The 57671-nt window shown below is 52.1% G+C and carries 50 protein-coding genes; 31 read left to right on the top strand and 19 right to left on the bottom strand.

Annotated elements, in window-relative coordinates; all coding sequences use genetic code 11:
- Positions 1-94 precede the first annotated feature (94 nt).
- Positions 95-1033 (bottom strand): DUF6929 family protein, encoded by a 939-nt coding sequence (locus tag IEV97_RS14805; RefSeq protein WP_188502251.1) that lies wholly within the window; start codon positions 1031-1033, stop codon positions 95-97.
- Positions 1034-1472: 439 nt separating this feature from the next.
- On the opposite strand from IEV97_RS14805, the gene nuoK reads away from it, so the two are divergent.
- From nuoK to IEV97_RS14825, 4 genes are read left to right on the top strand one after another with little or no spacing between them, the layout of a single operon-like run.
- Complete coding sequence (gene nuoK, locus IEV97_RS14810; RefSeq protein ID WP_188502252.1) at positions 1473-1802, top strand: NADH-quinone oxidoreductase subunit NuoK; 330 nt, start codon at positions 1473-1475, stop codon at positions 1800-1802.
- A 46-nt stretch (positions 1803-1848) separates the two neighbouring features.
- The gene (gene nuoL / locus IEV97_RS14815) at positions 1849-3810 is read left to right on the top strand and encodes an NADH-quinone oxidoreductase subunit L (RefSeq protein ID WP_229733964.1); all 1962 of its coding nucleotides are present in this window, start codon (positions 1849-1851) and stop codon (positions 3808-3810) included.
- Between the two features lie 12 nt (positions 3811-3822).
- On the top strand, positions 3823-5283 hold the full coding sequence (locus IEV97_RS14820) for a complex I subunit 4 family protein (RefSeq protein WP_188502253.1): 1461 nt from the start codon (positions 3823-3825) through the stop codon (positions 5281-5283).
- Between the two features lie 28 nt (positions 5284-5311).
- Entirely contained in the window at positions 5312-6703 is a 1392-nt protein-coding gene (locus IEV97_RS14825) for an NADH-quinone oxidoreductase subunit N (protein ID WP_188502254.1), read from the top strand.
- Positions 6704-7417: 714 nt separating this feature from the next.
- On the opposite strand, the gene aspS is transcribed toward IEV97_RS14825, so the two are convergent.
- Both aspS and IEV97_RS14835 read right to left on the bottom strand, forming a co-directional pair.
- A complete protein-coding gene (gene aspS, locus IEV97_RS14830; protein WP_188502255.1) occupies positions 7418-9175 on the bottom strand; it encodes an aspartate--tRNA ligase in 1758 nt (585 codons plus the stop codon).
- Between the two features lie 253 nt (positions 9176-9428).
- Positions 9429-10337 carry a glycerophosphodiester phosphodiesterase gene (locus IEV97_RS14835; RefSeq protein ID WP_188502256.1) on the bottom strand — a complete coding sequence of 303 codons (909 nt, stop codon included), beginning with the start codon at positions 10335-10337 and terminating at the stop codon, positions 9429-9431.
- Between the two features lie 86 nt (positions 10338-10423).
- On the opposite strand from IEV97_RS14835, the gene IEV97_RS14840 reads away from it, so the two are divergent.
- Positions 10424-12043 carry a glycosyltransferase family 39 protein gene (locus IEV97_RS14840; RefSeq protein ID WP_188502257.1) on the top strand — a complete coding sequence of 540 codons (1620 nt, stop codon included), beginning with the start codon at positions 10424-10426 and terminating at the stop codon, positions 12041-12043.
- Here the strand turns inward: IEV97_RS14840 and IEV97_RS14845 are convergent, their stop codons facing one another.
- Positions 12044-12439, bottom strand: coding sequence for a GtrA family protein (locus IEV97_RS14845; RefSeq protein ID WP_188502258.1), 396 nt, complete (start codon positions 12437-12439; stop codon positions 12044-12046).
- 448 nt (positions 12440-12887) lie between these two features.
- Positions 12888-13292 carry a hypothetical protein gene (locus IEV97_RS14850; RefSeq protein ID WP_188502259.1) on the bottom strand — a complete coding sequence of 135 codons (405 nt, stop codon included), beginning with the start codon at positions 13290-13292 and terminating at the stop codon, positions 12888-12890.
- A gap of 206 nt (positions 13293-13498) precedes the next feature.
- Here IEV97_RS14850 and IEV97_RS14855 point away from each other — a divergent pair, with 206 nt between their 5' ends.
- The 3 genes from IEV97_RS14855 (at position 13499) to IEV97_RS14865 (ending at position 15293) form a co-directional block, all read left to right on the top strand.
- Positions 13499-14053 carry a hypothetical protein gene (locus IEV97_RS14855; protein ID WP_188502260.1) on the top strand — a complete coding sequence of 185 codons (555 nt, stop codon included), beginning with the start codon at positions 13499-13501 and terminating at the stop codon, positions 14051-14053.
- 93 nt (positions 14054-14146) lie between these two features.
- Positions 14147-14596, top strand: a complete 450-nt coding sequence (locus tag IEV97_RS14860; RefSeq protein ID WP_262890299.1) for a nucleoside deaminase — start codon at positions 14147-14149, stop codon at positions 14594-14596.
- A gap of 88 nt (positions 14597-14684) precedes the next feature.
- The gene (locus IEV97_RS14865) at positions 14685-15293 is read left to right on the top strand and encodes a superoxide dismutase (protein WP_188502261.1); all 609 of its coding nucleotides are present in this window, start codon (positions 14685-14687) and stop codon (positions 15291-15293) included.
- 188 nt (positions 15294-15481) lie between these two features.
- Here the strand turns inward: IEV97_RS14865 and IEV97_RS14870 are convergent, their stop codons facing one another.
- The gene (locus IEV97_RS14870) at positions 15482-17695 is read right to left on the bottom strand and encodes a cytochrome c biogenesis protein CcdA (RefSeq protein ID WP_188502262.1); all 2214 of its coding nucleotides are present in this window, start codon (positions 17693-17695) and stop codon (positions 15482-15484) included.
- 402 nt (positions 17696-18097) lie between these two features.
- Here IEV97_RS14870 and IEV97_RS14875 point away from each other — a divergent pair, with 402 nt between their 5' ends.
- Together IEV97_RS14875 and IEV97_RS14880 are read left to right on the top strand one after the other, a co-directional pair.
- Positions 18098-18409 (top strand): hypothetical protein, encoded by a 312-nt coding sequence (locus IEV97_RS14875; RefSeq protein ID WP_188502263.1) that lies wholly within the window; start codon positions 18098-18100, stop codon positions 18407-18409.
- A gap of 181 nt (positions 18410-18590) precedes the next feature.
- A complete protein-coding gene (locus IEV97_RS14880; protein WP_188502264.1) occupies positions 18591-19928 on the top strand; it encodes a hemolysin family protein in 1338 nt (445 codons plus the stop codon).
- A gap of 49 nt (positions 19929-19977) precedes the next feature.
- Here IEV97_RS14880 and IEV97_RS14885 read toward each other — a convergent pair whose 3' ends face one another.
- Both IEV97_RS14885 and IEV97_RS14890 read right to left on the bottom strand, forming a co-directional pair.
- Positions 19978-20499: a gamma carbonic anhydrase family protein gene (locus tag IEV97_RS14885; RefSeq protein WP_188502265.1), complete on the bottom strand. Its 522-nt coding sequence runs from the start codon at positions 20497-20499 to the stop codon at positions 19978-19980.
- 296 nt (positions 20500-20795) lie between these two features.
- Entirely contained in the window at positions 20796-21779 is a 984-nt protein-coding gene (locus IEV97_RS14890; RefSeq protein WP_188502266.1) for a radical SAM protein, read from the bottom strand.
- Positions 21780-22246: 467 nt separating this feature from the next.
- Between IEV97_RS14890 and IEV97_RS14895 the strand changes: the two genes are divergently transcribed.
- The 3 genes from IEV97_RS14895 (at position 22247) to IEV97_RS14905 (ending at position 24434) form a co-directional block, all read left to right on the top strand.
- Positions 22247-22645: a RidA family protein gene (locus IEV97_RS14895; protein WP_188502267.1), complete on the top strand. Its 399-nt coding sequence runs from the start codon at positions 22247-22249 to the stop codon at positions 22643-22645.
- Between the two features lie 85 nt (positions 22646-22730).
- Positions 22731-23660 carry a hypothetical protein gene (locus IEV97_RS14900; protein ID WP_188502268.1) on the top strand — a complete coding sequence of 310 codons (930 nt, stop codon included), beginning with the start codon at positions 22731-22733 and terminating at the stop codon, positions 23658-23660.
- A 171-nt stretch (positions 23661-23831) separates the two neighbouring features.
- The gene (locus tag IEV97_RS14905; RefSeq protein ID WP_188502269.1) at positions 23832-24434 is read left to right on the top strand and encodes an outer membrane beta-barrel protein; all 603 of its coding nucleotides are present in this window, start codon (positions 23832-23834) and stop codon (positions 24432-24434) included.
- 95 nt (positions 24435-24529) lie between these two features.
- Here IEV97_RS14905 and IEV97_RS14910 read toward each other — a convergent pair whose 3' ends face one another.
- Entirely contained in the window at positions 24530-26062 is a 1533-nt protein-coding gene (locus IEV97_RS14910; protein WP_188502270.1) for an AbgT family transporter, read from the bottom strand.
- 163 nt (positions 26063-26225) lie between these two features.
- Between IEV97_RS14910 and IEV97_RS14915 the strand changes: the two genes are divergently transcribed.
- The 5 genes from IEV97_RS14915 (at position 26226) to IEV97_RS14935 (ending at position 30701) form a co-directional block, all read left to right on the top strand.
- Positions 26226-27125, top strand: coding sequence for a S66 peptidase family protein (locus IEV97_RS14915; protein ID WP_188502271.1), 900 nt, complete (start codon positions 26226-26228; stop codon positions 27123-27125).
- Positions 27126-27221: 96 nt separating this feature from the next.
- Positions 27222-27992, top strand: coding sequence for an arylamine N-acetyltransferase family protein (locus IEV97_RS14920; protein WP_188502272.1), 771 nt, complete (start codon positions 27222-27224; stop codon positions 27990-27992).
- 84 nt (positions 27993-28076) lie between these two features.
- Positions 28077-28607: a hypothetical protein gene (locus tag IEV97_RS14925; protein WP_188502273.1), complete on the top strand. Its 531-nt coding sequence runs from the start codon at positions 28077-28079 to the stop codon at positions 28605-28607.
- Between the two features lie 91 nt (positions 28608-28698).
- On the top strand, positions 28699-29217 hold the full coding sequence (locus tag IEV97_RS14930; RefSeq protein ID WP_188502274.1) for a GNAT family N-acetyltransferase: 519 nt from the start codon (positions 28699-28701) through the stop codon (positions 29215-29217).
- Between the two features lie 242 nt (positions 29218-29459).
- A complete protein-coding gene (locus IEV97_RS14935; RefSeq protein ID WP_229733965.1) occupies positions 29460-30701 on the top strand; it encodes a serine hydrolase in 1242 nt (413 codons plus the stop codon).
- Positions 30702-30771: 70 nt separating this feature from the next.
- Here IEV97_RS14935 and IEV97_RS14940 read toward each other — a convergent pair whose 3' ends face one another.
- On the bottom strand, positions 30772-31479 hold the full coding sequence (locus tag IEV97_RS14940) for an endonuclease III domain-containing protein (RefSeq protein WP_188502276.1): 708 nt from the start codon (positions 31477-31479) through the stop codon (positions 30772-30774).
- Between the two features lie 193 nt (positions 31480-31672).
- Between IEV97_RS14940 and IEV97_RS14945 the strand changes: the two genes are divergently transcribed.
- Both IEV97_RS14945 and IEV97_RS14950 read left to right on the top strand, forming a co-directional pair.
- On the top strand, positions 31673-32365 hold the full coding sequence (locus IEV97_RS14945; protein ID WP_188502277.1) for an MBL fold metallo-hydrolase: 693 nt from the start codon (positions 31673-31675) through the stop codon (positions 32363-32365).
- Between the two features lie 89 nt (positions 32366-32454).
- The gene (locus tag IEV97_RS14950; protein ID WP_229733966.1) at positions 32455-33117 is read left to right on the top strand and encodes a DUF2238 domain-containing protein; all 663 of its coding nucleotides are present in this window, start codon (positions 32455-32457) and stop codon (positions 33115-33117) included.
- Positions 33118-33181: 64 nt separating this feature from the next.
- Here IEV97_RS14950 and IEV97_RS14955 read toward each other — a convergent pair whose 3' ends face one another.
- From IEV97_RS14955 to IEV97_RS14970, 4 genes are all read right to left on the bottom strand, one after another.
- Positions 33182-33847, bottom strand: a complete 666-nt coding sequence (locus IEV97_RS14955; RefSeq protein ID WP_188502278.1) for a YiaD family glycine zipper/OmpA-like lipoprotein — start codon at positions 33845-33847, stop codon at positions 33182-33184.
- Positions 33848-34169: 322 nt separating this feature from the next.
- A complete protein-coding gene (locus IEV97_RS14960; RefSeq protein WP_229733967.1) occupies positions 34170-34931 on the bottom strand; it encodes a YiaD family glycine zipper/OmpA-like lipoprotein in 762 nt (253 codons plus the stop codon).
- Positions 34932-35195: 264 nt separating this feature from the next.
- Positions 35196-36095 carry an acetyl-CoA carboxylase, carboxyltransferase subunit beta gene (accD, locus tag IEV97_RS14965; RefSeq protein WP_188502341.1) on the bottom strand — a complete coding sequence of 300 codons (900 nt, stop codon included), beginning with the start codon at positions 36093-36095 and terminating at the stop codon, positions 35196-35198.
- Between the two features lie 172 nt (positions 36096-36267).
- On the bottom strand, positions 36268-37326 hold the full coding sequence (locus IEV97_RS14970) for a class I fructose-bisphosphate aldolase (RefSeq protein ID WP_188502279.1): 1059 nt from the start codon (positions 37324-37326) through the stop codon (positions 36268-36270).
- Positions 37327-37598: 272 nt separating this feature from the next.
- Between IEV97_RS14970 and IEV97_RS14975 the strand changes: the two genes are divergently transcribed.
- Positions 37599-38270 (top strand): DUF4136 domain-containing protein, encoded by a 672-nt coding sequence (locus tag IEV97_RS14975; protein WP_188502280.1) that lies wholly within the window; start codon positions 37599-37601, stop codon positions 38268-38270.
- A 47-nt stretch (positions 38271-38317) separates the two neighbouring features.
- On the opposite strand, the gene IEV97_RS14980 is transcribed toward IEV97_RS14975, so the two are convergent.
- From IEV97_RS14980 to IEV97_RS14990, 3 genes are all read right to left on the bottom strand, one after another.
- Positions 38318-39331 (bottom strand): M28 family peptidase, encoded by a 1014-nt coding sequence (locus IEV97_RS14980; protein ID WP_229733968.1) that lies wholly within the window; start codon positions 39329-39331, stop codon positions 38318-38320.
- Positions 39321-40814 carry a cysteine--tRNA ligase gene (gene cysS, locus IEV97_RS14985; RefSeq protein WP_188502281.1) on the bottom strand — a complete coding sequence of 498 codons (1494 nt, stop codon included), beginning with the start codon at positions 40812-40814 and terminating at the stop codon, positions 39321-39323. Before cysS ends, IEV97_RS14980 begins: the two co-directional genes overlap by 11 nt.
- Positions 40815-40931: 117 nt before the next feature.
- Positions 40932-42062 carry an endonuclease/exonuclease/phosphatase family protein gene (locus tag IEV97_RS14990; RefSeq protein WP_188502282.1) on the bottom strand — a complete coding sequence of 377 codons (1131 nt, stop codon included), beginning with the start codon at positions 42060-42062 and terminating at the stop codon, positions 40932-40934.
- 309 nt (positions 42063-42371) lie between these two features.
- On the opposite strand from IEV97_RS14990, the gene rimP reads away from it, so the two are divergent.
- The 3 genes from rimP to infB all read left to right on the top strand — a co-directional run bounded on the left by rimP (position 42372) and on the right by infB (position 47289).
- Positions 42372-42845: a ribosome maturation factor RimP gene (rimP, locus tag IEV97_RS14995; RefSeq protein WP_229733969.1), complete on the top strand. Its 474-nt coding sequence runs from the start codon at positions 42372-42374 to the stop codon at positions 42843-42845.
- A gap of 7 nt (positions 42846-42852) precedes the next feature.
- Positions 42853-44106 (top strand): transcription termination factor NusA, encoded by a 1254-nt coding sequence (gene nusA / locus IEV97_RS15000; protein WP_188502283.1) that lies wholly within the window; start codon positions 42853-42855, stop codon positions 44104-44106.
- A 117-nt stretch (positions 44107-44223) separates the two neighbouring features.
- A complete protein-coding gene (infB, locus tag IEV97_RS15005; protein ID WP_188502284.1) occupies positions 44224-47289 on the top strand; it encodes a translation initiation factor IF-2 in 3066 nt (1021 codons plus the stop codon).
- A 696-nt stretch (positions 47290-47985) separates the two neighbouring features.
- Here infB and IEV97_RS15010 read toward each other — a convergent pair.
- Both IEV97_RS15010 and IEV97_RS15015 read right to left on the bottom strand, forming a co-directional pair.
- The gene (locus tag IEV97_RS15010; protein ID WP_188502285.1) at positions 47986-48330 is read right to left on the bottom strand and encodes a hypothetical protein; all 345 of its coding nucleotides are present in this window, start codon (positions 48328-48330) and stop codon (positions 47986-47988) included.
- A 93-nt stretch (positions 48331-48423) separates the two neighbouring features.
- On the bottom strand, positions 48424-49383 hold the full coding sequence (locus IEV97_RS15015; protein WP_188502286.1) for a DUF3078 domain-containing protein: 960 nt from the start codon (positions 49381-49383) through the stop codon (positions 48424-48426).
- Between the two features lie 198 nt (positions 49384-49581).
- Here IEV97_RS15015 and IEV97_RS15020 point away from each other — a divergent pair, with 198 nt between their 5' ends.
- The 7 genes from IEV97_RS15020 (at position 49582) to IEV97_RS15050 (ending at position 57428) form a co-directional block, all read left to right on the top strand.
- A complete protein-coding gene (locus IEV97_RS15020; protein WP_188502287.1) occupies positions 49582-50364 on the top strand; it encodes an enoyl-CoA hydratase/isomerase family protein in 783 nt (260 codons plus the stop codon).
- A 102-nt stretch (positions 50365-50466) separates the two neighbouring features.
- Positions 50467-51960 carry a lipopolysaccharide biosynthesis protein gene (locus IEV97_RS15025; protein ID WP_188502288.1) on the top strand — a complete coding sequence of 498 codons (1494 nt, stop codon included), beginning with the start codon at positions 50467-50469 and terminating at the stop codon, positions 51958-51960.
- 16 nt (positions 51961-51976) lie between these two features.
- Positions 51977-52426, top strand: coding sequence for a dUTP diphosphatase (gene dut / locus IEV97_RS15030; RefSeq protein ID WP_188502289.1), 450 nt, complete (start codon positions 51977-51979; stop codon positions 52424-52426).
- 154 nt (positions 52427-52580) lie between these two features.
- Positions 52581-53588: a sugar phosphate nucleotidyltransferase gene (locus tag IEV97_RS15035; RefSeq protein WP_188502290.1), complete on the top strand. Its 1008-nt coding sequence runs from the start codon at positions 52581-52583 to the stop codon at positions 53586-53588.
- A 12-nt stretch (positions 53589-53600) separates the two neighbouring features.
- Entirely contained in the window at positions 53601-55373 is a 1773-nt protein-coding gene (locus IEV97_RS15040) for a tetratricopeptide repeat protein (protein WP_229733970.1), read from the top strand.
- Positions 55366-56109 carry a lipoprotein insertase outer membrane protein LolB1 gene (lolB1, locus tag IEV97_RS15045; RefSeq protein WP_188502291.1) on the top strand — a complete coding sequence of 248 codons (744 nt, stop codon included), beginning with the start codon at positions 55366-55368 and terminating at the stop codon, positions 56107-56109. The genes IEV97_RS15040 and lolB1 overlap by 8 nt, the downstream gene beginning before the upstream one ends.
- Before the next feature lie 83 nt (positions 56110-56192).
- Positions 56193-57428, top strand: a complete 1236-nt coding sequence (locus IEV97_RS15050; protein ID WP_188502292.1) for a murein hydrolase activator EnvC family protein — start codon at positions 56193-56195, stop codon at positions 57426-57428.
- Positions 57429-57671: the final 243 nt, after the last annotated feature.

Genomic DNA, 57671 nt, shown 5'->3' on the forward strand with positions numbered 1-57671 from the left:
TGCTATAGAACAATATCATTTGCTATAAATGCAACAGCAGTAGCTACGCTAGATATAGGTAATAAACTGACATTAAAGTTACTGGAGCAAGAAACTACTCCACACTCAACAGCACCTCTAGCAACTCCGACCCGCCCATATCATCATCTGACACGACCACCAGCCTATACCTGCCCTTCCCTTCCCTTTTCTGTACCACCAGGGATTCTGCTTTGCCGGTATAGGGAGTACCATCTGCTTGCAGAATAGGCGTTGTGGGAATCTGTAGCGTGTCTTGCTTTCCGACCCACGTGAACGGGATATAGCCGATGTAACTGCCGAGCACTTCGCCGTCCGCGTAGGCGTCACTGGTATTTTCTAAGGAAGCGGTGAAGAACAGCTTGTCATCGTACACATAGGCGCCCGAGAAACCGGCTTGCAGGTGGTTAAGGCCGGGCAGGCGGAAGTAACTTATCTCGGATTGTGGCAACTGAGCACCGGTTTCTCCCAACAGAAAGGGTATGAACTCCGACAGGCGGTAAGAGATCAGCACGTTCTGGCCCGCGCCGATAGCGCGCTGCAACAAGTATAGCTTACCGTGCCCTGCCGCCACGCCTTCAATGTTGAGCAAACTTCCGCCCAGGGTATCGGCTTCCTGCTCGAGTTGCTGGTAGAGTTTGTCAAGGTCAATCGTTCGGGCACTGTGCATCCCCGCTCCTTCCCGGCAGATGTCGTCACCGCAAATGTTGTAGAGGTAGGCCTTGCGGCGGGCGGGCGCGGAGCCGGAACCCATCATCAACAGGTAGGGCTTGCCCTGGTACTGCAGGAGGGTCATACCTTCCAGGTCCACTTTTTCATCTTTGGCAATCCGGCCACTGCCAAAACCCGCCGTGTCAAAAATAGCCTCCTGCGATCCCAACCGAAAGTTTTTATCCAGGCGGTAGAGGTAGGGCGAATCATCTCCTACAACATAGTAGTGGTCTCCCAGCATCTCAAGGCCCGAGGCGGAAGGCACATTGTCATAGTGCAAAGTTTGTGTCAAGGTGGCTTTCATAGTGCGTTCAGGTAGAGCGGACTCACTGCTTAGGAGAGCAGAAGGCTGCTGGCAGGAGAGCAGCGGCAGAGACAGCAGGGCAAGGTATAGGAAACCAAAAATTCGATTCATAGAAATTGAACACAAAATAAGGTATAGCAGCAGCGGCTTTATTGAGAACGCACCCAGGGAGAGCATCCATCCTTAGCCACACAAGTTTACAAAAACCAATTTAGCCAGTGAATTTATACCTACGCAAAAGCCTGCGCAAGGTATAGAACAAGCCATAACACCGGGCACCAGACGGCTTTAAAAATATAAATCTTTTGGGAAGACTACATTTGATGGCAACTCCCCAAGAAGATTAGAAATATGTTATGGATTTTACAAAAATGGGGATAACTTTGCGACTTGATTCCAGAATTGTAATTTACCAGTAATACGTTCAGCCACTCAGACGATGAACCAAATGCCTGATGTAATCAGAACCATCCCGCTAGAATTTTACCTCTATTTCAGCACGGCCCTTTTCGCCATTGGCGTGATAGGGGTTCTCACCAGACGTAACGCCATTGTTATTTTCATGTGCGTAGAGCTGATGCTCAATGCCGTGAACCTCCTGATGGTCGCGCTGTCGTCTTATCGCTCTGACCCGAACGGACAAATCTTTGTGTTCTTCATCATGGCAGTGGCAGCGGCAGAAGTAACAGTTGGCCTGGCCATCATTGTGATGATTTACCGCAATATCCGCTCAACGGATGTGCAACTGATGAACTACCTGAAGTGGTAGCCGCACCCCCAATTAATCTGAATAGCTTAACTAAATCATACGCTAAATGCAAGAAGTAGTAATGCCCTTCAACAACCAGGAAATGGCGCTGCTGTGTTTGCTTGTTCCGCTCCTGCCGTTCATCGGCTTTCTGATTAACGGACTTGGCAACCGCAAATTGCCCAAGGCCCTTGTAGGGATGCTGGGCTCTGGCACGGTGCTGGCCTCGTTCCTTATCTCGGTATACCTGTTTATCGACTTCACCTCCAACGGCAGCCGCCCTTACATCGTGGACCTCTACAACTGGTTCACAGTAGGCAGCCTGGAGATCGGTTTCTCCTTCATGATCGACCAGCTCACGCTGCTGATGCTTTTGATGGTGACAGGCATCGGTTTCCTGATCCACGTGTACTCTGCCGGCTACATGAGCCACGACGAGGGCTACGGCAAGTTCTTCGCCTACCTCAACCTGTTCATGTTCTCGATGCTGGTGCTGGTGATGGGCTCTAACTACGTGATGATGTTCGTGGGCTGGGAAGGTGTGGGCCTCTGCTCTTACCTGCTGATCGGCTTCTGGAACAAGAACCACAACTATAACAACGCTGCCAAGAAAGCCTTCATCATGAACCGTATCGGTGACCTGGGCTTCCTGCTGGCTATCTTCCTGATCTTCATCACCTTCGGCAGCGTGAGCTTCCCGGAGGTGTTCCTGTCTGCCTCGCAGATGTCGGGCATGACCGACAGCGGTGTGATGATTGCCATTACCATGCTCCTGTTCGTGGGTGCGATGGGTAAGAGTGCGCAGATTCCACTCTTTACGTGGCTACCGGATGCGATGGCGGGTCCTACACCGGTTTCAGCCCTGATCCACGCCGCCACCATGGTGACGGCGGGTATTTACATGGTGCTTCGCTCGAACGTGCTGTATGTGCTGGCCCCGACTACGATGGAGTTTGTGGCGATCATCGGCTTGATCACTGCCCTGGTGGCCGCTACGATTGGCCTGGCGCAGAATGACATCAAGAAAGTACTGGCTTACTCTACTGTATCGCAGCTGGGCTTTATGTTCCTGGCGCTGGGTGTGATGGCCTTCTCTTCTTCTATCTTCCACGTACTCACGCATGCGTTCTTCAAAGCGCTGCTGTTCCTGGGTGCTGGTTCTGTGATCCACGCGATGAGCAACGAGCAGGATATCCGCAACATGGGTGGCCTGCGCAAGTGGCTGCCGATTACGTTTATTACCTTCCTGATCGGTACACTGGCTATTTCAGGTATACCACCGTTCGCTGGTTTCTTCTCGAAAGACGAATTGCTGGCGCACGTATACGAGCACAACAAGCTCATGTGGGTAGGAGGCTTGTTAGCTTCGTTCATGACGGCTTTCTACATGTTCCGCCTCCTGTTCTTGACTTTCTTCGGCAAGTTCCGCGGCACGGAAGCGCAGCGTTCGCACCTGCACGAGTCGCCCTCTTCCATGACCATTCCGCTGATCGTGCTGGCTATCCTTTCCACCATCGGTGGTTTTATCGGCCTGCCAGCTGTGTTCAGCGACACACATACCCTGGGCAACTTCCTGTCTCCTATTTATGACCTGGCCCGCCGTGCAAACGGTGCCGCCATGGAAGCGCCGCACATCGACCACGCGACGGAATACATGTTGATGGGAATTTCTGTAGTGGTTTCGCTGGTGGCAATCACTATTGCCTATGTGCTATATGTGAAGAAAGAAACAGTACCGGCTCCGGAAGGAACGCGCCTGTCTCCTATCCACAACCTGATCTATAACAAATACTACATCGACGAAATTTACGATACCGTGTTTGTTCGCCCGGTGATGGCGCTGTCAACTGCCCTGCACCGCTTCGTGGACGTGGTCGTAGTAGACGGAATTGTCAACGGCTTCGGCAAACTGGTGATGGCTTTCGGCCGCGTGCTGCGCCAGACACAGAGTGGCGTAACTGGCTTCTATGTGTTTGTGATGGTGGCCAGCATCGTTCTGATTCTATTTTTAAACTTCTTTATCGGTTAAGGTTCTAAGAAGATGATTACAGCTCTATTACTTTTCTGGCCTGCCCTAGCCGCCCTGCTGGTGCTGCTGATAAAAGGCGAAGGTGCCAAGAAAGTGGCTTTTATAGCAACGCTAGTTGAGTTTGCCATTGCCCTGTTTGCAACCGTAAACTTTGTTCCGGACGCCACCACACAGTTCGCCATCGACGTGCCGTGGGTGGAGCGCGCAGGTATAGGATTCAGCATCGGCATGGACGGCATCAGCCTACTGATGGTGCTCCTGACGACCTTCCTGGTGCCGCTTATCGTGCTTTCCTCTTTTAAACACGACTACAAGAACCCGCACGTGTTCTACGCGCTGGTGCTGTTCATGCAGACGGGTCTGATCGGGGTGTTCGTGGCAATGGACGCTTTCCTGTTCTACTTCTTCTGGGAAGTGGCCCTGATTCCGATCTACTTCATCGCAGCCATCTGGGGCGGAGCACGCAGAATACCGGTTACGTTCAAGTTCTTTGTGTATACGATTTTCGGTTCGCTCTTCATGCTGGCTGCCTTCGTATACCTATACTTCCAGACGGCTGGCACGGAGCTGGCAGCGCACTCTTCTAACGTGAACGCCTTCTACCAGTTGACGATGGACAGCGCGACGCAGAGCTGGATCTTCTGGTTCCTGTTCCTAGCCTTCGCCATTAAAATGCCGGTGTTCCCTTTCCATACCTGGCAGCCGGACACGTATACCGAATCTCCTACCCAAGCGACGATGTTGCTGGCCGGTATCATGCTGAAAATGGGTATCTACGGTGTCATTCGCTGGTTGCTGCCAGTGGTGCCGCTGGGCGTTAGTCAGTGGGCTGACACGGTGCTGGTACTTTCTATCATCGGTATCATCTACGGTTCTGTCATCGCCATCCGCCAGCACGACCTGAAGCGCCTGATCGCTTACTCTTCTATCGCACACGTTGGTTTGATCTCGGCGGGTATCTTCACCCTGAACGAGCAAGGTCTGCAGGGCGGCATGATTCAGATGCTGAGCCACGGTATAAACGTAGTAGGCCTGTTCTTCATCATCGACATCATCTTCCGCAGAACTAACACAAGAGAGATCTCCAACCTGGGCGGTATCACCCAGACGACGCCAGCGCTTTCGATCGTGTTCCTGATTCTGTTGATGGGTTCTATAGCGCTTCCACTTACAAACGGCTTCATCGGTGAGTTCCTGCTGCTGTCGGGTGTGTTCCAGTACAACTACATCTTCGGCGCTGTGGCGGGTATGACCATTATTCTGGCGGCGGTCTACATGCTGCGCATGTTCCAGGGTGTGATGTTCGGCACCAAGTCAGAGGCCACCGAAGGCTTCGCTGACCTGACCTTCCACGAGAAAGCTGTGTTGATCCCGCTGGTGATCATGGTCTTCTGGATCGGTCTGTTCCCGAACACATTCCTGAGCATTTCAGAGCCTGCGGTTGGACAGCTGCTGAGCATTATCAACCGATAGTCCGCAAAAAGAAACGATAATAAACGACATGATTTCGATTATACTTCTATCTGGATTTGGGATTATCAACCTCTTCGTAGGTTTCCTGAAATCTAAAAGAATCCTGTTGCCGCTGTCGCTGCTGTTTTTAGCGATCGTGTTCGGCATCAACCTGCTTGACTGGAACGACACGAAGAGCTACTTCGACAACATGATCACCATCGACAATTTTGCGGTGGCTTTCACGGGTATCATGGTGCTTTCGACGCTCCTGATTCTGCCCTTCACGCAGCACTACATCACCCGCAACGACGAAAACATCGGCGAACTCTACGCCCTGATCCTGTTCTCGCTGGTAGGCGCCATCATGATGGTGAGCTACAACAATATGCTGATGCTGTTCATAGGTATAGAGATCCTCTCGATTGCCATGTACGTGCTGGCAGGCAGCGACAAAAGGAGTCTGCGCTCCTCGGAGGCTGCCTTGAAATACTTCCTGATGGGTTCTTTCTTCACGGGTGTGATGCTGTTCGGCATCGTGATGGTATACGGCGCGACAGGTACTTTCAACATTGCGGAGATTGCCGGCTCAGCGGAAGCCATGGGCACAGGTGGCGTGAACAACGTGATGTTCATGCTGGGTGTGCTAATCATCATCATCGGTATCTCTTTCAAAGTTTCCGCCGCTCCTTTCCATTTCTGGACGCCTGACGTGTACGAGGGTACCCCAACGGTCTGGACGGCCTATATGTCAACCGTCGTAAAAACGGCTGGTGTAGCAGCTTTCTACAAGCTGATGGACGCTGCCTTTGCAGCTTCTTACCCAGGCTGGATGCCAACGCTGGTAGCCATTATCGTGCTGTCGCTCCTGATCGGTAACGTAGGCGCGGTGGTACAGCAAAGCATGAAGCGTATGCTGGCTTACTCCAGTATATCGCACGCAGGCTACCTGCTGATGACGCTGCTTGCATTCAATGAGCTATCCCGTTCATCCATCTTGTTCTACTCGTTCGCCTACTCCACTGCTTCTATCGCCGCTTTCGGTGTGCTGCAGCTTGTATCAAGACAGCGTCAGAGCGAGAACTACGAAGCCTTCAACGGCCTCGGCAAGACAAACCCACTGTTGGCTTTCTCGGTAACAGTGGCGATGCTGTCGCTGGCAGGTATACCGCTGACGGCTGGTTTCTTCGGTAAGTTCTTTGTGTTCTCTGCCCTGATCGAGCAACCCAATATGATGTGGCTGATTGTGGTAGCGGTGATTCTGGCTGCCGTGGGTATCTACTACTACTTCCGTGTGGTGATTGCCATGTACCTGCACCCTGTTGCAGAAGGCCATACCCCGATTAAGTCTACGAGCTTTATCAATGTCATGCTGATCATCATTACTGCCCTGACGATTCTGCTAGGTATAGCGCCTGCGCTGTTGAGTGATGTGCTGTAAGGTATAGCTGATGATATGGAAGCGGCTGCTCTGAGAAGGGCAGCCGCTTTTTTGTTTTTACCTATACTAATTTCCATACCTAACCGGCGTAGCAGCGCTTATAGGTATAGCAACCTGCTTTGCCCTGTAGCTTGCCCTGGCCGGGCGGGCCTCACTTTTTTCCTTGATGAAAAGAAAGAGGGCCCCTACCCCCAGTAAGCAAAAAAATCAAGACGCTCCAAACTCGCTGAACGCTCGAACAGTGGAGCGCCGAAAAGTGCACCCGGCTAAGGCTGTTTGCTTCATAGCTCCCGGGGCAAGTTAGTCTTGCTAAACCTGCCAGTGGTGTGTACTGTGATTTGAACAACGAAGCCTATACCTGAGAAGTAGTAGTTACAAAAACTCCCCGCCTTAGACAAGGAGGGGTTAGGGGTGGTTGGACCCGGTACTGCACAGAAACTGCTGTTACTACGAGGCCTATACCTTGAACTAGCAATGGCAGAGATTCCCCTCTCGGGAGGGGCAGGGGTGGGTTGTAGTGACTGCCTAACCTCCCTTCCACCAAGATCCTTTCAGTATGACAGACAGAGAAGGCAGAGTCCCCCTTTCAAGCAGGCAGGGGGAAGACAATCATGCACGAAAATCCTGTCAATCCCTAAATCCTGTAAATCCTGATTCAGACAAAAAAAGGCTGCCCTTACGGACAGCCTTTCCTTATTTCTGTATACCTATACCTTACGACGGCAGGTGCTTCATTTTGATATGCAACTCATCCAGCTGCGTGTTTGCAATCGGCGCTGGTGCATCGATCATCACATCGCGGCCTGAGTTGTTTTTCGGGAAGGCGATGTAGTCGCGGATGGAGTCGGAGCCGCCGAAGAGCGAGCACAGACGGTCGAAGCCGAAGGCGATGCCACCGTGTGGAGGCGCCCCATACTCAAAGGCGTCCATCAGGAAGCCGAACTGCGCTTTGGCCTCGTCGTTGGAGAAGCCCAGCAGGCGGAACATCTGCTCCTGCAGACGGCGGTCGTGGATACGGATAGAGCCTCCTCCTACTTCCACCCCGTTGATCACCATGTCATAGGCATTGGCGCGGATGTCGCCCGGACGGTCATCAATTAGTTCGAGGTCTTCCGGCTTCGGCGACGTGAACGGGTGGTGCATGGCATGGTAACGGTTGCTGTCCTCGTCCCACTCCAATAGCGGGAAGTCTACTACCCACAGCGGTGAGAACACGTTTTTGTCACGCAGTCCCATACGCTCGCCTATCTCTAGTCGAAGCTCGTTGAGGGCTTTGCGGGTTTTGTCTTTGCCGCCAGCCAGCACCAACAGCAAATCGCCAGGCTCAGCATTGAAGGCCGTGGCCCATCCCTGCAGGTCTTCCAGGGTATAGAATTTATCAACTGATGACTTCACGGTACCGTCCTCCTGCACACGGGCGTATACCAAACCAGTCGCTCCGATCTGCGGGCGCTTCACGAAATCGGTCAGTTCGTCGAGTTGCTTGCGGGTATAGCTGGCAGCGCCTTTGGCGTTTATACCTACTACCAGTTCAGCATCATCGAATACCTTGAAGCCTTTGTTCTTCACAATCGGATTGAGCTCCACGAAACGCATGTCGAAGCGGGTATCCGGCTTGTCGGAGCCGTAGAATTTCATGGCATCGGCATACGTCATGCGCGGCAGTTTTTCGATGTGTACGCCTTTCACTTTCAGGAACAAGTGGCGGATCAGACCTTCAAACGTGTTCAGGATATCCTCCTGGGTCACGAAGGAAAGTTCGCAGTCAATCTGGGTGAATTCCGGCTGACGGTCGGCACGCAGGTCCTCGTCGCGGAAACACTTCACGATCTGGTAGTACTTGTCGAAGCCCGACACCATCAGCAATTGCTTGAAGGTCTGTGGCGACTGCGGCAGGGCGTAGAACTCGCCTGGGTTCATGCGGCTTGGCACCACAAAGTCGCGGGCTCCTTCCGGCGTTGACTTGATCAGCACCGGCGTTTCTACTTCAATGAAATAATGCTCGTCCAGGTATGAGCGCACGGCGCGCATCATCTGGTGGCGCAGCTCGAGGTTGCGGCGCACAGGGGTGCGGCGCAGGTCGAGGTAGCGGTACTTCATGCGCAGGTCGTCGCCGCCGTCTGTCTCATCCTCGATCATGAACGGAGGCAACTTGGCGGCGTTGAGCACTTCTATTTTAGTGGCATGAATCTCGATGTCGCCGGTCGGGATCTTGTCGTTTTTGGAGTAGCGCTCGATCACTTTGCCTACCACCCTGATCACGTACTCGCGGCCGAGCCCACGGGCGGCCTCAAAAAGGTGGGCCGACGTGACACCGTCTTCAAATGTAAGCTGCGTAATGCCGTAGCGGTCGCGCAGGTCGATCCAGAGCATGCCGCCCTTGTCGCGCAGGCGTTGCACCCAGCCTGTCAGTATAACCTCTTCGCCTACATTGTCTAATCTTAGTTCGCCGCAAGTATGTGTCCGGAGCATAAATGTCGTTTTGTTATGATATAGTGCAAAAGTAATAATTGTTTCACTGCCATGCCTCGAAAAACAAGGCCAGAGGAGGGATAATCTTGCAAGGCTAATCTCAGGTTTACCTAATTACGTTATTATACCTGTAACTGAAATTGCCTGTAACAAGAATCATTGTCATGAACCGTAGTTTGTTCACCTTCCGAAACATTGCCCTGGCAGTCATACTGCTTGCGTTGCTGCTGATGTTGGTAGGCTAAATTCAGCCCTATTCGCTGCCCAATAGCGCGCGCATGCGCTTCACGTTATTGACCTGTATGGCGTCGGGCTCCATCTCCAGCATTTTAGCGATGCTTCCTTTCGATTTACCTCCAAACAGCACCACCTGCAAACCCTGCGCGCGCGCGCGCAACAGCTGCTCCCGGCTCACGTGCTTGCCATTAGCCGTCACACCGTGCAGTTGGTTGTCGAGCGCCTGCTTTGCCGTCAGGTCGAAATCCTCGCCGGCGTCCAGCATCAGCATAGCCTCCGGTTCGAGTTCGCGCACCGTATGCAGTATGGCCGGGTCATTAAAAATAAAGGCTAGTTTCTCAACAGGGTAGTTGTATTTACGAAGCAAATTCAGAACTGATTTAGCATAGAAAGCATTTTGGGTTGCGTCCTGGTTTCGGATGTCGATGTGCAGGTAGGGCAACTCCGGATAGGTCTGGAAACGTTGCAGCATGGCCTCCATCGTGATGATCTTCTCGTCGTGAAACAGGTCGTAGAGCGGGCCGCCCTTATACCTGAGCCCCACCACCTCTGCTGCCGGCAGTTCTGCAATCACGCCTGTCCCTTCGCTCATCGTCTCCAGCGTATTGTCATGGTAGAGGATGGGCACGCCGTCCTGGCTCACATGTACATCTACCTCTACCCCATCGGCGCCGTCTTCTTCCATGGCCTGCACGATGGAGGCCATGCTGTTGGCAGGCAGGGGATTATAAGGGTTTAAGGGAGAGAAAAAGCCGGAGCCGGCATGCCCCATCACCAGAATGTTGCGGGAGTAAATGCCTGATTCGGGTTGCAGCATGTTGTACACACTCAACGAGAGCGCTGCTATACCTAACACCAGGATAAGCAAGGTGGTGCTTTTGCGGTTCAGGAAGGATGCTTTTTGCTTCGGCTCAGTCAAATTCATACACAAACTTAAGTGTATATCCTGTAACTTTGGAACGGATTTTCTTAAAAAATCATAGGCCAATCCATATTCTAGCACACTGCCTTATGTCTTTCTCTCCTCAAACTGCTTCCGAAAAGCTCGCCACGGCTGATCAGGTCGGCGTCCATAACCGGCTGATGGTGCCGCTGTCGCTCATCATGCTGATCGCGTTTGTCATTCGCATGGTGGCCGCTTTCTTTTCGAAGGGCTTTGCGTTTCACGACGATCACTTCGACGTGATCACGATTGCGCAGCATTGGCTCTATGGCCTGCCTTCGTGGCTGCACGAGCCGTTGCCGCCGCGCCACAGCATGTTCTATGCAGGTATACACTACGGGTTGTTTTACCTGATGGAGAGTGTGGGCATTACGAATCCGGATACCAAAATGACCATGGTGCGAGTGTTGCACGGGCTGTACTCACTGCTGATCGTGTACTATGGCTATAAGATCACGGAGCGGCTTTCCAACCAGGCCAATGCCCGCATTGTGGGGTTGATGCTGGCACTGATGTGGTTTATGCCTTTTATGAGTGTGCGTAACCTGGTTGAGATGGTGTGCATCCCGCCATACCTGGCCGCTTTCTATTTTATGCTGAAGCAGGATGACCGCAAAAAGAGCCTGCACTTCCTGTGGGCGGGGGCACTGTTTGCGCTGGCCTTTGTGCTGCGTTACCACACGGTCCTTTTTGCGGTAGGCGCAGGCCTGGTGCTGCTATACCGCCGCCAGTGGAAAGAGACCGCCTGGCTGGTGCTGGGCTTCCTGCTGATGGCAACGCTTGTTCAGGGCACGATCGACCTGATCTTCTTCGATTACCCTTTTCACTCGGTCATTACTTATTTCTTCTACAACGCCGACAATGCCTACAATTACAGCACCGGACCGGTGTACCGTTTCCTGCTGACCATACTGGGCTTTATGGTGCCGCCCATTAGCGTATACCTGCTGCTGGGCTACAGCCGCACGGCCAGGTTGGCACCGATGCTCTTCTGGGGCGGGCTGCTGTTCTTTGTGGTGCACTCCCTGTTCCCGAACAAGCAGGAGCGCTTCATTCTGCCGCTCTTCCCGCTCATTATGATTTTGGGCGTCATCGGCTGGCAGGACTTCGTGCGTACTTCTAAATTCTGGCAGGGCCGTAAAAAGCTACTAGCCGCCAGTTGGGCCTTCTTCTGGATCCTCAACATTGTGGTGGCCGTGGCCATGTCCTTTACCTACACCAAAAAGAGCCGCATTGCCCCGCTCGTATACCTGTCGGAGAAGCAGGACATGGACGCTGTCTTGCTCGAGTTTGGCAATTCGTCTATGAAGCAGCCGCCGCTCTATTACCTGAATCGCCTGGCAGCCGAGTTTCATGAGTACCACTTCAACGAAAAGCGCGACTGGGACGCGTATAAGACCGGCAAGACGCTTCCAAAGGATTTTGCGATGACCTACAGCCTGAACGGAGAAAAGTCGCTGGACAGCCTGCAAACGGAGCTCAGCCTATACCCTTACCAACCCGACTATGTGGTGGTGGTAGGCCAGAAAGACATGGAAGAGCGCATGCAGCGCATCCATAGCCTCTACCCTGCGCTGGAGCTGGAAACGACTATCACACCTTCGCTCTACGACCGGGTGCTGCACTTTCTCAACCCTCGCGTGCACAAGGACGAGCGTGTGCGTATCTACCGCATCCTGGGCCAGTAACTAGCGGGTAAAGGTATAGAGGTAGTTGAGCAGGAAGTTCCAGATAAACACCAGCACGATGGCGATGAATTTAGAGAAGTAGAAGTTGAGCTTCCCTTTTTCGGTGAGCAGGTAGATGATCAGGTTGTTGAGGATCAGTCCGGCCACGGCCACCAGCAGGAACTTGGAAAACTGCCAGCCTATTTCGGGGTCGCGGCTGTGGAAGGTCCAGAGGCGGTTGAGGATGTAGTTGTTGATGCTGGCCAGTATAAAGCCGAGGCTGTTGGCCACATACTTGTTCCAGCGCAGCCTTTCCTTGGCCAGAAAAGTAACACCAAAATCAATGATGAGCCCTGTAAAGCCTACCAGACCAAACTTCAGGAATTTAAGAAAGAGCGCACTTATACCTTCGGACATGCCGGCAGTTGGGGTCTACAACTGATTTAACTTGCAAAATAGCATACAAAATTAAGCAATTAGCAGATAGTGACAAATCTATTCTGTTGAGACAACTACTGGGTTGGTCGAGTAAAAAGGGTGATTTGTATAGTATATTTTGAAATATCCGTCCCAATGCCTTATTTCGTAGGGCATGGGTAAATTTCTGCTGCACTTCGGTCGGGGAAACCGCCCTCCTGGTAACTGATCAGGCCTCTAATGAAAATTTATGTTATCTTTGCGCTACCATCACGAAGGCAGTGCAAAGTTACCTATCCGGTGGGCTGCTAATTCGCTACCGCATTTCTTTAAGCTACTGTAAACTTTTTAGCGTAAGGTTTGGTTAGGAAGTTAACCATGCGAAGCCACGCGCTATAACTCTGAATATCAATTTAAAGACATTGCCAGGAGCTCCCCGCTCCGGCAATTATAGGCATACTTGTTTAAGGTGAGATGTAAGTAAGTTGCCAAATGCAACCAAAAAGCACAACAACACAACCAAAGAGAAGCCATACCTGCTAGGTATGGCTTCTTTTGTTTCAGCAGCCTGCTGCGCCACTGACTCCGGTATACCTGCTTTGGAGGTCAAGTCACCCAGGTGTTTTTGGATCGTAGTGCTCATGGCTGGGCTATTCTGCGGCGCTTTCTGGCCTTTTAGCAGGTTCATGATGCCGCCGGCACCTCCACCCGAGGCCCCTTTTTTCAGCCCCTCCTCCACATGGTTCCGGGCCAGGTGTACTGACTGGTTGGCCTGCTGCGGGTCTAGCTTGAACTTGTCTTGCATCTCGCCGGTCAGTTGCCCTTTTACACTGTTGATGATGTTTCCTAACATAGCTTTTACGTTGAGATGGCACTTAATTTCAGGCAGCTGGAATTATACGGTTGCGTCCAGCTGTTACTTTTCTAACGTCATCCACCAACAGCAGATATAAACCCGACAGGTATACATCAGGCACTGCTTCGACTTTGGCAAAATAATTGCACCGCTCCCTCACAGTGTTTATTATTTGATACCTTTGCTCCAACAACCCTATGAACATGCGCTACCTAGCCTTCTTAGCTATCATTCTTATTGCCGGCGTCACGCTTGCCGACACTAAATTAAAGAAGACCCAGATCACCAAAGAGGTGAGCATCATGCTGCCCCGCGATTTCACCCCGCTCCATGACGAGGGCATTGCCAGCAAGTACCCGGCTGCCAACCGACCGGTTGCCGTCTACTCAAGCCCAAACGGTCAGGTTGACTTCAGCATGACCCAGAAGCGCTCCCAGTTTCGCGCGCACGATCTGAAGATGCTCCGCGAAGTGTACAAGGCCAACCTGCTGGAGCGCTTCACGAAAGTGGACTTTATAAGAGACGAGGTAGCCAACATCAATGGCCGCGACTACATCTTGTTTGAGTTTGTGTCGGTGATGGCCGATGAGCGCAGCGGCAGCCACCTGGCGCCGGTGCAGAAGTACAGCATCATGCTCTACACGGTACAGGGCAATCAGCTGATGGTGTTCTCGCTGCACATGCCCTTCATGATGAAGAACGACTGGCAGGACACCGCCCGCGAGGTGATGGGCTCCCTGAAGATAAAGACAAAATAGACTACTCCGTATACCTGATCGTAAAGGCCTCTCCCTTGCCGGAGTGGCCTTTTTTTTGTATCTTGTGAAAAGCGAACTCTTAAACCTATACCTGTGGACTTACTATCTATACACAGCGACGACCACTATATGCAGGAGGCCTACCGGCAGGCAACCTACGCCTTTGAGGAGGGGGAAATCCCGATCGGGGCTGTGGTGGTGAGCAACAACCGCATCATTGCCAAAGCCTACAACCAGACCGAGAAGCTGAACGACGTGACCGCCCACGCCGAAATGCTGGCGCTCACGGCGGCAGCCGAGTACCTGGGCAACAAGTACCTCAACGACTGCACGCTGTTTGTAACAGTGGAGCCCTGCGTGATGTGTGCGGGCGCCAGCTACTGGGCACAGCTTAAAAGGGTGGTGTACGGAACATCTGAGCCCAAGCGTGGGTATAGGAGAGTAGGCAACCTGCTGCACCCCAAGACCGAAATGGTAAGCGGCGTAATGGCGCAGGAGTGTGCCGAGCTGATGGCCTCTTTCTTTGCAGCCAAAAGAAAATAGCTATCTTTGAAACTCGCATTTCAAACGCATACGTACACCCATAAATCTGTACGCATGCTATTATTCACATATAAAACCACATAAAACTATGGCTTTCGAATTACCGAAACTACCTTACGCCTACGACGCGCTGGAACCACATATTGACGCGCGCACCATGGAAATCCACCATACAAAACACCACCAGGCTTACACCGACAACCTGAACAAGGCGATCGCGGGTACTGAGATGGAGAACATGAGCATCGAGGAGATCATGCAAAATGTGAAGGAGGACAACAAAGCGGTTCGCAACAACGGCGGTGGCTACTACAACCACAACCTGTTCTGGGAAATCCTGTCGCCAAACGGCGGCGGTCAGCCTTCCGGTGAACTGGCAGACGCGATCAACTCCACTTTTGGTTCTTTCGACCAGTTTAAGGAGAAATTCAATGCTGCGGCGGCTACCCGTTTCGGCTCTGGCTGGGCCTGGCTGTGCGTAAAAGACGGCAAGCTGGAAATCTGCTCTACGCCTAACCAGGACAACACGCTGATGTCGTTCGCAGAAGGTTGCGGCGGCCAGCCGATCCTGGGCCTCGACGTATGGGAGCACGCCTACTACCTTAACTACCAGAACCGTCGTCCGGACTACATCAACGCTTTCTGGAACGTGGTGAACTGGGAGGAAGTAACCCGTCGCTATAACGAAGCGAAGTAAGGTATACCTGATACCTCAAAAACAAGAAAGCCCTACCTGAAAAGGTGGGGCTTTCTTGTTTCTCAGGCCTCGAGGTGTCTTTAGACCCGCGAGCGTCTAACAGATCGGCTTTGACCAAACAGGTATAGGTATAGTCGGGACTGTTAGCTTAGACACTCGCGGGAGCTGCGCACACCGCGAGGTCTTTATTACTTCTTCGCAACTTGCTTGTTGCTTTTATATGCTTCCACGCCAGCATCCAGGAACTTCACAAAGTTTTCCACACTCAGGTCGTAGGCAATTGGCTTTACCAGTACGTTCTCGTTCTCGTCCATCAGCACATAGTAGGGCTGGGCGTTTACGTTGAACTTCGTGATCTGGTAGTCGGCGTATTTCTTACCGAGGGTCTTTTTCTCTTTGCCGTCGTACTCGCTGGTATACCATTCGCTTTCCGGCAGCTCGCTCTTGTCATCCACGTAGAGGGCAGCGATCACGTAATCTTCCTGCAGGCGGCGCAGCACCTCGGGGTGCGACCACACGTTGGCCTCCATCTCACGGCAGTTCACGCAACCGTGGCCCGTGAAGTCGATAAAGATCGGCTTGCCTTGCTCAGCGGCGCAGCGCTTGGCCTGCTCCAGGTCGAAGTAGCCCTGCAGGCCATGCGGCAGGTGCAGGAAATCGGCATACTTCGGTGGCTCGCAGAGTTGGTTAGTGGAGGTATACTGCGCGGAACTTCCTCCACCGCTCTGGCGCACCAGGGCGTTGATATCGAAGTCGTGGGTGGACTGCGGCGGCAGGTAACCAGACAAAGCTTTCAGCGGTGCTCCGAACATACCCGGAATCAGGTATACCACGAAAGCAAAGGTCGCGATGGCCATGAAAACGCGCGGCACGCTGATGTAGGGTAGATCCGAGTCGTGGGCGAACTTGAGCTTACCCAATAGGTAGAAGCCCATCAGGGTGAAAATAACGATCCAGAGCGCCAAGTATACCTCACGGTCGAGGATGCCCCAATGGTATACCTGATCGGCAATGCTCAAAAACTTAAGCGCCAGGGCCAGTTCCAGGAAGCCCAGCACCACTTTCACGGAGTTAAGCCAGCCACCCGACTTCGGCAGACTGCTCAGCCAGGACGGGAAAATGGCGAACAGGGTAAACGGTAAGGCAAAAGCCAGCGAGAAGCCGAACATGCCCATGACCGGGCGCAGCGTCTCACCGCCGGCAGAAGCCACCAGGATACTGCCCACGATCGGTCCCGTGCACGAAAAGGACACCAGCACCAGCGTAAAAGCCATGAAAAACACGCCCAGAACACCGCCCTTATCCGCCTGCGCATCGGCTTTGTTCAGCCAGGAACTTGGCAGCGTAATCTCGAACAAGCCCAGGAAAGACATGCCGAAAATCACGAACACAGCGAAAAAGAGCACGTTAGGCAGCCAGTGCGTGCTCAGGAAGTTAGCCCCGTCGGCCCCAAACAGCTTGGCAACCACGGTACCGGCTACGGTATAGATGGCGATGATGGAGATCCCGTACAGCAGGGCCTTACCGATGGCCTGCGCCCGGCTCTGGCTACTGCCTGTAAAGAAGCTCACCGTCATGGGCACCATCGGGAACACGCAGGGCGTGAGCAGAGCCACCAGGCCGGAACCGAAAGCGATCAGCATAAACGTCCAGATGTTTCCTCCGGACGCATCTTCGTTTGAAAAATCGATCAGGGCGGGCGTTACGGTTTCGGCAGTTCCTTCAGTCTCCAGGCCCTGCTCAGCGGCCAGTACGGAGTCCTGACTTAGAGTGGGCGGCTCGGCTGTATCCACACCATCCGGGGCGGTGGCTTGGGTCGTGGCCTGCTCAGGAGCCTGCTCTATGGCTTCAGCTGGTGTTTGGGCAGGCGTAGAGGTTGGCGTTGCCGAGCCGCTGGCGGCTGTTACTTTGATCTGCGCATTGGTAAAGGCAAAGTCATCATCAAACGGAATACACTTGCCGTCGATGTCGGTGCATACCTGGTACTCGTAAGAGCCTTTCACGACCAGATCGGGCTGCAGCACCTTTACTTTCTGCCTGAACTGGGCGGTGCCTACAAAGTAGGTATACTCTCCCTCCCACAGCTCGTCGTATTTCTTTTTGGGATTTACAGGCTTGATCTTGCCCACCAGTTGGTAGGACGGGTGCTTTTCGAACTTAAACTCCGTCACCATCGGGCCCAGGTCCGGATCAAAATCAGATGAGTAGAGGTACCAATCCTTGTCTATTTTAACATTGAAAATGAGTTCGACCTCCTCACCTACCTTGACTTCCTTCTTGGAAACATCGTAGCTCCAGGAAGCAGGCTTCAGTACCTGTGCCTGCACCGTTTGCGCTGCCAAAGTCATCAGGAACACCAGCAGCCAGGGCAGGCGAAGCGCCAGCCTCAAATTATTTCTCATAAGGGTATGCCTAGTTAATGCTTAAGATCACAGGCGCCCGAAGGCGCCACTACAAAAGTACAAATTTTGGACGAAAGCCCCATCTGTACAGCGGCATCGTTCCAGCCTTAAAGACAGATGACCCGCAATGCCCTGCCAATGCCGCCCTCAGTGGCATGAATAACAGAAAGCAACGGCGGGTTGTTTCCAGACAGGCCAGCAAACTGGCGGCTTTACCACATACCTGTCTTCAGAAGCTGTATGCAAGCAAACCAAGACACTGATAATCAACACACTTACGTTCACCCTGTATTACTTACCGTTCACGGATATCAGAGGTATGATGGGCACTTCTACGGAATCTTACACCTCGTCTGAACGTCTATTCTATATCAGTTATCAGCAACCCTAACTTCCAAAACTATGAATACAAACTTTCAGCCACGGGAATCCACCTCCATTAAAACTGTCTGCGGCAGAGAGCTTGGTTCTACTTTTAAGGCGATCAAGCTGGCGCGCGATGGGAGGCACAATTTCCACATTGTGTACCGCACTTTATCAGACGAATTCATATACTCCTTCTGCAATCCCTTCCTCGATGCTTCTTCAGAGCATGATTATAGAATAATTTCCGAAGAAGAGGCCAGGGCTATCTTCATGCCGTTGCTTTCTCCGGAAAATGCCCGCGAGTTGTTTAACACCGCCCAGGCACCCGCCATGCAGGTTCAATACTAGCCAACTGAAGATGTATCAACAAGAAAAGGTGCCCTGTGGCACCTTTTCTTGTTTTGGCCTTTTGCCATCCTATGCCGGGGCGCAGATTCTGATTCTCGTTAATAGCACGTACATATATATTAAAAACACGTAATTTAGCTTAATTTTACGCAGCCGGAAGCAAACCGTGCCGTAACACACTATGGTCCTAAACATCTTACTCACTATATTTCTGGTATTGCTCAACGGCTTCTTTGTGGCGGCTGAGTTTGCAATCGTGAAGGTGCGCGCCTCACAGATTGAACTGCGGGCCCAGGCGGGCAGCTCGATGGCCAGGCTGGCCCAGCACATGCTCACCCACCTCGACGCCTACCTCTCGGCCACGCAGCTCGGCATTACGCTGGCCTCGCTCGGACTGGGTTGGATAGGCGAAAGTGTGGTGTCCCAGATCGTGATCAACGTGATGAATTTCTTTGGCTACGAGGGAAGCGTAGAACTGGCCCACAGAATAGCGCTGCCGATCTCCTTTGCCATCATTACGGTGCTGCACATTGTGTTTGGTGAATTGGCTCCTAAGTCGCTCGCCATTCAGCGCTCCGAGGCCACTACGCTCGCTATTACACTGCCGCTCCGTTTTTTCTACTACCTGTTCAGGCCTTTTATCTGGATCCTCAACGGATTTGCCAACCTGGTGCTGCGCTCGATGGGGATACGCCCGGTGCATGGCTCCGAGGTGCACTCGCCTGAAGAACTGCGCCTGCTCTTTGAGCAAAGCGCCGAGGGTGGTTTGCTGGTCGACTCGCAGCATGAACTTCTTGAAAACGTGTTTGAGTTCAACGAGCGCATGGTCAAGCAGATCATGGTGCCCCGTACCCGCATGGTGGCCATCGACGTGAACATACCGGAGCCGGAGCTGATGGAGATCATTTTCGAGGAGGGCTATTCCAGACTTCCGGTCTACGACGGCTCGATCGATAATATTGTCGGCGTGCTTTACGTGAAAGACATTCTGAGCCTGATGCGATTGAATGAACCGATCATTATTGAGAAGCTGATGCGCCCGGCCTATTTTGTGCCGGAGACCAAAAAGATCCCGCGCCTGCTGCAGCAGTTCCAGCGCCGCCACATGCACATGGCCATCGTTACCGACGAATTTGGCGGGGTGTCGGGCATCGTGACCATAGAGGACATCATTGAGGAGCTGGTGGGCGAAATTCAGGATGAATACGATGAGGAGGTGCCTATTGTGGAGCGTATAGGTGACTTTGAATATCGTGTGAACGGCGGAGCCCCTGTTTCGGATGTGAACGATTACCTGCCCTTTCCGATACCCGAAGGCGAAGACTATGAAACGATAGGCGGTTTTGTAACCATGCTCTACGGCCACATACCTGACGATTTGAACGAGGCCACTGATTTTAACGAATACCAGATCAGAGTACTTGACAAATCGGATCGACGCGTAGAATGGGTGCTCTTCACAGTAAAGGAAGACTTTCACTCCCAGATAGAGCCGCAGACAGAAGAACCAAACCATTAAAACAAAGGCTATACCTGCCCGGTATAGCCTTTGTTTTTTTCAGGTACAGCTATACCTCCGGATTAGTGAACCAGCCGCTGTACATCACATAGTTGTTGGCTACCTTGTCCAGCCCCTCGATTTGCTCCTGGCTGAGTTGCTTTACCTTTTTGGCAGGTATACCGGCATAGATGTAGCCCGACTCGCACACCGTATTTTCGAGCACGATGGCACCCGCCGCCACAATGCAGTTCTTTTGCACCAGGGCATTGTCCATCACGATGGATCCCATTCCAATCAGTACATTATCTTCCACAGTGCAGCCATGCACAATGGCAATGTGCCCGATGGATACGTTGCTGCCAATGGTAGTAGCGGCTTTCTGGTACGTGCAGTGAATCACAGCACCGTCCTGTATGTTGGTTTTGTCACCAATCCGGATCGCGTTCACATCGCCCCGAATGACGGCATTGAACCATACCGAGCATTCCCGGCCCATCACCACATCGCCCACAATGGTAGCGTTTTCAGCCACAAAGCAATCCTCGCCCAGCTGCGGGCTTATTCCTTTTACAGGTAGTATAACTGGCATATTTTGAGTTTGGAAGTTAGAAAGTTAAAAAGTTAGAAAGTTTAGGAGTTTGAGAGTATGGAGGTAGGGAAGTTTAAAAGTTGAGAATTCTGTAGGGACAGGTCGCGACCTGTCCGAATCGCGCTCCAACAATCATGCACCGCTATACCTGCCCAAGTCCCACACCAATATACTTGACTGAATCACGCACCGACTTCCCTGCCCAAATCGTGCACCGAAATCCCCTCCTCGGAGGGGCAGGGGTGGGTAAATCGTTCACCAACAATTCAACCATCAACCATCAACAATTCAACCATTCAACAATTCAACAACCTCTTCCACGTCCCTTTGCTCAGGTTATACTTCAGTGTGCTGGGCAGGGCCTTCCAGAAGTATCTGTTTATTTCTACGGCGAAACTGGGTTGCATGTAGCAGTTGATGGTGCAGCCTTCGCAGGCTGGCAGACGCCCCTCCAGTTGCTTTAGTTCCTCCACCTCCTGGCTCAGGTATAGCGCGCGTAGATTGCCTTGTATCGGGAAGCTTTTCGTGCCCAAATGGTAGCAAGGCAACACCAGTTCGTTTTCCGGGGAGATGACGAGCGTTGTGCTGGCCGCTTTGCAAACCGGGTCCGCCACTTTGTTGCCACCGTCGCGTCGCAGCTGCACGAAGCCCTCGTTCAGGTATACGCCCTTGCGCTTTCCGAAAGCCGTCAGGTAGTTTAGTTGCTCTTCTGTGAGCTGCTCTCCTACGGCCACCTCGTTGTACTCGAAGGCAGGGTTGATGATCAGCATGAGTTTGTTGGGCTGCGTGATGGTGCGGTATACCTCTTCCAGTTGGTCCAGATTGTGCCGGAAAACCGTGAAGAGTATATCGGGCCGCTCGCCCAGTTGCCTGGCCACCTGTATTGACTCCATTACAAAATCGTAGCAGGCCACGCCACGGCCGGTATCGTGCTCTTCCTTGTGGGCTGAGTCCAGCGAAAAGTGCAGCATGTCTACCTTGCCTTTCAGTCGTTCTGCCAGCTTGGGGTAGAGCATTCCGTTGGTGGTGAGCGTGGTGATGAAGCCCATGTCGTGCGCCATGCCCAGCATCTGGTCGATTTGCCGGTGCAGCAGAGGCTCCCCGCCTGTGAAGTCGATTACCTGCACACCCAGCTTTTTCAGGTCGCGCAGGTTCTGGGCTACGTCCTCCAGGGTGATGTAAGGCGATGGCTTCTCCCAGATGTCGCAGAACGAGCACTTTGCGTTACAGCGGTAGGTAACGTAGTAGTTGCAAAGCACAGGTTTCGATCTCAGACGCATCCGGGGGCAGTTGTTTACCCAAAATTAAGGATTCTGCCCGAGTATCAGGTATGCTGGGAGCTGTATTGTTAAATTACTAAATTGTTGGTTGTTAATTGTTAAATTGTTGGATTGTTGGAGCGCGATTCGGACAGGTGGCGTCCTGTCCCTGCAGACGTTTACGCCTTCTAAAAGGCTCTTCGGGGTCTATCAATCCCGAGGATTTAGAGAGGGCACCTACCCCCACTGTCGGGGATTTCCTAATCCCCGTGTGACGGTTTTACAGGTATACGGGGACACAGATGTCCCCGGCAGAAATGCTTCCGGACAGGGATGTCCGGAAGAGCATTTAGATGCAGATGTCCGAAAACCATTTAGATTGGGAACGTTCAGATTGGTTTATGCACGGAAATGACGTTATACTGCAGCATCACTACATCACAACTTTCTAACTCTTTAACTTTCTAACTTTAAAAACTCCTCCGACTATGAAAAGACAGAACATCTCCTCCGGCGCAGTGTGGGAAAACACCATTGGGTATAGCCGCGCAGTACGTGTGGGCAACGTGGTTGAAGTAGCAGGCACGACGGCTATGGATGGCGACCAGGTAATAGGTATAGGCGATGCTTACGAACAGACCCGGTTCATCCTCCAGAAGATGGAGAAGGCCTTGCAGGAAGCTGGCGCCACGATGCAGGATGTGGTGCGTACCCGCATCTACGTGACCGATATCAGCCAATGGGAAGCTGTGGGTCGTGCCCACGGTGAATACTTCAGCAACATAAAGCCCGCCTCAACCATGGTAGAGGTAAACGCCCTTATCAGACCAGAGCAACTCGTGGAGATAGAGGCCACGGCTATACTGCAGACCACGTTAGAAAAATAACTGTGCCCTATGCTGTAAATCAATTTTTCTATATATTAGATTACTAGTATTTACACGCATCAATCATTTACAGGTATAGGGAGCAATGGAACAGCACGAAATTGAAAAGGCGGAAAAGCATATCCGCAACGCATGGGTTTTAGGCATCATCTCTACAGCTTTAACCATACTGGCTTCGCTGATAGGCAGCTACAATGAAGATTTCAGGTATAGCTCAGGCTTTAATACATGGACGCTGCTTGACGCGGCACTTATCGCCGCACTCACGTATGGTATATACAAAAAAGGCAGGTTCAGCGCGTTGGGCCTTCTGGTATATTTTGTACTTTCAAAATTTATCGTCTCTGCATATAGCGGGGCTTTTCCTTTTGGTTTGGGCACCCTGATCTTTGGGTACTTTTACCTGATGGGTACTATCTCTGCCTTTAAGCTACATGCCCATACCAAACGTCTTGCCGAACTAGAGAATGGCACTCAAAAACGGAGCGTGGCCTTGTACGTGCTGACAGGATTCGGTGTGCTGGTGTTGGGTCTCTTTATCTGGCTAATGGTGATCGCTGCTAACGGCCCGGGTACCGAGGTAGTGCCCGGCAAACAGCTGAAAGCGAAATATGTGAGTTTTGCAACCGATGAAGGCTTGGTAGACCCCAATGAGCAAATCCAATACTGGTACTCGGATGCCTTCAGCGACTTTACAGACGGTTTTTATTTTTTTACTGACAAGAAGGTGGTCGTTTACAACAATTCATGGGAAGAACCTGCCCTCCTCATGCCCTTCGACTCTATCCAGAATATCACTTTCCGTGCGGACCCCTCTTTTTTGGAAGACAGCCAATTGTTTCTGGAGCTGAAAGACGGCACCTTCGTCAACTTTCCTGTGTCAAGCGAAAATGGCGGAGACCAGCGCTTTCACAAACGGTTGCGGGCACTCTGGAAAGAGACGCAGGCCGCACAACTTACCAATAACCAAGCAGATCAGGAAGCGGACGAGGTAAGCGTTGTTTCCCTTGAGTAAACAAATGTGACAAATTTAAATACGAAGATGATTATTATATAAAATTAATCCTATAACAAGACATACTATACCCTATATTCACACGGTTACGTACTAAAAGGCTATTGATTATTCGTTATACCTGTGCCGCTTTGGCCAAGGTTTAACCATGTAGAATTTAATCTGATAGCTATGAAAAATTTAGTGCTGACTATATTCGCGCTGTTTGCCCTTAGTACGGCAGCACAAGCGCAGTTTCTGACGGGTGGTCTTAAGGCCGGTGTAGGCTCGTCGAGTGTGAGCGTACACGATGTGACCAGCAATCCCGCTGAGTACGCCAAAAAAGAATCTGTGACCAGTTACCATGCCGGTGCTTTTGCCCGCATCAACATCCTGGGTTTATTTGTGCAGCCCGAAGCCGTGTTTACGCAGACCGGCGGCCGCCTGGAATCTAACCCCAACGCTACGCTTGCCACCCGTGTGGCTGACATCAAGTTTAACCGTCTCGACGTGCCCATTATGGCAGGTATAAGCCTGGGCAACGTGGTGCGTTTGCAAGCAGGCCCGGTGGCCTCTACCTTGCTGAGCGCGCGACAGGACGGGCAGAACATCAAGAGCTTTATGGAGAACTCCGATTGGGGCTACCAGGCAGGTGTAGGCCTCGACATACAGCGTCTGACCCTGGACGTTCGCTACGAGCGCATTAACCGCAGCTACGATGACCCAGCAAATCAGAGCAATTACGATCTGGCCAATAAACAGATTCTGGTGAGTGTGGGTCTGAAGTTGTTCTAGGTATCATCTGGAACTGCGAGCTTACCCCGGATAAAACAAAACAGCCGGTGCAGGTATAAAGCTGCACCGGCTGTTTTGTTTTACTAACCTACCTGTTACGGCTGCGGCATGTACATTTCAGAACCAGGACCCACAGGCAAGCCCAGTAGTATCCAGATAATGAACAGGATTATCCAGCCGATTAAGAATGCGATGGAGTATGGCAACATGGTCGAGATAACGGTACCTATACCTGCTTTTTTATCGTAGCGCTGGATGAAGGCCACAATCAGGGCGAAGTACGACATCATCGGCGAGATAATGTTGGTTACGCTGTCACCGATGCGGTAAGCGTTTTGCGTGAACTCTGGTGTATAGCCCATCAGCATAAACATCGGGATAAATACGGGAGCCATAATCGCCCATTTCGCCGAGGCAGAGCCCATAATCAGGTTGATGGAGGCAGCCACCAAAATGAACATAATCATCAGCGGAATATCGGTCAGGCCCATTGCTGTCAGTACATCCGCCCCGTTAATCGCTAAAATCAAACCCAGGTTGGTCCAGTTGAAGTAGGCCACGAACTGCGCGGCGAAGAACACAAGCACGATGTAAGAGCCCAACGTTTCCATGGATTTGGACATGCCGCGCATCACGTCGCTGTCGTTTTTGATGGTTTTGGCACCGATACCGTACGCGATACCGCCGATGGCTGCCAACAGGAAGATAAAGGCCACTATACCTGACATAAACGGTGAGTTGAGGATTTCGCCCGTTTCAGGGTTGCGCAGGTAACCGTCTTCTGGCAACAGTCCACCAAGCACAAAAGCCGTCGAAAGCGCAATAGCAATAGAGGCATACAGCAAACCACGCTTCTCCTGGCTGTTGAGTCGGTCGATGCTTTGCGGTTTTTCATCACCCGTATACTCTCCCAGTCTCGGAATCACGATTTTCTCCGTCACCCAGGTACCCAAACCTGCCACAACAAAAGTAGAGACGAACATGAAGTAATAGTTTGCAGCCGGGTTCACTGTATAGTTCGGGTCGATGATGCGGGCGGCCTCTGTTGACAGACCAGCCAGCAGCGGGTCGATGGTGCCTAGCAACAGGTTGGCGCTGTAGCCACCCGACACGCCTGCGAAAGCGGCAGCAAGACCCGCCAGCGGATGGCGACCAGCTGCCAAAAAGATTACTGCCGCCAGTGGCACCAGCAATACATAACCTACTTCAGAAGCCGTGTTCGATAAAACGCCGGCAAATACAATCACGAAGGTGAGCAGTCGCTTTGGCGATGACAGCACCACCAGGCGCAGCACTGCACCGATCAGGCCTGTACCCTCGGCTATGCCTATACCTAGCAAGGAAACGAGCACCGTGCCCAGCGGGGCGAAGTCGGTAAAGTTGGTCACCATGCGGGTCAGGATCATGTGCAGACCCTCGGTGGAGAGCAGGTTAACCGGTGTTATGATCTTGCCTGTGCCCGGGTGCGTTACCGCCAGGTCAAACAAACTGGCTACCCACGACAGGATGATCACGAGCAGCGCGAAGCCCGCAAAGAGCGTAGCGGGGTGTGGCAGGGCGTTACCGATACGTTCCACCACCGACAGGAATCTGTCAATCCCTGACTTTTTTGTTTTGATTTGCGTCATAAAAGGTTTTTTAGGTTCCCGCCCGCGCAGCGTTTGTTCAGGTATAGGTGCCAGGCATGCAAGGCCGTAGCAAACGGGGTTCCGAAATTGTTCAAAAATTTGCAGCCTCGCAAATTTTAGCAAAAAACCATACCTTCGTTCATCATCAAAAATTACTTTCCCCATGATCACACCCCTGCAGCCCGGCGACAAAATCGCCATCATCGCCACCGCCCGCCTCATCAGCCACGAAGACATAGCCGCAGCCATCGAAACACTACAAAGCTGGGGATTGGAAGTGGAGGTTGGCCCGACAGTAGGGGCGCAGTACGGTGTGTTTGCCGGCGATGATGCGCTACGTTTGCAAGACCTGCAACAAGCCCTCGACCGCCCCGACATCAAAGCCATTATCTGTGCCCGCGGCGGCTACGGCACCACCCGCATCCTCGACCAGGTTGACTTCAGCCAGTTCCAAAAGCACCCTAAATGGATAGTCGGCTTCAGCGACATCACCTCCCTTTTGTGCCACATTCACAGCTTAGGTATAGAAAGCGTGCACGGCATCATGCCCCTGCTCTTCCCGACAGGCACCGTAGCAGCGCTGGACAGCCTGCGCCGCGTCCTCTTCGGGGAGAAGCTCAGCTACAGCGCCGCCCCCCACGCCTTTAACCGCACAGGTATAGCCGAAGGCCAGCTGATCGGCGGCAACCTGGCGCTTCTGCACAATGTCTCCGGCACCAGTTCTGACTTTACTACGAAGGGTAAGATACTGTTCCTGGAAGACGTGGACGAATATCTTTACAGCATCGACCGCATGATGGTGCACCTCGACCGTGCCGGCAAGCTGAAAGACCTCTCTGGCCTTATCGTCGGCCATTTCAGCGACATAAAAGACAACGCCATTCCGTTCGGCAAGGATGCCTACGAGATCATCGCTGAGCACAGCGGCAAGTACAACTACCCCGTTTGCTACGGCTTCCCGACCGGCCACGAGCCCGATAACCTGGCGCTTGTTTGCGGCAGAAAAGCGAGGCTGGAGGTAACCGATCAGGGCACATCGCTGACATACGATTATATTACTTGATCAGACTTTCGGCGGCAAAAAGGGAGGTATCAGGTATAGCAGAACATATGTACCAGTGAGCACAAAGTCTAATTAAACAACATCACATCAAAGCACATGAACTACACCGCTTACCTGGAGCGCATCGGATACACAGGGGAACTGCATCCAACCCTTGAAGTGCTGCAGCAATTACAGAAGCGCCACTTGTTAGCCGTTCCTTTTGAAAACCTGGACATCCACAGCGGCGTCCCCATCGAGCTGGACGTCGAAAAGATCTTTGACAAGGTGGTACTTCAGAAGCGGGGCGGGTTCTGCTACGAGCTGAACGGCTTGTACTTTGAATTACTCACCGCACTCGGTTTCGATGTCAGACGAATTTCTGCAAAAGTCTTTTCCGGCAGCGAAGGCACCTACTCGCCGGAGTATGATCATCTGGCCTTGCTGGTGACGATAGCAGGAGAAGAGTATCTGACCGATGTCGGGTTCGGGGAATTTAGTTTTGCGCCGCTGAAGCTTGAGTTAAACAAGGTACAGGCTGATGCGCGGGGCAGTTACGTCGTCGACAAGTATGATGAGGACTATTACCGGGTAAGTCGTATTGAGAACGGCGAGACCCGGCCCGAATACATCTTCCGGAAAGCAGCAAGGGCGTTTGATGAATTTGCCGGCATGTGCCACTTTCACCAGACCGATCCCGGTTCCCACTTCAGGCAGCGCAGCATGATCACGCTTCCCACCGAACAAGGCCGCATCACCCTCACAGAAAACAAACTCAAGATAAAAGAAGGTGACCTTACCAAAGAAATCACGCTGAAAGACGCAACTGAGCACGAGGTATACCTGTGGAAATATTTTGGGGTAAAACCAGCCGGCTACAATAACTAGCTTGACTCTGGTATGCGGTGGAAAAGCAAGGCTAAATGTTGGGGATGGCAGGACAAGATTATTCCGCCTAACTTGCTAAATTAGGTGGATAAACGTCATGGTGATATTTACATAGTAGTTGTGCAGTATAAAAATTACAGAATGGTAAAAACAGGTATACCAGCTAACACTTATTCTCTTATTCTCAAAGTGGTTGTTCTATCTCTACTACTTGGGTACTTTTTAGAAAACACTCTATTAGCAATAGGTTTGGGTATCCTTTCAGGACTTATACTACATGTGTGGGTTAGCTACTACGACTGCGTGGTACATCTAGAAAACGGGTTAGCTAAGTTCTACTTCCTAAGACCATTCTTTTTTAAAGAAGAGCATGACTTGAATCATCTGGACAAAGTAGTAATCATCAGAGAAGACAAAGACAAAACCCAAAGAGAAATCTGGTGGCAGGCTGATATGCTTTTCCAGTTCAGCTATGATAAGATGATTCTTTACAAAGGCAAAACAGTTCACGAGATCAAGTTCAGAACAAACGAGAACGACTTACCTAAACTGGAAGCGGCTATACGGGAATTAACTGAAAGAAAAGCAGGTGTAACTAAGAATAAAACTACATAACAAAGTGCATAATATAGGCTGCAGCTACTCCTTGCCCATACTATGCACGAGTAACGTTAGTGCCAACCTCAACACAAGGTCCGAAAACAGAATGGATAACATCGCTATAAAAAGAGTTACCCTAAGTGACGTTGCTCAACTGCAAAAAATCAGCAGACAGACTTTCTCCGAGACCTTCTCAGTTGGGAATACAGCGGAGAATTTGAAAAAATATCTGGATGAAGGATTGTCTGTTGAAAAACTGACGGCCGAACTCCGTGACAGCAACTCTCAATTCTATTTCGCGATAATTGATAATAAAGTAGTCGGTTACTTAAAACTAAATTCCGGCCAGGCACAGACGGAACTGAAAGACGACAGCGGCCTTGAAATAGAGCGGATTTATGTATTGAAAGAGTATCACGGGAAACGTGTGGGTCAATTGCTTTATGATCATGCGATTCAAATGGTGAGGCAGTTGAACGCCGAGTACGTTTGGCTGGGCGTTTGGGAAGAAAACCCAAGGGCAATCAAGTTCTATAAGAAAAATGGCTTTGTCGAGTTCGACAAGCATGTTTTCAAACTTGGTGATGACGAGCAGACCGATATCATGATGAAACTTCATTTGTAAAGGTATGGGCCCTGCTAAGAAGGCACACTAGAGGCACGGCGAAATCCGAAACCTGGCAGCGGAAACACTTTGCCGATTTAAAACCAACTGATGGCTAGCGTCGCGCTGTTCTTTAAGCCAGCAAAACATGATGACCCCTGTTCGGGGAGAGCATCTATCACATAATCTGAACAACTTCCAGGCATCCTATGACCAAACGTATACTTCTTTTAGCTTTGATGCTCTGCATCCTTCAACCTTCCATGGCACAGAAAAGAACCGACGAATTCCTGCAGGAGCTTTTGACAAAAGCAGGCAACGACAGTGTCAACAACCTGCTCGGCGACCCGGAGAAATACCGCGTGCAGATCATCTATACCGAGATCAACCGCGACAAGCACAACAAGCCTTCTTTCAAGAACCACTACTTTAACTACGACCCGGATCTTTACTTCAACCCGGCCTCTACGGTAAAGTTGCCACTGGCTTTCATGGCGCTGGAAAAACTCAACACACTCCGGAAAAAAGGGATAGACAAGCATACGCCTGTTGTTTTCGACAGCAGCCAGGTGGGGCAAACATCATTTTACACAGACGCTACTTCGGCCACTGGACTTCCCTCCATCGCGCATTTCATCAAGCGGGCCTTGCTGATCAGCGAGAACGATCCTTATAACCGTTTGTACCAGTTCGTAGGGCAACAGGAAATCAACCGGAGCCTCCAACGAAAAGGCTACAAAGACTCCCGCATCGTGCGGCAGTTCATGGGCTTTACCACAGAGCAAAACCGCCACTCGAACCCCGTTCGCTTTCTGAATGAGGACGGTAGCACCAAGTATTCCCAACCACCGCTGTACAACACCGATTCCATTGATTTCAGCCAGGTCATCAAACTGGGCAAGGCCCATTACGACAGCCGCGACACCCTGGTACAGGGGCCTTTTGATTTTACAGCACACAACAAACTGCCGCTGCAGGATCTGCAACAGTTACTGCAGTCGGTGATGTTCCCTAAGTCGGTACCTAAAAAGCAGCGGTTCAAGCTCACCCAAGACGATTACGATTTCCTGTACCGCTTCCTGTCGCAGTACCCTTCCGAGACATCTTACCCCAAATACGACACCGCGCTTTATTATGACAGCTATGTGAAGTTCTTCTTCCGGGACAGCACGCACCGCATGCCAGAGCATGTCCGGGTGTTCAATAAAGTGGGCTGGTCCTATGGCTTCCTGACGGATGTGTCGTACGTGGCTGACTTTGAAAACCAGGTGGAGTACATGCTCACGGCTACGGTCTATGTGAACAGCGACGAGGTGCTGAACGATGGCAAATATGACTACGACACCCTCGGCTACCCGTTCCTCTACCACCTGGGCCAGATCATTTACCAGCACGAACTGAAAAGAGAACGCAAGTACAAACCCGACCTGACTGCCTTTCAGGTACAGTATGAAAAGCGCGACAAAGAGGATACCCGGCCTGTGCTGAGCGAAGTGGATAACTAAGTTTACAAGGTATAGCCGCTATACCTATACCTGCCTTTTGGTTGAAGACCGCTACAAGGTATAAGTTTCTTCAAGCGGCCTTATCAATCCCTTTTGCCCGCACCTGGTTGTAGTAATTGCAGATACCGTTCAGCACGCACTTTTCGCATCTCGGATAGGACCAGGTGCAAATCTTCTGCCCATGCTTGAGCAGATGCTTATGGAAATTGAAGAGCACCAGGGCGTCTTTGGGCAGCATGTCGAGCAGGATGTCGTGGGCTTTGTTGGCCGTCACCTTGGCTCCGATCAACCCCACCCGCTGGCTCACCCGGAACACATGCGTGTCGACGGGTAGCACCGGTTTTTTGAAGTTGAACAGCAGCACCAGCGTGGCCGTTTTCAGTCCCACGCCCGGCAGGCGCGTCAGCCAGGCCAGCGCCTCCTCCACCGGCATATGCTCCAGGAAATCGATGCTGAACTCGCCCCGCTCCTCTTTGATGATGCGCAGCGTCTCCTGTATCTGTGGCACCTTCTGCCCCGGGTAGCGTGTCGTGCTGATGGCATCGGCCAGGTCATCAAAAGGTGCGTTCATCACGCCCTCCCAGTCACCGAAGCGCTCCATCATGGTATAGAAGGCTTTCTCTTCGTCCTTGTGGTTGGTGCGGTGCGAGAGCATGGTCGAGATGAGCTCGTGCATGTGGCTGCGGCGCGGGTCAAGCGTCAGGGGCTTATACTCCTGGTTCAGCAGCTCGTGGGTAATCATTATTTTCTCCTCAGCGGGCAGTTCGTATCCTTCCATAACGCACGTGGGTTAGCCTGTTCTTAATTAACTAACGGCTTTGTGCGGATGGTGTTACCGTGAAAATCTGCTGTGAAGGGCCAGTATGCATGTTCAAACATTTGATCGGAAAAATTGTATTATATTACAACAATTTATTTCGATTCCCGCTATACCTTTAGTCTCAGCCAGAACCGGCCTTAACTTTCACGCTATGCAAATTAAATTCCTAGGAACAGGAGGGGCATTTGACATCGATTACCTGAACTCTGCCGCTTTGGTGACGGTGCGGGGAAAGTGTGTCCTGCTCGATTGCGGCTTTACGGTATACCAGACGCTGGTGCACAAGAACCTGTTGCATCGGGTAGACCATATCCTGCTCACACATTTGCACAACGACCATTGTGGTAGCCTGGCCAACCTGCTGTTGCACAAGCATGTGGTAGACAAAGCGCCAAAGCCCATCATCCTATACCCAACCGATCAGTTCAAGTCGCAGGTATACGAGCTCCTGAAAATACAGGTGAAGGACCCGGACAAGTACGCTGAATTTGTGCCGCTTGAGCATTTTGAAGGTATAAGGGCCATCGACACCTATGGCATGCATTCAGAGGGGCTGCAGTCGTTTGCCTACATTTTCGAGGAAGATGACAAACGCATTGTGTACTCCGGAGACCTGGGCAAGCCTGATGTGCTGTTCGACAGACTGAGCCGCATGCCCGCGCTCCATACCTGCGTGTACCACGACATCACCTTCAACCCCGAAAACACAGGCCACACCTTCTACAAAAAGCTACTCCCCTACATGAACGGCGTGGAGATGTTCGGCTACCACTGCGACCCAACCCAGAACCCGGCCGATAACCCGATCAGACTGGTGTTCTACCAAAAAGACCTGTTGGCCTGAGGCTTTTCGGAAAGCTTGTATCCAATTACGCAAAACATGTGTATCAAATGAAGGTTAATGCTCTAGTCTCGCACTAAACCCGTTGGCACATGACGTTTACAATGACTTTCCGCTCCGAGAACAAGTTGTCTTTCCTGCGCAGGCCGCTGCACATTGCCTATACCGCCATTTTTGTGGGTTTCCTGGCATACACGGGCTTTACCACACCGGATCTGCTCAACTGGCTGCTCGAAAACTCGCTCTCGCTCTCTGTGCTGATCCTGCTGGCGGCCTTTTACAACATCTTCCGCTTCACCGACACCAGCTATACCCTGATTTTCCTGTTCATGATGCTGCACGTGTACGGCAGCCACTACCAGTATGCCGGCAACCCCTTTGGCGAGTGGATAAGCGGGCAGTTTAATTTCCAGCGCAACCACTACGACCGCCTGGTGCACTTCGGTTTCGGGCTCATGCTCACCTACCCGCTGTATGAAGTGGCCAGACGCGGCTTCAGTTTGAGCGTGTTTTTAAGCAGTGTGCTCACGCTGTCGCTTGTCCTGTCGCTGAGCGCCGTGTACGAGATCGTGGAATGGGTAGTGGCCGACCTTGTGTACGAGGGGGATGAACAGGGCATGGCCTATCTGGGCATGCAAGGCGACATTTGGGATGCGCAGAAAGACATGGCGCTCGCCTTTCTCGGGGCCGTCATAGCCATCGGGCTTGCCATCACCCTGCGCAACCGCAAGCAACCTGAAACCTCTAAAAGGTAGCGTTACAAAAAAAGCCCGCTATACCTGAAAGGTATAGCGGGCTTTCTATTCGTTTGCCTAGTTACTACAACTCACCGCGCTCTGCGGCTTTCTTCATTTTCTCATTTGCAAAGATCGCAATCTCTACACGACGGTTAGCCTGACGGCCGGCTGCGGTGGAGTTATCGGCTACCGGGTGGTCAAAAGCCCAGCCCTGTGTGGTGATGCGGCTGCGCGAAACACCCTGCTGGGTGGTATAGCTCGCCACCGACTCGGCACGGCGCTCCGACAGACGCTGGTTCAGCTCACGGCTACCAGTGTTGTCGGTGTGGCCTTCGATGATGATGTTCGTGTCTTCGTACTTTTTCAACGTAGTAGCCAGTTGCTGGATGTCCGTTTGCGCATTCGAACGCAGTTCGGCAGAGTTCACGTCGAACAGGATGCCTGAGTCGAAGGTAATTTTGATACCCTCCCCTACACGTTCTACCTTGGCGTTTTCGAGGTCACGGCGCAGTTCCTCCGCCTGCTTGTCCATGTGGCGACCAATGAGAGCACCGGCCGTACCACCTACTGCTGCACCAATAATGGCACCAGCCGCCGTGTTACCAGCCACTTTACCGATTACACCACCCACTACGGCACCACTACCGGCACCTATGGCACCGCCTTTGGCCGTGCGGCTGGCATTACAGGAAGTAAATAATAAACCGAATACGGCAAGTACTGCCAAATAAATTCTGATATGTTTCATTGTCTTCGTTTTTTAATTTTCAATTATAGTTGTCAGATTAAGCCCTTAATACTCCAAATGCATTAAAATGTTGTATTTGCATATAGCGGTTATACTAGCCAATACGCATAACCTCTTATTATATAACATATTAGCTACACCCTACTGGTACCTTACATTAGGCAAAGTATATACGTAAACCAACAGAAGAATATTCAAAGACGCTATATAAATGGCTTTAGGAGCCTGCCAAAGGAGTTTCCCGTTAAAATCTGCTGCACAAAAAAAGCGCCTGCCAGGTATACCCGGCAGGCGCTTCAGTACAGGTGCTATACCTGATACTTTACTTTATCTCACCGCTTTCAGCAGCTTTCTTCAGCTCCTCGCTTGCGATGATGATGACCTCCACACGGCGGTTCTGCGAACGGCCTTCAGCTGTTGTGTTATCAGCAATTGGCTGGTCAAACGCGTAGCCTTTTGCCTGCATGCGTGATGCATCTACCCCTTTGGTGCGGGCATAGTTGGCAACAGACTGCGCACGACGTTCTGACAGCCCCTGGTTCAGCTCACGGCTACCAGTGTTGTCGGTGTGGCCTTCGATGATGATGTTCGTGCCTTCATATTTCTGCAGCGTTGCTACCAGGCCGTCAATATCTTTCTTGGCTTTGGCGCTCAGTTCGGCAGAGTTCACGGCAAACAGAATACCTGAGTCAAAGTTGATGCGGATGGCCTCGCCTACACGCTCGATCTTGGCATTTTCCATGCTTTTCTCCAGCTCCTCAGCCTGCTTGTCCATACGGCGTCCGATCACGGCACCTGTGGCACCACCTACTGCTGCACCAATAATGGCGCCCGCCGCTGTGTTGCCCATGCGGTTACCGATAATACCACCTACTACAGCGCCGGAGCCCGCTCCAATGATACCGCCTTTGGTAGTTTTATTCATACCTGTCTTTTCCTGGCCAGTTGTGCTGGTATCGGTTCTGTTACCTGTTGTGGTAGACGTGTCGCCTGTACCAGAAGTGGTAGGAGCCGTAGTCTGGCACGAAGTGAACAGCATGGTTACAGCCAGCATCGATGTCAACGATAGTTTTACTAATTTCATAGTCTTTTGATAAATTTGAAAAAATGGTTTTTGATTGATAGTCGTATTGGTTAATACATTTGCGCATTGCGTTGCTTTTGTGCTTTCGCAATACTAATGCCAAAATTAGGCACAATATTGTGCTTTACCCAAACTATTACTTTCATGAGCCGAAAAGGTTCGTTTGCCCTCGTCCAGCTTATATTTTGTCATGTTTGAGTACTAGCACAAGAGCCTGTCAGCGACACTGACAGGCTCTTTTAGTCTGAAATATTAATGCAATGCTTAGGATGACTTGGCGGCCTTCTGAACTTTGGCAGTGCCGTTGCTTTCTTCTGCTGCCGGCATGATCATACCCAGCAGGTCAACGAGGCGCTCCTTCAGCTCCTTGCGGTCCACGATAAAGTCCAGGAAGCCGTGCTCCAGCACAAACTCTGCACTCTGGAAGCCTTTCGGCAGGTCCTTGCCAATCGTTTCCTTGATCACACGAGGTCCGGCAAAACCGATCAGGGAACCCGGCTCGGCGATGTTGAAATCACCCAGCATGGCGTATGATGCGGTCACACCACCTGTGGTCGGGTCGGTGAGCAGAGAGATATAAGGCAGTTTTTCTTCTGAAAGCAGCGCTAGCTTGGCGGAGGTTTTGGCCATCTGCATCAGCGAGAAGCCGGCCTCCATCATGCGCGCGCCACCTGATTTGGAGATCATCATGAAAGGCGTGCGCGTCTTACGGGCATGGTCAATGGCGCGGGCGATCTTCTCCCCTACCACAGAGCCCATAGAGCCGCCGATGTAAGCAAAATCCATGCAGGCGATGGTGATGTCCCGGCCGCCCGACTTGCCATAGGCAGTGCGCACGGCGTCTTTCAGCCCGGTCTTGCGCTGCGTTTCGGCAGTACGCTGCGGGTATGGCTTGGAGTCCGTAAAATTCAGAGGGTCACCCGAGCTCATGTCCTCGTCCATCTCCGTGAATTTGTTGTCGTCGAACAGGATGGCAAAATACTCCTTGGAACCAATCCGGTCGTGGTAGTTGCACTTCACGCAGGTCTTCAGGTTTTTGCGGTGCTCGGTCATGCTCGTCACCGTTTTGCATTCCGGGCACTTGTACCACAAACCGTCCGGGGTTTCCTTCTTCTCCTCTGTCGGCGTGTTAATTCCTTTTTCTACTCGTTTAAACCAAGGCATCATAATCGTATCGGGCGTGCATGCTGCACATTAAATGGTTGTTCCGCCACACTCCTCTTCTCCAACTTCGGGCAGATTCGGGCACAAATATAGCCTGCTCCGGAATACTCACAAAGGAGCTTTTCCAAAGCAGGCTGTAAAATTAGTTAATAATCAGCAGTTCTGCTATAGGTTACGCAAGTGTAATGTCGTTGGCCAGGTATACGTCCTGAATCGCGTTCAGCAGCTCCACACCAACTTTCATGTCTTTCTGGAACGCCTTACGGCCTGATATTAAGCCCATACCGCCTGCACGCTTGTTGATAACGGCTGTGCGCACGGCATCCGCCAGATCCGAGTCGCCCTTCGACTCACCACCGGAGTTGATCAGACCGGCACGGCCCATGTAGCAGTTGGCCACCTGGTAGCGGGCCAGATCAATCGGGTTGTCAGAAGAAAGCTCCGTGTACATTTTCTCGTGCGTCTTGCCAAAACCGATCGCCTTGAAGCCACCGTTGTTTTCCGGCAGTTTCTGCTTGATGATGTCGGCCTGGATCGTTACACCCAGGTGGTTGGCCTGTGCTGTCAGGTCGGCTGCTACGTGGTAGTCCACACCATCTTTTTTGAAGGCGTTGTTGCGGGTATAGCACCACAGGATGGTAGCCATACCCAACTGGTGCGCTCTCTCGAAGGCCTCAGCCACCTCAATGATCTGGCGCGATGACTCCTCAGAACCGAAATAGATAGTGGCACCAACAGCAGTAGCACCCAGGTTCCAGGCCTCGTCTACGGATCCGAACATGATCTGGTCATACTTATTCGGGTAGGTCATGAGCTCGTTGTGGTTGATCTTCACCACAAACGGAATCTTGTGGGCGTACTTTCTGGACATCATGGCCAGGTTGCCAAAGGTTGTCGCCACGGCATTGCAGCCACCTTCGATCGCCAGTCTGATGATGTTCTCTGGGTCGAAGTAAATCGGGTTTGGAGCAAACGAGGCACCCGCTGTGTGCTCAATGCCCTGGTCTACCGGCAGTATAGACAGGTAGCCCGTACCCGCCAGTCGGCCTGTGTTGAAGAGCTGCTGCAGGCTGCGCAAAACCTGCGGGTTGCGGTTAGACAGTGAGAACACGCGGTCCACAAAGTCAGGACCCGGTGCATGGATCAGGTCCCTGGAGATTGTTTTGCTTTCATACTGAAGCAGGCTCTCCGCTTCAGAGCCCAGTAAGGAAACGATGTTATCGTACGACATTTTTTAAAGTTTTATAAAGGGATGTATTGAATTGCAGGACAAATATATAACGCTTTTTGAATACTTCAGAAATTATCACGCCTTCTGCCGCAGCACAGGTATACTGCCCCAACATACCGCATACATCGCTAAAATGTTGCCCTATTCCCGGCACTAAATAACACCGTCTTCCCGTCCGCCTGTGCAGGGCCAGGCTATACCTGGTTCTCCCTTAAATCTAAATCAATCCTACACTCGTTATACAAAGCATTCAATATAAGCACGTTAGCGCTATGTACATAAAACGTAAACTTCCTACAATCGCCTGGCTGCCGCTGCTGCTACTGTTGGCAGGTATAGCCGCCTGCTCTTCTTCCACTCGGATTCTGGGCTCCTGGAAAAGCCCGGAGATAGAAGCCCAGCATTATCGGCGGGTGGTCGTAGCAGCCCTCACCGACAATGTGCTGGCCCGGCAGGAAGTAGAGAATGACCTGGCGGCTCAGTTGCAAATGCGCGGTATTCAGGCAACCCGCAGCATGGACCTGTTCCCACCCTCAGCCGCCGCTAAAACCCAGCCCGATGTCAACCTGCTCATCGAGCGCATCAAAGAAAACGGCCATGACGCCATCCTCACCGCCGCCCTGGTAGACGAGCAAACCGAAACCCGCTACGTGCCAGGCAGCATGGGGTACCGACCCATGACCCGGTTTATGTGGTACGGCAGTTTCAGGGGCTATTATACCTTCTGGTACCCTACGCTCTACGACCCCGGCTACTACACCGAAGACAAGGTATACTACCTCGAAACCAACCTTTACGATGTCAATACTGACCGGCTGGTTTGGTCAGCTCAGTCCAGGTCACACAGCCCCAGCAGCCTGCGCAAGGCAGCAAGCAAGTTTGCCGAACTCACGGTGCAAAAGATGACGGAAGACAACGTGCTACCCTCCGTTGTAAAACAATAAAAAAGGCGCTCTGTGGAGCGCCTTTTCTGTATTGGTCAGGTATAGCCTTACTCGTTATAGAGCACGTGCAGCACGGTCTGGCCCACTGCCTTCAGAGTATTTTTGCTGATGATGTCCATCGTGTCGGTATGGCGGTGATGGTAGTGCCCGAAGTAGTCATCCTGGTTCGCCATGTTGTATTCGATAATGTCGATCATGCGGATGCCGCCCACTGTGTTCACGTAATAGTGATCGTCGGTAATGGCCGGGGCGTTCACGTACTTAAAGTAGTCGGAATAGCCAATGCGATTGCCGGCACGCCATACCTTGTCCACGATGTTGCGGGCATACTGCATGGAAGTGCCTTCGCGGGCAAACTTGGCGTTCTCGGCGCCTACCATGTCGAGCAGGATGCCGTAGTTCGCCTTGTAATTCGGGGTGTGCTTGTTCTTGCTCCAGTACTGCGAACCCAGGCACCAGTCGTCCTGCATGTAAGGATGATCGCTGTTGTCCGGGCGGCCGTAGTCCTCCCCGTCAAAGAAGATGATGTCGATGCCAATTCCTGGTTTTTGCTCCGCCGCCTGAATGGTGCGGGCAATCTCGAGCAGCACGCCTACGCCACTGCCGCCGTCGTTGGCACCCTCAATAGGTTTGTTCTGGTCCTTGTCGTCTTTGTCGGCGAAGGGGCGTGTGTCCCAGTGCGCGGCCAGCAGTACCCGCTTGGTCGCGTTCGGGTTGATGGTACCGATGATGTTCCGCAGGTTGAGCATGGTGCCGTCAAAAGCCTTCGCCTGGAAAGCCTGTACCTGCACTTCTGCCCCGTAGCCGCGCAGCGTCTCGATCAGCCACTCGCCTGTTTTGTAATGCTCCGCCGTGTTGGGCACGCGCGGCCCGAAAGCCACCTGCCGGTCCACAAAGAAGTAAGCCGAGTCGGGGTTGAACTCAGGTGCCTGCACCACAGCTTCTTCCACCTCTGTAGTCGCCACACGTTCGCTGCTGCTTCCGTTCTCAGAAGAGTCGCAGCTGTTGAGTCCCATCGCTCCAAACAGCAGCATGGCCAGTACCTTCATATTATTCTTCATAAGCCCAGTCAATTCCGGTTTTCAGGTCCTTGATCACAATGCCCTGCTTTTTCAGTTCGGCACGGATCACGTCTACCTTGTCATACGCCTTGTTCTCCTTCGCTTCTTTGTAAAAGCCAAGCACCAGTTCCAGCATCTCCTCCATGTCAGCAGTCGGTTCATCTTTCAGCCCCAGCACATCGGTTACCAGTTCGGTATAAGTCGTGCGAATGGTGTCGAAAGTGCCGCGCGTCAGCGCCCCGATCTGCAGCTGACCCAGGTATAGGCTGTTGATCTTTTTGAGCAGGTTGAAGAGCGAAGCGATCGCTCGGGCCGTGTTCAGGTCGTCGTTCAGGCCGCGGAAGCAGTCCTCAGTCAGTTTCAGCAGCTCTTCGTTCAGCTTTTCGTCCGGCGTGCCTACCCCTTCCTCCGGATAGCTCAACTTCTCGAGTACGCGCATACCGTTCATCAGCTTTCTATACCCTTTTTGGGCGGCCTGCAGCGCCTCGTTGCTGAAGTCTAGCGTACTGCGGTAGTGCGCCTGCAGGATGAAGAAGCGGATGGTCATCGGGCTGTAAGCCTGCTCCAGCATCTGGTGGTTGCCGCTGAAGAGCTCGCTCAGGTTGATGAAGTTGCCCAGCGATTTGCCCATCTTCTGCCCATTCACCGTGATCATGTTGTTGTGCACCCAGTAGCGGGCAGCGTCGGAGTGGCTGTGGCTCGCCTGGCTCTGCGCGATCTCGCACTCGTGGTGCGGGAACATCAAATCCAGTCCGCCTCCGTGGATGTCGAAGGTCTCTCCCAGGTACTTGCGGCTCATGGCTGAGCACTCGAGGTGCCAGCCCGGGAAGCCGTCGCTCCAGGGCGAAGGCCAGCGCATGATGTGCTGCGGCGATGCTTTCTTCCAGAGGGCAAAGTCCAGCGGTGAGCGCTTCTCGCCCTGTCCTTCGGTGTCGCGGGTGTTGCTGAGCAGGTCCTCGATGATGCGGCCGGAAAGCTTGCCGTAGTTGTGATCTTTGTTGTAAGCCGGCACGTCGAAGTAGACCGATCCGTTTACTTCGTAAGCAAAACCATTCGCTAAAATTTCCTGGATCAGCTGGATCTGCTCAATGATGTGCCCGGAAGCACGCGGCTCGATGCCAGGCGACTTTGTGTTGAGCGTGGCCATATCCTGCTGGTACACATTGGTATAATGCTGCACCACTTCCATCGGTTCGAGGTGCTCCAGTTTGGCTCTTTTCTGAATCTTGTCTTCGCCCTCGTCGGCATCGTTTTCGAGGTGACCTACGTCGGTGATATTGCGCACGTAGCGCACTTTGTAGCCCAGGTATTTGAGGTAGCGGTACAGCACGTCGAAGGTAACGGCACTGCGGGCATGGCCCAGGTGCGGCTCGCCGTACACGGTCGGCCCGCAGACATACATCCCTACGAAGGGGGCGTGCAGGGGTTCGAACAGTTCTTTTTTGCGCGTGAGCGTGTTGTACAGGTTGAGTTTGTGTTGCATGGTATCGGTATAGGAAGTGCATGCGCACAGGGCATGCCTTCTGTTTATACTTGATCTTTCCGGTTAACCTCAGTGGCAAACCAAAGTTCAAAATTAAGAAATTATACCGTCAGTGCCCTACTCCTCCTTCGGTTTGATGACATAGGTGGCCGAGATCGGGAAGTGGTCGGAAAGCGGCATTTCGTAATGCGTTTTGAAATCGTATGCCTCCAGTCCTTCGCTGTAGAACTGATTATCAATACGCAGGAAGGGCAGCGGACCGTTGTAAGTGGCCCCCACCCCGTTCCCGGCTTTCTCAAACGAGTTGTTCAACTCGCTCACCAACTGACTGTAGGTATAGCTAAACGGGATGTCGTTAAAGTCGCCCGTCACGATAACGGGATAAGGTGAAGTTTTCACATGGTCGAGCAACTGCTGTACCTGCATGGCCCGGGCCCGGAAACCCATGCGCAAACGGCGGGCCAGGTTGCGGCTCTCTTTCTTAAAGCTCGCCTCGTCGCCTATGGCAGAGTAGGTGTTCTCGATATCTGCCGCCCTGATGCTCATCGACTGCAGGTGCACGGCGTACACCCTGACCGTGTCTCCTTTCACATTGATATCTACCCAGGCGGCCCGGTTGGCGCTGCGTTCCGGTGTGTTCGGGAAACGAATGGTATTCCCCCTGATGATCGGGTACTTCGAGAAAATGGCTATACCTAAATCGGCTTTCACGCGATCGCCCTGGTAAGTAGAGGCAAACACATACCGGTCATACCTTTTCCCGATCCGGTTGAAGTTATTGAACTCGGTGGAGTTCACCCGACTGTAAAACTCCTGCAAACAGAACACATCAGCAGGGTGTGTGGCCACCCAATCCACCATCTCCTCCGACACACGCGGCACGCCTTCCACAATTCTTTCATACGCGTTGAAAATATGCACATTGAAACTGAGCACCTCGAGGGTTTTAGCGCCTGCCGGCAACTCTTCATCCCATGAAATGGACACCAACCGGCCATAGTGGTTCCAGCCAAGGCCAATCACGGCAAGCGGCAGAAACACATACCAGGAGCGCTTCAGCAACCAGTAAAGGAAGAACAGGAAATTGAGCACCAGGGCACCGGGAAGTGAGAAAGCCATGAAGCCGGCAGGCCAGAAGTCGTAAGGAGGTATGCGCATGCTCAGCACCCCCAGCAGTAGCCAAAGCACTACGAGGATGTTCAGAATCAGCCAGATTCTCCGGCGTATGTGTTTGAATGTACCTGCCACGGTGGCAAACTTACAAATTATGCCTGTAGGAATATCAAGCCTCGCTTCAGAATATATTCAGATGTGGCGGTGGTGGTGTTTTAAAAAGCAGAACTTTTCCCGCGCCGGTTCATGTTACTGAACCAAAGCCCTTCCGGTAGCCCGCCATAGCTACCTAAATGCCGTCCGAAATCTCCAGAAACCAGATAATTTACAGCGCACTTCCACACTTATTGTTGTTTATATAATGTTTTTATAGTAAATTTGTGACATTATTTCCAAGGAGATGAGGGGACGCGAGGTCCCCTTCTTTATTTTCTTTAAATTAATATGGCAATAACGGCACAAAGTATTCGCGCAATGGTGGAAGCCAGCCTACCGGAAAACGACCTGTTCATCGTAGATGTGGCAGTGTCCGAATCGGCTGTACGCCCCAAGATAACCGTGCTGGCTGACGGCGAGCAGGGCATCACAATTGACCAGTGCGCCAGCATCAGCCGCCGCGTTAATGCGAAGATCGCAGAGGAGTATGGCGAGGAGGTTTCTTATGTGCTGGAGGTGAGCTCACCGGGGGTGGATTTTCCGCTCACGCAGCCGCAGCAGTACAAGCGAAACATCGGCCGCAACCTGAAACTGAAAATGCAGGACGGCACCGAGAAGACCGGCAAGCTGGAGGAAGTAACGGAAACAGGTATAAACCTGACGCAGGAAATTAAACAAAAAGGCAAAAAGGCAACGTATGAGCCTGTGCAAATACCTTTCGGGGATATTGTAAAAGCAAATGTTGTAATCTCATTTAAATGATAAGATAATGAACAGTTCAGTCCTGATCGAGTCGTTCGCTGAATTTGCGAAATTCAAGAACATAGACCGCCCGACGATGATGCGCATCCTGGAGGATGTATTCCGTACCATGATCCGCAAGAAGTGGGGCACCGACGAGAACTTTGACATCATCCTGAACGTGGAGAAGGGTGACCTGGAGATCTGGCGTAACCGCGAAATCGTGGACGACAACTCGGAGGACATCTGGGATCATGATAAGATCGCCCTATCTGAGGCGCAGAAAATAGAGCCTGACTTTGAAGTGGGAGAGGAAGTGTCGGAAGAGATACAACTGGAGGACTTCGGTCGCCGCGCCGTATTGACTGCCCGCCAGACCCTGATCCAGCGCATCAAGGACATGGAGAAAGAACTCCTGTTCCAGAAATACAAGGACCTTGTTGGCGAGATCATCTCAGGTGAGGTATACCAGGTATGGAACCGTGAAGTACTGCTGCTCGACCAGGAAGAAAATGAACTGCTGATCCCGAAAGGGGAGCAGATCCCGAAAGACCGTTACCGCAAGGGCGACGTGGTGCGTGCTGTGGTACAGCGCGTTGAGATCGTGAACGGCAACCCGAAGATCATTCTCTCCCGTACATCGCCTGCCTTCTTGGAGCGCTTGTTCGAGAACGAGGTGCCGGAGATTTACGACGGACTGATCGCCATCAAAAAAATTGTGCGTGAGCCCGGCGAGCGTGCCAAAGTAGCCGTAGAATCGTTTGACGACCGCATTGACCCGGTAGGTGCCTGCGTGGGCATGAAGGGTTCCCGTATTCACAGCATCGTGCGCGAGCTGGAGAACGAGAACATCGACGTGATCAACTACACCGACAACCTGGAGCTTTACATTCAGCGTGCCCTTAGCCCGGCTAAGATCACGAGCATGAAGATTGACAACGAGAACGGCCGCGTGTCGGTGTTCCTGAAGCCGGACCAGGTATCGCTTGCGATCGGTAAGGGCGGTCAGAACATCAAGCTGGCCAGCAAACTGGTAGACATGGAGATCGACGTGTTCCGTGAGTCGGAAGTGTACGAAGAGGACATCAGCCTGGAGGAATTCACGGACGAGATCGAGGACTGGGTGATCGCGGAACTGCGTCGCATCGGCCTGGACACAGCCAAGAGCGTACTGGCCGTTTCGAAAGAAGACCTGCTTCGCAGAACAGAACTGGAAGAAGAGACGATCGACAGCGTGCTCTCCATCCTGCGCGAAGAGTTGGAAGAAGAAGACAATCAATAGTTGTGAGTTGCGCTCCGTTACTGTAATTTTGAAAAATATTCAGAACGGGGCTCAGTTCTATACCTTGCAAGGCAACTATAGTATATTAACAGAATAATAAAGACAGCATATCAGAACATGGCAGAAGACAAAATCAGGAGGCTCAAACAGGTTGCAACTACTTTAAACATTGGTACAGCTACCATTGTGGATTACCTCTCTGCTAAAGGCTTTGACGTGGAAAACAAACCCACCACCAAAATCACGGCAGAGCAGTTCGGTATGCTGGCTAAAGAGTTCGCCTCTTCCATGCAAGACAAGATTGAAGCGGAAGAACTGAACATCGGCAAGAAACCACAAAGCAACCAGATAGTGGAATCGGAGCCTCATCACGAGCCAAAGAAAACAGCAGAGCCTGAGCAGGAGATCCTGATCAAGAACGCGCACCAGCCGAAAAGCGAAGCCACAGAGGCGAAGCCAAAAGCGGAGCCGGCACCGGCGCCTGTTGAAGCAAAGCTTCCGGGCATAAAGGTACTCGGCAAAATAGAGCTCGACTCCAAAGGTCGTCCTATACCTAAGCCAGCTGCCCCTAAAGCCGAAGAGCCAATGGCACCTGCAGTTGAGCAGCCAAAAGCCCCGGAAGCGAAAGCGCCGGAGCAGCCTGCCCCTGCCCCACAAGTAGAGAAGCCTGTGGAGAAACCGGCAGCGCCTGTGCAGGAAACACCTGCCGCTGAAGCGCCTAAAGCTGAAACCCCTAAGGTGGAAGCTCCAAAAGTTGAAACGCCACAGCAACCGGCAACGCCTCCTGCCCCTGCTGCGGAACAGAAACCAGCTGAAAAACCAGCTGAAACAGCAAAAGCTCCTGCGCAAGCAGCGGCACCACAGGCACCGGAAAAGCCGGCACCTGCTACTCCTGAAGAAAAAGGACCAGAACAAATAGAAACAATTACAGCAAAAGCCGACCAGCTGAAAGGCCTTACGGTGCTAGGCAAGATTGAATTGCCAGACAGCTCCCGTAGAAAAGGTACCAAGCCGGTAGCGTCTTCTGATGATAAGAAGGCCGGTAAGAAGAAAAAGCGCAAGCGCATTATTGTGGCCGGCCCGGAACAGGGTGGCGGTCAGAACCAGGGACAAAGTGTTTCCAATCCACAGGCTCGCCCTATCCAGCACACGGGTGGTGGCGGCGGAGGCTATCAGGGCAATCGTCCGGGACAGCGTCCTGGCGGCGGACCTGGAGGCCCGGGTGGCCGTGGACCACGCAATGCCCCTGGACCACGTGTAGAAAAAGCAGAAGTAACGGATAAGGAAATCCAGGAGCAGATCAAAGCGACGCTTGCGAAGCTAAGCGGCGGCAAAGGGGGCGGTGGCAACCGCGCCAAGTACCGTCGTGAGAAGCGCTCTGCTATTGCGGACGCAACAGAAGAGCGTCGTTTGATGGAGCAGGCAGAGTCGAAGACCCTGCGTGTAACAGAGTTCGTGTCTGCCAATGACCTGGCAGCGCTGATGAACGTGAGCGTGAATGATGTTATCAAGGTATGTATGCAGCTGGGTATGTTCGTATCCATTAACCAACGCCTTGACGCCGAAGCCATCACCATCATCGCAGACGAATTTGGCTATGCAGTTGACTTCATCACATCAGAGGATGAGCAGGCGCTTGAAGATACAATAGAAGACAACGAAGAGGATCTGTTGGATCGTGCCCCAATTGTGACCATCATGGGTCACGTTGACCACGGTAAAACTTCCCTCCTTGACTATATCCGAAATGCCAACGTAACAGCTGGCGAGGCCGGCGGTATCACGCAGCACATCGGTGCCTACAAGGTGCAGACAGAGAGCGGACGTACCGTTACCTTCCTGGATACGCCGGGTCACGAAGCCTTTACGGCTATGCGTGCCCGTGGTGCCAAAATAACGGACGTTGTTATTATTGTGGTAGCAGCTGATGACTCGGTGATGCCGCAGACAAAAGAGGCCATCAACCACGCACAGGCAGCCGGTTCTCCTATCATCATTGCACTGAACAAAATAGACAAACCAGCCGCTAACCCGGATAAGGTTCGTGAAGAGCTCGCTCAGATGAACATCCTGGTAGAGGAATGGGGTGGTAAATACCAGTCGCAGGAAATCTCAGCGAAAACAGGACAGGGTATTCCTGACTTGTTGGAGAAAGTATTGCTGGAGGCCGAGCTCCTGGAGCTCAAGGCCAACCCGGACCGAAACGCTGTGGGTACGGTTATCGAAGCATCGCTTGACAAAGGCCGTGGCTACGTAGCAACGGTGCTGGTGCAGACCGGTACTCTCAGAGTAGGTGATGTGGTACTGGCAGGCTCCCACTACGGTAGGGTGAAAGCCATGACCGACCACCGTGGCCGCAAGATGAAAGAGGCAGGCCCATCCACCCCGGTACAGTTGCTGGGTCTGGACGGTGCGCCACAGGCCGGCGACAAGTTCCAGGTAATGGAATCGGAGCGCGAGGCACGTGAAATCGCCACCAACCGGGCACAGGTACAGCGTGAGCAAAGCCTGCGCACCCGCAAGCACATCACCCTGGATGAAATTGGTCGCCGTCTGGCCATCGGTACGTTCAAGGAGCTTAACGTGATTGTGAAGGGTGACGTGGACGGTTCCGTAGAGGCACTAGCCGACTCCCTGTTGAAACTGTCCACTGCCGAGGTGCAGGTGAACATCATCAGCAAAGGTGTAGGCGCCATCTCTGAATCTGACGTATTGCTGGCTTCGGCTTCTGATGCGATCATCATCGGTTTCCAGGTACGTCCTTCCCAGAACGCCCGCAGACTGGCAGAGCAGGAACAGATCGACGTTCGTCTGTACTCTATCATCTACGATGCGATCAACGAGGTGAAAGACGCGATGGAAGGCATGCTTGCTCCTACCATGAAAGAGGAGATCACGGGCAACGCCGAAGTTCGCGACGTATTCCGCATCACCAAGGTTGGTACGATTGCAGGTTGTATGATCACCGACGGCTCTATTCAGCGTAACTCCAGAGTACGTCTGGTGCGTGACGGCATCGTGGTACACGACGGTGAGATTCTGGCCCTCAAGCGTTTCAAGGACGATGTGTCTGAAGTACGCCAGGGTTACGAGTGCGGTATCAGCCTGAAAGGATACAACGAGATCGAGATTGGTGACGTGATCGAAGCTTACGTAGAAAAAGAAGTGAAGCGTACGCTGTAATAAAGCTGCAGCTTGAATCATAAAGAAGGCTCTTGCGAAAGCAGGAGCCTTTTGTTTTTGGCCGCAGACACTGGCTATACCTGAAAAAGAATACCTATACCTGAGCATTTGCTTTAACTGAGAAGGGCTATACCTGAATACAGCAGCGCTATCACTACTTAATTAAGAGCATGTTTGAGGTGATGAAACCATCCTATCTACTGATTCTGTCAAAGTAAGTAGATGCTCTTCAATACATCCATACCCCAAAGCTTTATCGAGGCCTTTATTCCCAATCCTATGAACTTAAGGAGATGCTCTTCGGGATTTCTTAATCCCGAGGTTGACTGTTCGGGATGTCCACGTCCCCATAAACCAAAATATGGATTACGCGGATCTGGAGACCCGATACAGTTGGGATTCGGACTGATAAATCCGAATCAGCTATTGTCTCCTCTAGGAAAATAAAAAGCTCACAACAACCATAATATACCTGATGCAATTACGAGACTATACCCTAGAATAAATTTGCCAGCTACTAAATAAGCTCTCACTTTCGCTCTTCTGCAGTGCTAAGTCTATACCTGAAATGCTGTCTTATTGTGTAGTAAAAACAAGCCATGTATGTTGCGCGCGTGGCTTATACTGTACATGATCACAAAAAAAGCCCCGCCTGAAAAATCAAGCGGGGCTTTTAAATGTTTTCGTGTTGTGCTATTACAATGAATGGCGGGCAAGGCGACGCTTGTCGCGCTTGTGCTTACGGTGCATTTCTTTCTCTTTTTTCAGAATGGCCTCCATACGCTTGCTTCCTTTGATGCGGTCTTTGGTGAAGCGGCTACGGTTTGAGTTTTCATAGGCATTCCAGCGTGCATCCATACCGGCAGCGCGAGCGCCAACGGCATCAGTGGTAGTACCCTTTTCCTGCACCCTGGCAGTACCCCAGTATTCGTCTTTCCCGGAGTTCAGCGAAGTACTCGAAGAACTGGAAGTTTGTGCCATCGCATCGGACACGAACAGGAGGAAAGCCAGAGAGAATAGTAACGATATGATTTTTTTCATAAATCCACTTTTGATAATGTACCTATACAACGTACATCATCCACTAAAGTATACATTTTTAGTGAATAACAAGAAGTGCCCAACAAAAGTTTACTATTCAAATTTGTAGGATAATCCTATTCCCATGGTTTCTTTCAGCTGCAAACGAGGCCCTTTCCCATCCATTGTGCCATCACCGCCGCGGTCAATATCGATCAAAATATCATCATCGTAGATCATATGCACAAAGAGGCTGGCTGACAAAAACTTATTCACCTTAAAGTTTACCAGGTTCTCCCAACTCACGTCAATGTTCTTGGCATTGTGCAGGTAGTTGGAGAACAAATCGGCTTTGGATTGAAGGGTCACGTTCTTAAAGACCTCATTCTTGAAGCGCACATTCACAAAGCCACCGAACTCTTCGCGCAGCCGCTCCCCGGTGCCAGGTATAAGATTGCCTTCCAGGTCACGCTGAGCAGGCTCCACCCCAAAAGCCCCGTAGTCGGCCATGCGCTGGTTGAGCACAGCCGTGAACTTGCCGGTAAAGGGAGAAATAAATACCGAGAGCTTGGGATTGGGCTTGTAGTCCATACCGATAGAGGCCAGCACGAAAGCGGGTGCCATGAAGTTGGAAACCACCGAATCGCGCTCAGGGGTATACGTTGGGCTGATCTGGGTGCGGGTATTGAGCTGCGTCGTGTAAAACCACTTGCTCGAAGCCTGGCGCCCATACTTCAGGTTCAGCTCCAGCCGATCGTCACTTTTGCGTAGGCGCTGCTCCTGCAGTTTCACGGTGCCGTAAGTCAGGTCCAGGGTATTGTTCCAGGTGTTTTTCCCTTTCTTATAGTTGCTGTAGATGTTCAGTATACCCAGGGCTGAGAGCGAACTCTGCCCCCCAGCTGCCCAGTTACTCAGACTCACCTGACTGAAGTTGATCGTACCGGTACCGCCAAAGTCCCAGATTTTCGGCACCGCCGCCGTATCGACCGGCGCGTCCTGAGCTGATGCGGAGAAAAAACCAACATGTGAGAGGAAGAAAAAGAGGAAAAGAAAGCGCAATAAAGCCTTAAGCATGAAAATAAGGTATAAAGTGAGCGTACTGTATTTAAAAATTGCACAAATATAACAAATCAAGACCAGAGGGACGGCGCTGATGTGAATCTTTAGGGAAGGGCCATTAGAACTGAGCCACTGCCGGATTGCACTTTAGGGATTTAGCTAAATCACTACTATATTTGCTGCTGTTATCTAAATACCATACCGTATTAAACTATGTCTCTATACGAAAACCTGCTGCTCAACCTCGATAATGGCATTCTGGTCATCACTATCAATCGCGCAGATAAGCTAAATGCCCTCAACATCGACACCATCAGGGAGATCAAGACTGCCATCCAGCAAGTCTATGACGATCCTGCTGTGAAGGGGGCCATCTTTACCGGTGCCGGCGAGAAAGCTTTTGTAGCGGGTGCTGACATTTCGGAGATCTCGGAACTGAGCGAGGTGAACGCCCGCAGTTTTGCGGAGCGTGGCCAGGAGGTTTTCAGCATGATCGAGCGCTGCACCAAACCTGTGATCGCTGCCGTGAATGGCTTTGCCCTCGGAGGTGGTTGCGAACTGGCCATGGCCTGCCACATGCGCGTTGCCAGCGAAGGCGCCCGTTTTGGTCAGCCGGAAGTAAACCTGGGCCTGATACCGGGCTACGGCGGAACGCAGCGCCTGACGCAGCTGATCGGCAAAGGCAAGGCGATGGAACTGATGATGACCGCCGACATGATTGGTGCCGGCGAAGCCAAGGCGCTTGGTCTGGTCAACCACGTGGTACCTGCCGTGGAACTGATGCCAAAGTGTATGGAGATCCTGAACAAGATCGTATCCAAGGCGCCACTGGCCATTGGCTTGGTAATCGACTGCGTAAACGCCGTGTACGACAAAGATGAGAACGGCTACCAGACAGAGGCCAACTCATTTGCGCGCTGCTGCTCTTCACAAGACTTTATTGAGGGCACTAACGCATTCCTGGAGAAACGCAAGCCCGTGTTCAAAGGCGCTTAATCTTATACCTGCAGCAACGCGCTATACCTGGCATAAAAGGCAGGTATAGCGCGTTCTGTCTTTTTCAGTGATACCTATACCTCCCTGCCCTAAAACAAACGCATGAGCATTGCCAAAAAACTGGTCGGGCAAACGGCTGCCTACGGACTGAGCAGCATTGTGGGCCGCGCCCTCAACTACCTGCTTGTGCCGGTCTATACCCGGGTGTTCCTACCCGAGGAGTATGGGGTCGTTTCTTACCTGTACGCTTTCGTGGCTTTCTTCAACGTGGTGTATACCTACGGCATGGAGACTGCTTTTTTCCGCTTTGCCAACAAGCCTGAGCAAGACCCGAGAACAGTTTACAACCGGGTACTGAGCGCCATTCTGGTCAGCAGCACGATCCTAACAGGTATACTGCTGCTCTTCTCTCAGCAAATTGCAGATTACATCGGCTACCCAGAACAGCGGGAGTACATCGTCTGGCTGGCGCTTGTGCTGGCGATCGATGCGCTGGTGGCTATACCGTTTGCCTGGCTGCGGCACCAGAACAAAGCCATTAAATTCGCCTCCATCAAACTGGCTAATATCCTGCTCACTGTTGGTGCCAATCTGTTTTTCCTGGTTTTGCTGCGGCACATCTACGAAGGGCAGTACCTGCAAAGCCTTCAGCCAATGGCCGCATACCTTTATAATCCTGATTTTGGAGTCGGCTATATCTTCCTGATCAACCTGGTGGCCAATGCCCTGCTACTGCCCATGCTTTGGAAAGAGCTCCGTATTTTCCGCTTCAGGCTGGATGTAGAACAGCTCAAGCCAATGCTGCAATACGCCTGGCCGCTCCTGTTCATGGGCTTGGCCGGTATGGTCAACGAAGTGATCGACCGTATTCTGCTGGAGCGCTACCTGCCCGAGGGCTTTTACCCGGGCACCAGTAACATGGCCGCCGTCGGTATATACAGCGCCTGCTACAAGCTCGCCATTTTCATGACGCTCACCATACAGGCTTTCCGCTATGCCGCCGAGCCGTTCTTTTTCTCGCAAGCGAAAGAAAAGGAATCGCCGCAAGCCTTTGCTCTGGTCATGAAATGGTTTGTGATCGCCTGCGCTTTCATCTACCTGTTTATCTCGACTAACCTCGAAGACTTCGCCTTGCTGATCGGTCCCGAATACCATGACGGTTTGATGGTGGTACCAGTGCTGCTATTAGCTAACCTGTTCCTGGGCATCTACTACAACCTCACTGTGTGGTTCAAGCTGACAGACAAAACGCATTTCGGCACTTACATCAGCTTTGGTGGCGCGGCAATTACCATAGTTTTCAACCTGCTGCTTATACCTGTGCTAGGCTACATGGGCTCCGCTATTGCCACACTCATCTGCTACGCAGGTATGGCACTGGCAACTTACCTTTTGGGCAATGTGCACTACCCGATCCCCTACCCTGTCAAAACCATCCTGGGTTACATCGCCCTGGCCACGGTGCTGGTGGCGGCAGCTTATTTTATACCTGTCGAAAACTTCTGGCTGCGCCATGCATACCATTTAGCCTTATGCGGCGTTTTCCTGGCGGTGGTGTGGTTCAGGGAGCGGGCCTACTTTTTAACTAAGAAATAATCTTTATCTTTAATAGATGAACACGACGAACTTACCGGTTAAAGTCATTAACCAATCCAAACACGTACTCCCTTCTTACCAAACGGAGCATTCGGCAGGTATGGACCTGCGCGCCAACTTAGAGGCACCCGTTATCCTGAAGCCGCTGCAGCGCGCCCTTATACCTACCGGCCTTTTCATCGAACTCCCCGAAGGACATGAGGCGCAGATCAGACCCCGCTCCGGACTGGCCTACAAGCACGGCATTTCCATCGTGAACAGCCCGGGCACCATTGATGCTGATTATCGTGGCGAGATCAAGGTATTGTTGGTCAACCTGTCGGATCAGGACTTTGTGGTAGAGGACGGCGAGCGTGTGGCCCAGATGGTGGTGGCCCGTTACGAGCGCGTGACCTGGGCAGAAGCCGAAGTACTGACCGACACCGAGCGCGGTGCCGGTGGCTATGGCAGCACAGGCACGAAGTAGGTCAGCAGCAAAGTCATCAACACAAGGTATAGCCAGCCTTCTCCTGCTTTTTAGTGAGGGCTAAAACCAAACATCCAGAATACAGTATTAATCAAAACCAATAGTGGCCGGACTCCTCGTCCGGCTACATTTTTCAATCCATAAACTAATAGCTATGAGGATTATTGTACCTATGGCAGGTATGGGCAAGCGTATGCGCCCGCACACTCTTACAGTTCCTAAACCACTTATACCTATTGCAGGCAAGCCGATCGTGCAGCGCCTGGTAGAAGACATTGCCAAAGTATGCCACGAGCCCATTGAGGAAGTGGCCTTCATCATCGGTCACTTTGGTGAGGCCGTGGAGCGCGACCTGAAAGCCATCGCCGAATCGGTTGGCGCGAAAGGCAGCATTTTTTACCAGGAAGAAGCCCTGGGCACGGCGCACGCCATCATGTGCGCACAGGACTCGCTGGAGGGCAAAGTGGTAGTAGCCTTTGCCGACACCCTTTTCAAAGCCGACTTCAAACTCGACACCAACGCCGACGGCACTATCTGGGTGCAGCGCGTGGAAGACCCGCGTCCGTTTGGCGTGGTGAAGCTGGGCGACAACGGCGAGATCACCGACTTTGTGGAGAAGCCGCAGGAGTTCGTGTCAGACATGGCGATCATCGGCATCTACTATTTTAAAGACGGCGTATACCTGCGCAGCGAACTGCAGTATCTCCTCGACAACGACATCAAAGACAAGGGCGAGTACCAGCTGACGAACGCGCTGGAGAACATGAAAAACAAAGGCACGAAATTTATTCCTGCCGTTATCTCAGAATGGCTCGATTGCGGCAATAAAGACGCAACCGTTTACACAAATCAACGCTATTTAGAGTATATAAAGGATGAGCAGGGCCTGGTAGCCGCGTCGGCCAACATCCAGAACTCTGTCATCATCCCGCCCGTGTATATCGGAGAGAATGCCGTGATCCACAATTCAGTGGTAGGACCGCACGTTTCTATTGGAGACAACACCAGCGTACTGGCGTCTATTGTGGGCAATTCCATCGTTCAGAAGGAGTCGACAATCAAAAACGGGAACATAGCAAACTCAATGGTAGGTAATTTTGTTTCCTATGAAGGCCGCCAGTCAGACCTGAGCCTTGGCGACTACAATACGCTCAAAGATTAGCATACCTATTTTATGACCCGATTCAGAAACATTGTGCTCGCTACTTGCTGCCTTGCACTGGTCGCGACCGGCGAAAGCCAGGCCCAGTCTAAGAAAAAAAAGAGAAAGGGCAAGGAGAAGGCCGAAACCGAACAGGTAGCCATACCTGTGCCACAGCCCGAACCCAGCGAGCAGGAAAAGCTGCTGAGCGAGGCTTTGTTTCTGGAGGGCATGAAATACTTTATGCTGGAGGACTACAAGCAGGCGCTTAGCCAGTTCCAGAAAGCATACGCCGTTACCCCCACGAATGCGGCGCTCAACTACAAGCTGGCCGAGACCTACATGCTGATGGAAAACCCGAAGGCGGGTGTAACATTTGCACAGGCCGCCATCGCCAACGACTCCAAAAACCCCTACTATTACCTGCTACTCGCGCAGCTGCACGCCGAGCAGAAGCAGTACACTGAGGCGGCCCAGGCCTACAACGACCTGCTGCGCAACGTGCCTGACCAGGAGCAGTACCTGTTCAATCTGGCGGAGCTATACCTGGCACAGTCCAAGTATGACGATGCGCTGAAGACCTACGACCGCATCGAGAAAAAATACGGGGCGCTGGAGCAGCTCTCCATGAACCGCCAGCAGATCTACCTGCGCCAGAAGAACATTGGGAAAGCTCTTGCAGAAGGTGAAAAGCTGATTGCGGCCAATCCTACGGAGATTCGCTACCTGCTGGCCCAGGCTGAGCTCTACAATGCCAGCCAAAAAACGGACATCGCCATCGAAACGATCAACCGTGCCTTGCGCATTGAGCCCAATAACCCCTTCGCGCACCTGATGCTCTCGGACTTGCACCGCCAGAAAGGCAACCTGCAGGAATCTGAAAACCAGGTGAAGATCGCGTTCGCCAGCACCGACCTCGACATCGACACCAAAGTGCGTATCCTGGTAGATTTCATCCGCCAGCTGCCCAACCCTGCCATTGAAGGTATAGCCCTTGAACTGGCTGATCTTACGATCACTTCGCACCCCGAGGAGGCGAAAGCCTACGCGGTAGCCGGCGACCTGCAAACTATCACCGGCAAGAAAGAGGCGGCACGGGGCAACTACATCAAGGCTGTCAAACTGGATGATTCGCACTTTAAGATCTGGCAGCAGATCGTGCTGCTCGACGCGGAACTGGGCGAGTCGGCAGATCTGGTGAAGCACTCGGAGCAGGCGCTGGAGCTGTTCCCGAACCAAGCCGTTTTCTGGTTCTACAACGGCACCGGCCATCTGATCGAGAAGAATTTTGACAAGGCAGCCAAGTCGCTGGAGCATGGCAAGCGCCTTTCGGCGAGCGAGCCTGAATTGGTCACCCAGTTCAATGCCCAGTTGGGTGATGCCTACAACTCCAAAAAAGAGTATAAAAAATCAGACGAGGCGTATGAGGCCGTGCTGGCGCAGGACCCTGACAATGAGCACGTACTCAACAACTATAGTTACTTTTTGTCGCTGCGAGGCGAGCAACTGCCCAAAGCCAAAGCCATGGCCGGCCGACTGGTAGAGCAGCACCCTGCCAACCCCACCTACCTGGATACCTACGCCTGGGTGCTGTACAAGATGGAAGATTATGAAGGGGCGCTGAAGTATCTGGAACAGGCGATCGCTGTTTCGGAGGATGCGACCATTGTAGAGCATTACGGTGATGTGCTCTTCAAACTGGGTAAAAAGGACGAGGCGGTGAGGCAGTGGGAAAAAGCCAAACTTAAAGGAGAGGCATCCGCCTTCCTTGACAGAAAGATAAAAGAAAAGAAACTCTATGAATAAACAGCTCCTGCTATGCCTGCTGGGCATACTCCTGTTTTCCGCCTGCAAAAAAGAAACGATCCCGACTGCCGCTACCGCCACCACTGAAACTGTTGGCAACGTCACTGTCCAGAATCTGGAATTCACCTACCTGAATGCCCGCGGCCAGCTCAAGTTTGATGACAAAGGCCAGAGCACCTCGTCGGGTTATGCCCTGCGCATGCAAAAGGACAGTGTGATCTGGATCTCGGTACTGCCGGGCTTAGGTATAGAGGCTGCCCGCATCAAGCTCACGCCCGACTCGGTGTACCTGATGAACCGCATCCAGCGTGAATACGCCGCCACAGATTATGCTTTTCTGAGCAAACGCTTTAACGTAGCGCTCGACTTTCAGGTAGTACAGGCCATTCTGCTGGGCAACTACCAGGCCAACGGCTCCGAGAAGGCTACCAGCCAGGGCCAGATGCAGCATGTGCAGCAGTTGCGCAAAAACCTGCTTTTCGACTATTTCATCAGTTCCGAAAACCTGAAACTGCAACAGCTCAACGTCAAAGACCAGCAATCGGGTAATAGCATTGTGGTGCAGTATGAGAGTTTCCAACCTTTGGGCGAGGTACCCTTTGCCTACAACATGCTGGCTCAGATTCTGCAGGCGGGCCAGATTTCCGACTTTAACTTAAGCCACACCAAAGTTACCGTTTCTGAGGATGTACTGGAGTTCCCTTTCAGTGTTCCTTCTGGTTACAAGCGACTTTAGTCTAATAAAATAGGCGGGGTTCTGGTACGGGCAATATAGTTTTGCCATATTTGTAGGCTAAGTGTAGTATACCCCTATTTCTGATGAAGGCCCTTTACAAATCAGCCTTTTTCCTGATTATCCTGCTGTTGCCGTTGGTTACCCAAGCCCAGAAACAAAAATCGAAGGCGCAGCTCGAGAAAGAGAAAAAGGAAAACCTAAACCGTATTAAAGAAGCGAACCGCATTCTGCAGCAGACCAAGGTGCAGAAGGAGGCTTCTATTGGCCAGCTCAACGCCATCCAGGAAAAAATTGCGGTACAGAAAGGCGTGATCAGCACCATTTCCCGGGAAATAAAATTGCTGGAAACAGGCTTGAAAGAGACTGAAGGTATAGTGGGTGAACTGCAATCCGACTTGGAAAGCCTGAAGGCCGAGTATGCCACCATGGTATACGCTGCCTCCAAAACCGCCAACAGCTACAACAAGCTCATGTTCGTGTTTGCCGCCGACTCTTTCAACCAAATGGTACGCCGCCTGCGCTACCTGCAGCAGTACTCCGAAGCACGCAAAAAACAGGTAGAGCAGATCAACAAGGTGCAGGCGGCCCTCACCGGGCAGCTGCGCACGCTTGAATCGCAGCGGGAAGAGAAGCGCGGCCTGCTCAACAAACAGATGGCCGAGAACAAAAATCTTGTCTCGCTAAGGGCTCAGCAGGATGGCATGATCCAAAAGCTCAGCAAGCAGGAAGAACAACTCAAAAAAGAAGTGGCACAGCGCCAGCAGGCCGTTCGGAAGCTGGACAATCTCATCGCCGATATTGTGAAAGAGGAGATCGCCCGCGCCGCCCGTGCCGCCCGCGAAGAAGGACGCGCCACCAGCGGAAGCTCCAGCAAGATCACCCTCACCCCTGAAGCCGCCCTGATCTCCTCCTCATTTGCAGGCAATCGCGGACGACTGGCCTGGCCCGTGGACCGTGGCTTCATCTCGCAGAAGTTCGGCCGGCACAATCACCCGGTGCTAAAAGGGGTGGTGGTAGAGAACAGAGGAATTGACATCCAAACCGGTCAGGGGGAGCCTGCGCGCGCCATATTCGAAGGCAAGGTGCTGACAGTGGCCAGTGTGCCGGGCATGAACAACATTGTGATGGTGCAGCACGGCGAGTACTTTGCAGTATACGCGAAGCTGCGCACTGTTAATGTGAAAGAGGGACAGGACGTAAAGCCGAAAGATGTGATCGGCACTGTATATACCGACGCAAACGGCACAACCGAGCTGCAGTTCCAACTCTGGAAAAACAACACCAACTTAAACCCGGAAAGCTGGATCAGGCCAAAGTAGGCCTCTTGTTATACCTGCCATAAAAAAGGCGGGGCCGGGCATCTTGTCAGATGTCCGGCCCCGCCTTTTTAGCTTGCATTCCAATGATAGCCTGGTTTTCTATACTCCTATAAAAGAAAAAACACCCTACAAAGCAGGGTGCCTTTCCAAGCTATGAAAACAAACTTAAAATTATATTTAGACACTTTCTCCCCTCCAAAGGGGCTGTGTTAAATTTCTATGGATTAATTTACAACCTTTAAA

Source organism: Pontibacter amylolyticus, from assembly GCF_014638845.1.
GTDB lineage: Bacteria > Bacteroidota > Bacteroidia > Cytophagales > Hymenobacteraceae > Pontibacter > Pontibacter amylolyticus.

Bases quoted from the DNA above. Each gene is read 5' to 3' on its own strand.
- IEV97_RS14805 (WP_188502251.1), bottom strand. From the start codon at position 1,033: ATGAAAGCCACCTTGACACAAACTTTGCACTATGACAATGTGCCTTCC.
- nuoK (WP_188502252.1), top strand. From the start codon at position 1,473: ATGAACCAAATGCCTGATGTAATCAGAACCATCCCGCTAGAATTTTAC.
- nuoL (WP_229733964.1), top strand. From the start codon at position 1,849: ATGCAAGAAGTAGTAATGCCCTTCAACAACCAGGAAATGGCGCTGCTG.
- IEV97_RS14820 (WP_188502253.1), top strand. From the start codon at position 3,823: ATGATTACAGCTCTATTACTTTTCTGGCCTGCCCTAGCCGCCCTGCTG.
- IEV97_RS14825 (WP_188502254.1), top strand. From the start codon at position 5,312: ATGATTTCGATTATACTTCTATCTGGATTTGGGATTATCAACCTCTTC.
- aspS (WP_188502255.1), bottom strand. From the start codon at position 9,175: ATGCTCCGGACACATACTTGCGGCGAACTAAGATTAGACAATGTAGGC.
- IEV97_RS14835 (WP_188502256.1), bottom strand. From the start codon at position 10,337: ATGAATTTGACTGAGCCGAAGCAAAAAGCATCCTTCCTGAACCGCAAA.
- IEV97_RS14840 (WP_188502257.1), top strand. From the start codon at position 10,424: ATGTCTTTCTCTCCTCAAACTGCTTCCGAAAAGCTCGCCACGGCTGAT.
- IEV97_RS14845 (WP_188502258.1), bottom strand. From the start codon at position 12,439: ATGTCCGAAGGTATAAGTGCGCTCTTTCTTAAATTCCTGAAGTTTGGT.
- IEV97_RS14850 (WP_188502259.1), bottom strand. From the start codon at position 13,292: ATGTTAGGAAACATCATCAACAGTGTAAAAGGGCAACTGACCGGCGAG.
- IEV97_RS14855 (WP_188502260.1), top strand. From the start codon at position 13,499: ATGCGCTACCTAGCCTTCTTAGCTATCATTCTTATTGCCGGCGTCACG.
- IEV97_RS14865 (WP_188502261.1), top strand. From the start codon at position 14,685: ATGGCTTTCGAATTACCGAAACTACCTTACGCCTACGACGCGCTGGAA.
- IEV97_RS14870 (WP_188502262.1), bottom strand. From the start codon at position 17,695: ATGAGAAATAATTTGAGGCTGGCGCTTCGCCTGCCCTGGCTGCTGGTG.
- IEV97_RS14875 (WP_188502263.1), top strand. From the start codon at position 18,098: ATGAATACAAACTTTCAGCCACGGGAATCCACCTCCATTAAAACTGTC.
- IEV97_RS14880 (WP_188502264.1), top strand. From the start codon at position 18,591: ATGGTCCTAAACATCTTACTCACTATATTTCTGGTATTGCTCAACGGC.
- IEV97_RS14885 (WP_188502265.1), bottom strand. From the start codon at position 20,499: ATGCCAGTTATACTACCTGTAAAAGGAATAAGCCCGCAGCTGGGCGAG.
- IEV97_RS14890 (WP_188502266.1), bottom strand. From the start codon at position 21,779: ATGCGTCTGAGATCGAAACCTGTGCTTTGCAACTACTACGTTACCTAC.
- IEV97_RS14895 (WP_188502267.1), top strand. From the start codon at position 22,247: ATGAAAAGACAGAACATCTCCTCCGGCGCAGTGTGGGAAAACACCATT.
- IEV97_RS14900 (WP_188502268.1), top strand. From the start codon at position 22,731: ATGGAACAGCACGAAATTGAAAAGGCGGAAAAGCATATCCGCAACGCA.
- IEV97_RS14905 (WP_188502269.1), top strand. From the start codon at position 23,832: ATGAAAAATTTAGTGCTGACTATATTCGCGCTGTTTGCCCTTAGTACG.
- IEV97_RS14910 (WP_188502270.1), bottom strand. From the start codon at position 26,062: ATGACGCAAATCAAAACAAAAAAGTCAGGGATTGACAGATTCCTGTCG.
- IEV97_RS14915 (WP_188502271.1), top strand. From the start codon at position 26,226: ATGATCACACCCCTGCAGCCCGGCGACAAAATCGCCATCATCGCCACC.
- IEV97_RS14920 (WP_188502272.1), top strand. From the start codon at position 27,222: ATGAACTACACCGCTTACCTGGAGCGCATCGGATACACAGGGGAACTG.
- IEV97_RS14930 (WP_188502274.1), top strand. From the start codon at position 28,699: ATGGATAACATCGCTATAAAAAGAGTTACCCTAAGTGACGTTGCTCAA.
- IEV97_RS14935 (WP_229733965.1), top strand. From the start codon at position 29,460: ATGGCACAGAAAAGAACCGACGAATTCCTGCAGGAGCTTTTGACAAAA.
- IEV97_RS14940 (WP_188502276.1), bottom strand. From the start codon at position 31,479: ATGGAAGGATACGAACTGCCCGCTGAGGAGAAAATAATGATTACCCAC.
- IEV97_RS14945 (WP_188502277.1), top strand. From the start codon at position 31,673: ATGCAAATTAAATTCCTAGGAACAGGAGGGGCATTTGACATCGATTAC.
- IEV97_RS14950 (WP_229733966.1), top strand. From the start codon at position 32,455: ATGACGTTTACAATGACTTTCCGCTCCGAGAACAAGTTGTCTTTCCTG.
- IEV97_RS14955 (WP_188502278.1), bottom strand. From the start codon at position 33,847: ATGAAACATATCAGAATTTATTTGGCAGTACTTGCCGTATTCGGTTTA.
- IEV97_RS14960 (WP_229733967.1), bottom strand. From the start codon at position 34,931: ATGAAATTAGTAAAACTATCGTTGACATCGATGCTGGCTGTAACCATG.
- accD (WP_188502341.1), bottom strand. From the start codon at position 36,095: ATGCCTTGGTTTAAACGAGTAGAAAAAGGAATTAACACGCCGACAGAG.
- IEV97_RS14970 (WP_188502279.1), bottom strand. From the start codon at position 37,326: ATGTCGTACGATAACATCGTTTCCTTACTGGGCTCTGAAGCGGAGAGC.
- IEV97_RS14975 (WP_188502280.1), top strand. From the start codon at position 37,599: ATGTACATAAAACGTAAACTTCCTACAATCGCCTGGCTGCCGCTGCTG.
- IEV97_RS14980 (WP_229733968.1), bottom strand. From the start codon at position 39,331: ATGAAGAATAATATGAAGGTACTGGCCATGCTGCTGTTTGGAGCGATG.
- cysS (WP_188502281.1), bottom strand. From the start codon at position 40,814: ATGCAACACAAACTCAACCTGTACAACACGCTCACGCGCAAAAAAGAA.
- rimP (WP_229733969.1), top strand. From the start codon at position 42,372: ATGGCAATAACGGCACAAAGTATTCGCGCAATGGTGGAAGCCAGCCTA.
- nusA (WP_188502283.1), top strand. From the start codon at position 42,853: ATGAACAGTTCAGTCCTGATCGAGTCGTTCGCTGAATTTGCGAAATTC.
- infB (WP_188502284.1), top strand. From the start codon at position 44,224: ATGGCAGAAGACAAAATCAGGAGGCTCAAACAGGTTGCAACTACTTTA.
- IEV97_RS15010 (WP_188502285.1), bottom strand. From the start codon at position 48,330: ATGAAAAAAATCATATCGTTACTATTCTCTCTGGCTTTCCTCCTGTTC.
- IEV97_RS15015 (WP_188502286.1), bottom strand. From the start codon at position 49,383: ATGCTTAAGGCTTTATTGCGCTTTCTTTTCCTCTTTTTCTTCCTCTCA.
- IEV97_RS15020 (WP_188502287.1), top strand. From the start codon at position 49,582: ATGTCTCTATACGAAAACCTGCTGCTCAACCTCGATAATGGCATTCTG.
- IEV97_RS15025 (WP_188502288.1), top strand. From the start codon at position 50,467: ATGAGCATTGCCAAAAAACTGGTCGGGCAAACGGCTGCCTACGGACTG.
- dut (WP_188502289.1), top strand. From the start codon at position 51,977: ATGAACACGACGAACTTACCGGTTAAAGTCATTAACCAATCCAAACAC.
- IEV97_RS15035 (WP_188502290.1), top strand. From the start codon at position 52,581: ATGAGGATTATTGTACCTATGGCAGGTATGGGCAAGCGTATGCGCCCG.
- IEV97_RS15040 (WP_229733970.1), top strand. From the start codon at position 53,601: ATGACCCGATTCAGAAACATTGTGCTCGCTACTTGCTGCCTTGCACTG.
- lolB1 (WP_188502291.1), top strand. From the start codon at position 55,366: ATGAATAAACAGCTCCTGCTATGCCTGCTGGGCATACTCCTGTTTTCC.
- IEV97_RS15050 (WP_188502292.1), top strand. From the start codon at position 56,193: ATGAAGGCCCTTTACAAATCAGCCTTTTTCCTGATTATCCTGCTGTTG.